General features: G+C 51.6%; 37 protein-coding genes, 2 tRNA genes, 1 rRNA gene and 7 pseudogenes. 13 read left to right on the top strand and 34 right to left on the bottom strand.

Annotated elements, in window-relative coordinates; translation table 11 throughout:
• Window positions 1-667: pseudogene (locus C7B16_RS17735) on the bottom strand (RHS repeat protein); the annotation flags it as partial.
• Between C7B16_RS17735 and C7B16_RS17730 the strand changes: the two are divergent.
• Entirely contained in the window at window positions 618-830 is a 213-nt protein-coding gene (locus C7B16_RS17730) for a SymE family type I addiction module toxin (RefSeq protein WP_085448795.1), read from the top strand. The pseudogene C7B16_RS17735 and the gene C7B16_RS17730 sit on opposite strands and share 50 nt — an antisense overlap.
• Window positions 831-875: 45 nt before the next feature.
• Here C7B16_RS17730 and C7B16_RS17725 read toward each other — a convergent pair whose 3' ends face one another.
• The 3 genes and pseudogenes from C7B16_RS17725 to C7B16_RS25365 form a co-directional block, all read right to left on the bottom strand.
• Window positions 876-1,142 carry a MafI family immunity protein gene (locus C7B16_RS17725; RefSeq protein ID WP_000989061.1) on the bottom strand — a complete coding sequence of 89 codons (267 nt, stop codon included), beginning with the start codon at window positions 1,140-1,142 and terminating at the stop codon, window positions 876-878.
• A pseudogene (locus C7B16_RS25370) lies at window positions 1,139-1,411 on the bottom strand (EndoU domain-containing protein); the annotation flags it as partial. The pseudogene C7B16_RS25370 and the gene C7B16_RS17725, both read right to left, overlap by 4 nt.
• Before the next feature lie 39 nt (window positions 1,412-1,450).
• Window positions 1,451-1,942 (bottom strand): annotated as a pseudogene (locus tag C7B16_RS25365) (RHS repeat-associated core domain-containing protein); the annotation flags it as partial.
• 84 nt (window positions 1,943-2,026) lie between these two features.
• Here C7B16_RS25365 and C7B16_RS25360 point away from each other — a divergent pair.
• Window positions 2,027-2,149, top strand: a pseudogene (locus tag C7B16_RS25360) (toxin SymE, type I toxin-antitoxin system family protein); the annotation flags it as partial.
• Between the two features lie 102 nt (window positions 2,150-2,251).
• Here the strand turns inward: C7B16_RS25360 and C7B16_RS17715 are convergent.
• From C7B16_RS17715 to C7B16_RS17695, 5 genes and pseudogenes are all read right to left on the bottom strand, one after another.
• Window positions 2,252-2,608 carry a hypothetical protein gene (locus C7B16_RS17715; RefSeq protein WP_016262911.1) on the bottom strand — a complete coding sequence of 119 codons (357 nt, stop codon included), beginning with the start codon at window positions 2,606-2,608 and terminating at the stop codon, window positions 2,252-2,254.
• On the bottom strand, window positions 2,609-2,968 hold the full coding sequence (locus C7B16_RS25355; RefSeq protein ID WP_016262910.1) for a hypothetical protein: 360 nt from the start codon (window positions 2,966-2,968) through the stop codon (window positions 2,609-2,611). It abuts the gene before it with no gap.
• A 62-nt stretch (window positions 2,969-3,030) separates the two neighbouring features.
• Window positions 3,031-3,124 (bottom strand): annotated as a pseudogene (locus tag C7B16_RS25825) (RHS repeat-associated core domain-containing protein); the annotation flags it as partial.
• Between the two features lie 86 nt (window positions 3,125-3,210).
• Entirely contained in the window at window positions 3,211-3,531 is a 321-nt protein-coding gene (locus C7B16_RS17700) for a hypothetical protein (RefSeq protein WP_016262909.1), read from the bottom strand.
• Between the two features lie 303 nt (window positions 3,532-3,834).
• Window positions 3,835-4,294, bottom strand: a pseudogene (locus C7B16_RS17695) (RHS repeat-associated core domain-containing protein); the annotation flags it as partial.
• 85 nt (window positions 4,295-4,379) lie between these two features.
• Between C7B16_RS17695 and C7B16_RS25350 the strand changes: the two are divergent.
• Window positions 4,380-4,502: pseudogene (locus tag C7B16_RS25350) on the top strand (toxin SymE, type I toxin-antitoxin system family protein); the annotation flags it as partial.
• Window positions 4,503-4,547: 45 nt separating this feature from the next.
• Here C7B16_RS25350 and C7B16_RS17685 read toward each other — a convergent pair.
• The 17 genes from C7B16_RS17685 to tssH all read right to left on the bottom strand — a co-directional run bounded on the left by C7B16_RS17685 (window position 4,548) and on the right by tssH (window position 27,381).
• On the bottom strand, window positions 4,548-4,925 hold the full coding sequence (locus C7B16_RS17685; RefSeq protein ID WP_000289912.1) for an Imm50 family immunity protein: 378 nt from the start codon (window positions 4,923-4,925) through the stop codon (window positions 4,548-4,550).
• A gap of 10 nt (window positions 4,926-4,935) precedes the next feature.
• On the bottom strand, window positions 4,936-9,060 hold the full coding sequence (locus C7B16_RS17680) for an HNH/endonuclease VII fold putative polymorphic toxin (RefSeq protein ID WP_107179959.1): 4,125 nt from the start codon (window positions 9,058-9,060) through the stop codon (window positions 4,936-4,938).
• A gap of 19 nt (window positions 9,061-9,079) precedes the next feature.
• Complete coding sequence (locus tag C7B16_RS17675) at window positions 9,080-9,523, bottom strand: DcrB-related protein (protein WP_000203117.1); 444 nt, start codon at window positions 9,521-9,523, stop codon at window positions 9,080-9,082.
• Window positions 9,524-9,546: 23 nt separating this feature from the next.
• On the bottom strand, window positions 9,547-11,760 hold the full coding sequence (locus C7B16_RS17670) for a type VI secretion system Vgr family protein (protein ID WP_107179958.1): 2,214 nt from the start codon (window positions 11,758-11,760) through the stop codon (window positions 9,547-9,549).
• A gap of 24 nt (window positions 11,761-11,784) precedes the next feature.
• Window positions 11,785-12,156: a hypothetical protein gene (locus C7B16_RS17665; RefSeq protein WP_105225016.1), complete on the bottom strand. Its 372-nt coding sequence runs from the start codon at window positions 12,154-12,156 to the stop codon at window positions 11,785-11,787.
• Window positions 12,153-12,887, bottom strand: a complete 735-nt coding sequence (locus C7B16_RS17660; RefSeq protein WP_107179957.1) for a hypothetical protein — start codon at window positions 12,885-12,887, stop codon at window positions 12,153-12,155. The genes C7B16_RS17665 and C7B16_RS17660 overlap by 4 nt, the downstream gene beginning before the upstream one ends.
• Before the next feature lie 191 nt (window positions 12,888-13,078).
• A complete protein-coding gene (locus tag C7B16_RS17655) occupies window positions 13,079-13,843 on the bottom strand; it encodes a TagF domain-containing protein (RefSeq protein WP_001250469.1) in 765 nt (254 codons plus the stop codon).
• The gene (gene tssM, locus C7B16_RS17650) at window positions 13,843-17,709 is read right to left on the bottom strand and encodes a type VI secretion system membrane subunit TssM (RefSeq protein WP_107179956.1); all 3,867 of its coding nucleotides are present in this window, start codon (window positions 17,707-17,709) and stop codon (window positions 13,843-13,845) included. The genes C7B16_RS17655 and tssM overlap by 1 nt, the downstream gene beginning before the upstream one ends.
• A complete protein-coding gene (gene tssL, locus C7B16_RS17645; protein ID WP_107179955.1) occupies window positions 17,709-19,028 on the bottom strand; it encodes a type VI secretion system protein TssL, long form in 1,320 nt (439 codons plus the stop codon). Before tssL ends, tssM begins: the two co-directional genes overlap by 1 nt.
• Window positions 19,025-20,368: a type VI secretion system baseplate subunit TssK gene (gene tssK, locus C7B16_RS17640; RefSeq protein ID WP_000118766.1), complete on the bottom strand. Its 1,344-nt coding sequence runs from the start codon at window positions 20,366-20,368 to the stop codon at window positions 19,025-19,027. The genes tssL and tssK overlap by 4 nt, the downstream gene beginning before the upstream one ends.
• Before the next feature lie 3 nt (window positions 20,369-20,371).
• Complete coding sequence (gene tssJ / locus C7B16_RS17635; protein ID WP_001045927.1) at window positions 20,372-20,905, bottom strand: type VI secretion system lipoprotein TssJ; 534 nt, start codon at window positions 20,903-20,905, stop codon at window positions 20,372-20,374.
• Between the two features lie 67 nt (window positions 20,906-20,972).
• Complete coding sequence (locus C7B16_RS17630) at window positions 20,973-21,449, bottom strand: Hcp family type VI secretion system effector (RefSeq protein WP_107179954.1); 477 nt, start codon at window positions 21,447-21,449, stop codon at window positions 20,973-20,975.
• A 180-nt stretch (window positions 21,450-21,629) separates the two neighbouring features.
• Complete coding sequence (locus C7B16_RS25655) at window positions 21,630-22,082, bottom strand: STY0301 family protein (RefSeq protein ID WP_001515757.1); 453 nt, start codon at window positions 22,080-22,082, stop codon at window positions 21,630-21,632.
• 12 nt (window positions 22,083-22,094) lie between these two features.
• Entirely contained in the window at window positions 22,095-22,502 is a 408-nt protein-coding gene (locus tag C7B16_RS17620) for a BPSL0067 family protein (protein WP_000332236.1), read from the bottom strand.
• Window positions 22,503-22,553: 51 nt separating this feature from the next.
• Window positions 22,554-24,068, bottom strand: coding sequence for a type VI secretion system contractile sheath large subunit (tssC, locus tag C7B16_RS17615; RefSeq protein WP_107179953.1), 1,515 nt, complete (start codon window positions 24,066-24,068; stop codon window positions 22,554-22,556).
• A 24-nt stretch (window positions 24,069-24,092) separates the two neighbouring features.
• The gene (tssB, locus tag C7B16_RS17610) at window positions 24,093-24,638 is read right to left on the bottom strand and encodes a type VI secretion system contractile sheath small subunit (protein WP_000996822.1); all 546 of its coding nucleotides are present in this window, start codon (window positions 24,636-24,638) and stop codon (window positions 24,093-24,095) included.
• A 100-nt stretch (window positions 24,639-24,738) separates the two neighbouring features.
• The gene (tssH, locus tag C7B16_RS17605; RefSeq protein ID WP_105270118.1) at window positions 24,739-27,381 is read right to left on the bottom strand and encodes a type VI secretion system ATPase TssH; all 2,643 of its coding nucleotides are present in this window, start codon (window positions 27,379-27,381) and stop codon (window positions 24,739-24,741) included.
• A 332-nt stretch (window positions 27,382-27,713) separates the two neighbouring features.
• Here tssH and tagK point away from each other — a divergent pair, with 332 nt between their 5' ends.
• The 6 genes from tagK to C7B16_RS17575 are packed head-to-tail and all read left to right on the top strand — an operon-like array spanning window position 27,714 to window position 33,884.
• On the top strand, window positions 27,714-28,625 hold the full coding sequence (tagK, locus tag C7B16_RS17600; RefSeq protein ID WP_000812393.1) for a type VI secretion system-associated protein TagK: 912 nt from the start codon (window positions 27,714-27,716) through the stop codon (window positions 28,623-28,625).
• On the top strand, window positions 28,615-29,445 hold the full coding sequence (locus C7B16_RS17595; protein ID WP_000183894.1) for a type VI secretion system accessory protein TagJ: 831 nt from the start codon (window positions 28,615-28,617) through the stop codon (window positions 29,443-29,445). The genes tagK and C7B16_RS17595 overlap by 11 nt, the downstream gene beginning before the upstream one ends.
• Window positions 29,442-29,936, top strand: a complete 495-nt coding sequence (tssE, locus tag C7B16_RS17590; protein WP_107179952.1) for a type VI secretion system baseplate subunit TssE — start codon at window positions 29,442-29,444, stop codon at window positions 29,934-29,936. The genes C7B16_RS17595 and tssE overlap by 4 nt, the downstream gene beginning before the upstream one ends.
• Before the next feature lie 15 nt (window positions 29,937-29,951).
• Window positions 29,952-31,835 (top strand): type VI secretion system baseplate subunit TssF, encoded by a 1,884-nt coding sequence (tssF, locus tag C7B16_RS17585; RefSeq protein ID WP_001515753.1) that lies wholly within the window; start codon window positions 29,952-29,954, stop codon window positions 31,833-31,835.
• Window positions 31,832-32,827: a type VI secretion system baseplate subunit TssG gene (tssG, locus tag C7B16_RS17580; RefSeq protein ID WP_107179951.1), complete on the top strand. Its 996-nt coding sequence runs from the start codon at window positions 31,832-31,834 to the stop codon at window positions 32,825-32,827. The genes tssF and tssG overlap by 4 nt, the downstream gene beginning before the upstream one ends.
• A 10-nt stretch (window positions 32,828-32,837) precedes the next feature.
• On the top strand, window positions 32,838-33,884 hold the full coding sequence (locus C7B16_RS17575; protein WP_000450215.1) for an ImpA family type VI secretion system protein: 1,047 nt from the start codon (window positions 32,838-32,840) through the stop codon (window positions 33,882-33,884).
• A 148-nt stretch (window positions 33,885-34,032) separates the two neighbouring features.
• Here C7B16_RS17575 and C7B16_RS17570 read toward each other — a convergent pair.
• Together C7B16_RS17570 and dnaQ are read right to left on the bottom strand one after the other, a co-directional pair.
• A tRNA-Asp gene (locus tag C7B16_RS17570) sits at window positions 34,033-34,109 on the bottom strand.
• 132 nt (window positions 34,110-34,241) lie between these two features.
• Window positions 34,242-34,973 carry a DNA polymerase III subunit epsilon gene (dnaQ, locus tag C7B16_RS17565; protein ID WP_010379295.1) on the bottom strand — a complete coding sequence of 244 codons (732 nt, stop codon included), beginning with the start codon at window positions 34,971-34,973 and terminating at the stop codon, window positions 34,242-34,244.
• Window positions 34,974-35,037: 64 nt separating this feature from the next.
• Here dnaQ and rnhA point away from each other — a divergent pair, with 64 nt between their 5' ends.
• Window positions 35,038-35,505, top strand: coding sequence for a ribonuclease HI (rnhA, locus tag C7B16_RS17560; RefSeq protein WP_000917882.1), 468 nt, complete (start codon window positions 35,038-35,040; stop codon window positions 35,503-35,505).
• On the opposite strand, the gene C7B16_RS17555 is transcribed toward rnhA, so the two are convergent.
• The gene (locus tag C7B16_RS17555; RefSeq protein WP_001515751.1) at window positions 35,502-36,224 is read right to left on the bottom strand and encodes a class I SAM-dependent methyltransferase; all 723 of its coding nucleotides are present in this window, start codon (window positions 36,222-36,224) and stop codon (window positions 35,502-35,504) included. The two genes, rnhA and C7B16_RS17555, sit on opposite strands and share 4 nt — an antisense overlap.
• Window positions 36,225-36,257: 33 nt before the next feature.
• On the opposite strand from C7B16_RS17555, the gene gloB reads away from it, so the two are divergent.
• Together gloB and mltD are read left to right on the top strand one after the other, a co-directional pair.
• Window positions 36,258-37,013 carry a hydroxyacylglutathione hydrolase gene (gloB, locus tag C7B16_RS17550; protein ID WP_001515750.1) on the top strand — a complete coding sequence of 252 codons (756 nt, stop codon included), beginning with the start codon at window positions 36,258-36,260 and terminating at the stop codon, window positions 37,011-37,013.
• Window positions 37,014-37,084: 71 nt separating this feature from the next.
• Window positions 37,085-38,443, top strand: coding sequence for a murein transglycosylase D (gene mltD, locus C7B16_RS17545; RefSeq protein ID WP_000644687.1), 1,359 nt, complete (start codon window positions 37,085-37,087; stop codon window positions 38,441-38,443).
• Window positions 38,444-38,490: 47 nt separating this feature from the next.
• On the opposite strand, the gene C7B16_RS17540 is transcribed toward mltD, so the two are convergent.
• Window positions 38,491-39,261 (bottom strand): class I SAM-dependent methyltransferase, encoded by a 771-nt coding sequence (locus C7B16_RS17540; RefSeq protein WP_000211694.1) that lies wholly within the window; start codon window positions 39,259-39,261, stop codon window positions 38,491-38,493.
• A gap of 77 nt (window positions 39,262-39,338) precedes the next feature.
• Complete coding sequence (locus C7B16_RS17535) at window positions 39,339-40,139, bottom strand: endonuclease/exonuclease/phosphatase family protein (protein ID WP_001230982.1); 801 nt, start codon at window positions 40,137-40,139, stop codon at window positions 39,339-39,341.
• 241 nt (window positions 40,140-40,380) lie between these two features.
• Here C7B16_RS17535 and yafC point away from each other — a divergent pair, with 241 nt between their 5' ends.
• Complete coding sequence (yafC, locus tag C7B16_RS17530) at window positions 40,381-41,295, top strand: DNA-binding transcriptional regulator YafC (RefSeq protein ID WP_000648552.1); 915 nt, start codon at window positions 40,381-40,383, stop codon at window positions 41,293-41,295.
• Here yafC and dkgB read toward each other — a convergent pair.
• From dkgB to rrf, 3 genes are all read right to left on the bottom strand, one after another.
• On the bottom strand, window positions 41,292-42,095 hold the full coding sequence (dkgB, locus tag C7B16_RS17525; protein WP_038354861.1) for a 2,5-didehydrogluconate reductase DkgB: 804 nt from the start codon (window positions 42,093-42,095) through the stop codon (window positions 41,292-41,294). The genes yafC and dkgB overlap by 4 nt on opposite strands.
• Before the next feature lie 162 nt (window positions 42,096-42,257).
• Window positions 42,258-42,334: transfer RNA gene (locus C7B16_RS17520), tRNA-Asp, on the bottom strand.
• Between the two features lie 54 nt (window positions 42,335-42,388).
• Window positions 42,389-42,504 (bottom strand): 5S ribosomal RNA (gene rrf, locus C7B16_RS17515).
• Between the last annotated feature and the right edge of the window lie 4 nt (window positions 42,505-42,508).

The raw sequence follows: 42,508 nt of genomic DNA, 5'->3' as shown, positions 1-42,508 counted from the left end.
GTTGCTGTTCTCGCCGCTCTGTCAGTTCACCCCATTCGTTATAGCGGTAACGGTCACGCCCGTAGCCCGGCAGGCGGTTGTCCATCACCGCTCCCTGATATTCATCCGTCAGCAGGTTGCCCGCTTTATCGTAATAATAATGGTCATGGTCGTACATCTGACCCGTGCGGCTGGTCAGCCAGCCGCTCCGGTCATAGCTGAACACCAGGCAGCCACGCAGTTTGTCGTTAATGCCGCTGACTTCACCGTCTGCGTTCCAGATGTAATCCCGCGCCGTCACGCTGTCGTTCTGCGCCGGGGGTTTACCGGCCTGCTGCGGATTCTGGCTGCCGCCTGGCAGGCTGCGCTGCCAGCTTAACCGGTTGTCGGCGTTGTAGCCGCTGAACGTCGTCAGCCACCCGCTGCGGTCATACGCAAAACGCACCGTGTCCGCCTGCATGTGGTGCAGCCGTTCCCCCGCCTCCGTGGGAGTGAGCGTCACCTCCGTTATCTGGTCAAGACGGTTGTAGCTGAAGGTCCGTGTACTGTGCTGCGTGTCACTGCGCAACAGGCGGCCCAGCGCATCACGCTCCTGCCGCTCATTACGCACCCCGCCTTCTGTACCCTGCGTCTGGGTGATGACCGGATACCCGCTCGCATTCAGCACAAAATGGCTGAGAGAAGCGGGATTTGAGATCGGCACGGGCGTTACCGTGAAGATCCCGGAAGGTTGCCTGATCCTGCTTGCGGATAACAACGAGGTACAGGAACTGCGCAGGGAGCTTTATCAGGTTAAACAGGTGGTTAAGGGGATGCGGAACGGGATGTTTAGTGTGCTGAACGAAAGCTAAATAATAAAAAGCCGGGAAGATTTAATTTCTTACCCGGCGTTATTACTATTTAACTAATCTTTTTAAATAAATAACAACATCATGTTCTAACAAATTATTGAAGATATTATTAAAAGTACATAGATGCTCATATTCACTCTTTGTTATAACAAGGTCATTTTCGCAGATATAATCACATAATATTTCAAAAGCTAATGGCTCTTCCCCAAAATCGATGTAACTCAACGCATAATTCAGTTCATCTTCAGAAAGTCTGTCATGAAAATTTTCACCAAATTCTTTTAACTCGATACCAGTAGCAGTAGTCATCATTTTGCGCCCGGTAAAGGTGGAATCGGTCCACTATCAGGAAATGCAGTAACTATTCTTCCCTTGGCTGGTTGGAAAACTACTCGAATCTGTACTCCATCTCTGACTTCCCATGCCACCCAATTAGCAGCTTTTCCTGCTTTCGTTAATGCGCCTCCAGTTCCTTGCTGGGCATACCATTTAGTCGATGGTGAATTCACAATATCATCAACTTCGGAAATAATCTTTTTCGCATCCCATGATTGAGGAAAAATCGTTTTACCTGGCTGACCAAGCCACATATGACCACCACTACCAGGACCATCACCATGAAGAATGTGTTGTTGCGCTTTTGGACCACAACCAAATAACCCCAGCGGGTCGATCCATGACAGCGGATTCGGCGCATAAGCATAGAGGTTTATCCCCCCCGCCAGCCCTATCGGGTCCTGGCTGATAAACCGCCCGCACTCCGGCGCATAATATCTGAACAGATTGTAATGCAGCCCCGTTTCTTCGTCAAAGTACTGCCCCGGCAGTCGCAGCGGCTGTTCAAAGTACGCCCCGCTGTTGCTGATGTCGCCCCGGTTTTCACCAAACCCCGCCTGGTAGCCCGCCCACACCAGCGTTCCGTCCGCTGCGCTCACCTCCTGCACCGTGCCCGTCACGTCCGTGTGGTAATACCAGATTTTCCGGCTTTCCCCGCGCCCCGTGACAGCCGCCACCGGCGTGTACGGCTGTTCCGCATCGTACAGGTACGTCCGCTTTCCCTGCCACGTTGTCTCCTGCAACAGCCGGAATCCTTCCCACACAAACGTCGTCCGCCGCGGTTCCCTCTGCCCATACTACCGGTCAGCCAGCCGCTCCGGTCATAGCTGAACACCAGGCAGCCTGTCATTAATGCCACTGGGTGGCTGACCATCATCGCTGACAGCGACGAAGTGCAGGAACTGAGGAAGGGACGTTATCAGGTTAAACCGTCTGTTAAGGGGATGCGGAACAGGATGTTTAGTGTGCTGAACGAGAGTTAAATATAAAAACCAGGAAGATTTAATATTCTTCCCGGTTTCCATCTACTTCAATTGCGAGGAAACAAAACGACTGCTAGTGAGGTATTGTTGTTTATCAACATACTATCTGCTCTCTTCAATACACTCTTCACTAATGAGAAATAGTTTATCAAAATGATTAAAAATATTTTTCATGGATTTGTATCTACTTAATTTATCTGCATTCTTTCCATTAATGAATGACACTTTTATTAATGTTTTGAATTTTTTATTTTCTTCATCTAACCATTCATCAGATATAGGGATGTAATTATCTGTAATCATCAACTTATCTGCGTAAAGCCCAGAGTATGAAAAATATAAACCAAAGTAACAACTATCATATTCAGAGCAAGTTATATCCCATTTATCATCAAGTAATTTACTTATCTCTTCTTTAGTAATTTCGCTACCGTATTTAAGAAAATATGATTTCTTCATTTATAAACCACCACATTTCCCTGGGATTCTAATCCCTTTTCCTTTAGCTTTGATTTCCGCAGGAGATGCAAAAATCATTGCATTCACCGGCCGACCACCTGACATTCTGGATAATTTTTGTAAAATATCATCAATCCCCAGAGATTTTGCTATATCGCTACCCATATCAATTGGCCCTGTTCTCCCACCTTTTCCGATACCTAATTGTTCAGCACGTTTATATAATTCGGGATGTGAAATAGCAACATCAAAATCACTAACTCTACCGACATCAAAAGGTTGACCTGTAGAAAAACTAACCCCTGATACAGAACTACCTTGCATATAGGAAACTGCGCCGGGATATCCCAGTTTACTCATTCCAGCCTGCAAGGTTTGACCAAATTGATTAAATTGCCCATAGCTCTTAAAACCATACGGTATGCCTACACCAGATAAGCCAAACGGATCGATCCATGATAGCGGATTCGGCGCATAAGCATACAGGTTTAATCCGCCTCTCAGCCCTATCGGATCAAGAAAGCAAATCTAACCATTTCCCCGTTCATACCAGATGTTCGGGTCGTAACTTAGTACGGTTTCCCCATTATAAATACAACAATCTAAGTGAAAACATTAATATCATCAAGCGCATCTTCAGCTCTTGACGATATTACCTCATTTGAATTTTCCATTTTCTCTTTTAGAAATGGAATGACTTTTCCTTTATCTATTTTACCATTTATTCTTGCCAAGTGCCCAATGCAAGTTAAAGCAAGTCCACATATATCACCATTGGAATTATTAGCCATCCTCATGAATACTTCTTCAGACCATGAAATATCTTTAACATTGTAGGCTATATAAAGGAGTGTCTCAGCTACTTGCTTTTCATCTTCAGAATTAAGCAGTTTTTCAAGATGCAATTTATCTTTATTATTCACAAATCCTTCCTTTTCTCGTAGTCTTACCCGCCTTAATCAGGGCGGATTGCTGTTTATTATCAAGAGCATCCCACTCACGTACATGACCATGGTACTCATCCACATTATCTGACAAAGAACGAGTTTTATCTAATACCACGATTTCATTGTTAGCAGCGTCTACACCAACACGTCTCGGTGATGTGGGTTTTACTTGAACAGAATTATCTAAAGCGCCTTGACCATTTGTAGGGGCACGACTTTTTACTGAATTATCAGTTGTACCATGATAAGGAGCATCTTTATAGACATTAACCTTATCACCACTTAGCCCCAGCGGATCGATCCAGCTAATTGGATTCGGCGCATATACATATAAGTTTAACCCGCCTCTTAGCCCTATCGGGTCCTGGCTGATAAACCGCCCGCACTCCGGCGCATAATATCTGAACAGATTGTAATGCAGCCCCGTTTCTTCGTCAAAGTACTGCCCCGGCAGTCGCAGCGGCTGTTCAAAGTACGCCCCGCTGTTGCTGATGTCGCCCCGGTTTTCACCAAACCCCGCCTGGTAGCCCGCCCACACCAGCGTTCCGTCCGCTGCGCTCACCTCCTGCACCGTGCCCGTCACGTCCGTGTGGTAATACCAGATTTTCCGGCTTTCCCCGCGCCCCGTGACAGCCGCCACCGGCGTGTACGGCTGTTCCACGTCGTACAGGTACGTCCGCTTTCCCTGCCACGTTGTCTCCTGCAACAGCCGGAATCCTTCCCACACAAACGTCGTCCGCCGCTGTTCCCTCTGCCCGATACTACCGGTCAGCCAGCCGCTCCGGTCATAGCTGAACACCAGGCAGCCTGTCATTAATGCCACTGGGTGGCTGACCATCATCGCTGACAGCGACGAAGTGCAGGAGTTGCGCGAGGAACTTTATCAGGTTAAACAGGTAGTTAAGGGGATGAAGGACGGGATATCTGGCGTACTGCACGAAGCATAAAAAAACAAAAGCCGGGAAGATTTAATTTCTTTCCCGGCTTTTATTTTATTGGCTAATATATACCGAAGGCCCCATAAGTTGTATGTGAGAACACTTTAGATTTAAAAGGATATCAGTCCCCTTTATTATAACTTCATTATTATCAGTATGTATTTCTATTTTTGCCAACATATCTGTAGACATACCATCTATTTTTAAATATTTAACCCCGCTACAATTTATACCACACCTACATCTATTATAACCTTTAACCCATTTCGGCGGTGGGTTATCTGGTAATTCATTTACCAAGTCAAATGATATTATTACTGTAGCAGCTTCACGATCTATTTTTATGTCAAAGACATCGATTTCATTTACTTCAATAGATTTAGTGAAAACTTTGTTAAATAATATACTACCATCAATATCATTCCAGTACATGTCGCTCTCCTCAAAATTCATAATGATCAAATGTACCAGGAACTGAACCCGTTCGAGTATTTTCAATTGGTCTCACATTTAAATGAGGACCTTGATTTCCTATTCCATTTGGATAAGAGTGCCCAGCAGAATGATCTTGGATAATAATTTTAGTTCCATCTGCTCTGGTAAATTGATATTCCCTTGTCCAGACTTGATTACCATTGCTATCAAAAATAGGATTTTTTCTGGAATCAGTCATTGGTACATTTCTATGATCACCATAAAACCCAGTTTTAGAATTAAATATTCTATCTGGTTGTTGATTCATTGGAATACCAGTATCTCTTTTCGCAGCTCTGAAAGCTTCATTTCTCGACTTAAATTGAGCACTACAACCAGCAAGACCTAAAGGATCGATCCAAGTAAGTGGATTTTTGACGTAAGCATAAAGGTTTAATCCGCCTCTCAGCCCTATCGGATCCTGGCTGATAAACCGCCCACACTCCGGCGCATAATATCTGAACAGATTGTAATGCAGCCCCGTTTCTTCGTCAAAGTACTGCCCCGGCAGTCGCAGCGGCTGTTCAAAGTACGCCCCGCTGTTGCTGATGTCGCCCCGGTTTTCACCAAACCCCGCCTGGTAGCCCGCCCACACCAGCGTTCCGTCCGCTGCGCTCACCTCCTGCACCGTGCCCGTCACGTCCGTGTGGTAATACCAGATTTTCCGGCTTTCCCCGCGCCCCGTGACAGCCGCCACCGGCGTGTACGGCTGTTCCGCATCGTACAGGTACGTCCGCTTTCCCTGCCACGTTGTCTCCTGCAACAGCCGGAATCCTTCCCACACAAACGTCGTCCGCCGCTGTTCCCTCTGGTTCGTATGGCGGCCATACGTCGCCTTGCTGATACGCCTGCCCAGCGCATCGTACTGATACCGCGTCTCGCTGTTGCTGCTGATGACCCGCGTTAACTGACCCTGTGCGTTCCACTCCAGTTGCTGTTCTCGCCGCTCTGTCAGTTCACCCCATTCGTTATAGCGGTAACGGTCACGCCCGTAGCCCGGCAGGCGGTTGTCCATCACCGCTCCCTGATATTCATCCGTCAGCAGGTTGCCCGCTTTGTCGTAATAATAATGGTCATGGTCGTACATCTGCCCCGTACGACCGGTCAGCCAGCCGCTCCGGTCATAGCTGAACACCAGGCAGCCACGCAGTTTGTCGTTAATGCCGCTGACTTCACCGTCTGCGTTCCAGATGTAATCCCGCCCCGTCACGCTGTCGCTCTGTGTCGGGGGATTTCCGGCCTGTTGCGGACTCCGGCTGCCGCCTGGCAGGCTGCGCTGCCAGCTTAACCGGTTGTCGGCGTTGTAGCCGCTGAACGTCGTCAGCGCCCCCTGGGTGCGCATCACCTGGCGGTGCAGGCTGTCACGCTCATATTCACTGACCGTGATACCATCCAGCGCCGTCTGGAGCAGATGCCCGCTGCCGTAGTAAAGATGGCTGAGGTGCTGCCCGTCCGGTAACGTGATATCGGTGGGGTTGCCCAGCGCGTCACGCCGGTACTTTATGCTGCCGTGTACGCTGTGCTCTGCCGTCAGCCACCCGCTGCGGTCATACGCGAAGCGCACCCTGTCCGCCTGCATGTGGTGCAGACGCTCACCTTCTTCCGTGGGGGTGAGCGTCACCTCCGTTATCTGGTCAAGACGGTTGTAGCTGAAGGTCCGTGTACTGTGCTGCGTGTCACTGCGCAACAGGCGGCCCAGCGCATCACGCTCCTGCCGCTCATTACGCACCCCGCCTTCTGTACCCTGCGTCTGGGTGATGACCGGATACCCGCCCGCATTCAGCGCAAACATCCGTATCAGGCCGTCCGGGCGCTGTTCTCCCGTCAGTCGTCCATCCGCATCGTGACTGAACCGGTAAAGCGCCCCGTTGCCGTTGCTCAGGCTGGCAATCCACCCCTCCGCAGTGTAATGCCAGCGCGTCTCCCGTTTCTCTTCATCCGTGTGGAGCGTCAACAGCCCCCGCGGCGTATACTGCCAGCTCTGTATACTGCCCGTAAGACGACGGTGGCTGCTCAGTAATCCCAGCGCGTTCCAGGTGTAACGGTCCTGCTGTTTGCCCGGATGGCTGACTGTCTCCGGCTGTCCCAGACGGTTATAGCTGATGTGTACCGTTTTCCCTTCCGCGTCCGTCACCGCCGTCAGGTTGCCGTCTTCATCGTATTCATAACCCGTGGCGCGCCCTGAACAGTCGGTGTAATGCACCAGTTGACCGCGCGCATCGTGCACCAGCGCAACCAGGCCGCCCCTCGCATCCGTGCGGCTGACTGCCAGCCCCTGTTCATCATACCCGTAGCGCGTGACGCGTCCTTCCGGGTCTGTTTCCTGTATTACCTGACCGTGTTCGTTGTAACCCGCTTTCCACACATGGTCGTCATCCAGCGCACGACGAGTGATTTCATCAAAACTGCCGTTCCACTGCGTCTGTGTCACCCGGCCTGCCGGATCCGTCTCTTTCACCACCCGACTCAGGGTGTCGTATTCCAGCGTTACCCTGCGTTCGCCGGGGAGTTCAACTGCTACGGGAAAATGGTTTTCGTTGTACGTGAAGCGGTACATCCTCCCGCCCGCCGTCCGGTGCGCAGTCACATACGTCTGTTCATCAAACCACCACTGCCATTTATGCCCCGGCCTGCCGGTAACCACCGTCTGCCCGCCAGCAAAATCATAGCGGAACCGGTAATCCTCGCCATCGCTGGTCGAGTGCTCCACCACCCTGGGAACCCCCTCAATCTCTTCCCAGCGGTAGGTACAGGTGAAGCCCGTCGCGTTGCGGTGCTCTGCCATCAGGCCATTTTCATAGGCGAACTGTCGCACTGCCACACCGGCCCGGTTCACCACACCGGTCAGTTGCCCGTTATTGTCGTAACGATATTCCACCAGGTTACCGGGACGTCCTCCCTTCACCAGTTCAATATGCGAAAGTCTTTCCCCCGCCGGAGTCATTGTGCGGTGCAATAACAGATGGTGCCCGCTGCTGGAAGCCACCCGCACCAGCCTGCCGTTCTCTCGCCCGAAAGCTATACGCTGTCGGTAGGGCGTCTCCATAAAAAGTAACGGTGCGACGCCGTGGTCATCAAATTCATCAAATATGTAATAGCTGCGGTCGGTGTAATGCAGTACATAGCGTCCGTCATGCAGGCGGCTCAGGTAAAACTGCTCTTCCGGATCGAATATCTGGTGCCCCGGCGTCAGCATGTCTTTCGGATAACTTAACTCACGCCCCTGGCCGCCAATCAGAGTGATATATTTCTCATCGGTGCGCAGGGTTATTTCCCAGTTCAGCCGCCATCCTTTGCCCAGTAGCCCCTCAGTTTCCAGATGGCTGGCATAAAAGCGCGAACAGGTAACAGGCAGGCGGCCCGGCAGGGTGAAATCCGTTTCCGGCAGCAGAATTTTTTGCCCGGTAGTTACATCAACCGGGTTGCTGAACAATCCCATAGCGGCCTCGGAAATGCCCATCCCGGCAATTTCGCCACCAATAAATTTTGCCGCGCATTTTGTGCCAAATTTCGAGCCCATCTTTGTCGCCTGACGCGAGGCTCCAGCCAGCCCCCCCAGCATTCCGGCGACCACATACAGCACATCCACAACCTGACGCAGCCAGTCCGGGATTTCCGGGCTGATTTCCAGTACCGTCTGCGTACCGCCGCCGAGAAAGACATTGGGGGAGCCATCCTCAATCACCGCATCACATTCAGTATGATCATCTTTTCGGGCGGCAGGCTGACTGTTGATGTAGATGTTGCCGGAACCCTGGGCAATGCGGATTTCCGGAGAATGGTCTTCGCATATCACCGTACTCAGTACGGCGCGCGCGGCCGGGCGACTGTTAGTTCTGACATTATCAGATCCGGTCAGAATTTTTCCTGCTGTGGAATGTATCGAGCGCCCGATGGCCTCCCCAAGTTGCAGGACTCCGGAAGCGATCTGATCAGCCAGAAATCCCAGAACAAGTCCGGCAAAAAAACCACAGGTAGCAAAAGCAAAGCTGGCGGCGGCAATAATGGCAATGCCAATGATGGCTCCTATCAAAAAACCGGCAAGGGCGCTGGTGTGGTAGATAGGATCATCCACCCGTGCGGCTTCATACATGATAAAACCTCCCTGTTTTTTAGTTTTTAGCAGGCTGAAAACTGGTCAACCATGCAGTCCATAGCTGGTCGGTGTGCTCATCAAAAGGGCGCTGACTGGTCAGCGTCAACACCAGTACCTTTGCTGACCCGGTGATAAACCCGGCCTGACGCTGATACACTTCTGTTTTTCCAGAACGGTGGGTGGCGAGGATCTGCTCACCTGTCATGGCATCTTCGCCGGCTCCCGCCAGTGCCGTTCCCCGCGAAAGTACCCGATGCTGGCCAAGGTTTTTTTTCATCAATGCTATCTGGCGATCAATGTAGGTCGTCAGGTTTTCCTCTGGCCTGAGCGTGTCGCGGGAAATATTCAGGCTGGGTGATGCTCTCTCATTGCCCGACGGGACGAAGATATTGACGGTGCGGTCAAGAAAAGTTTCAGGCAGGGCAAAGCTGCCCTCCTGAATACGGTAAAGGCTGGTCATAGAAAAAATTCCTTTTATATTTTTTATTCAGAAGCGTCCGGGGTAGGTAACGGGGCAATATCATCCGCAGTCATGGCTTTGCCGCCATCCGGGTTCATATCAATTCCACTGCCAATGAGTTGCATAACATCGCTGGTGTGCAGTAAAAGTTGTTTTCCGCAAAACTTAATCGAGCCATCCTTGTGTAATACAAGCGCTGCATTGCCGCAGCGAAGGGTAAATTGATCGACAACGTCCAGACGATATGTCGTTCCGACATTGATGGTTTGGGCCTGTTTGACGGAAAGCCCATCATTTTTTGTGATGGTGGCATTGCGGTCTTCTCCCACGCTGATGGTTTCATTTTTAACAATGGTTTTTGTGCGATCGACCATGACTGTATGCGTTTCATTGTTTTTTACCGTAGTATTCAGATCTTTTTCCGCGTGGAACTTCACTTCTTCCGCACCCGTTTTGTCATCAAAGCGCAGCATGTTTCCGTTCGTCGGCCCGCCCTTTAACGAGTGACTGAATATCCCGCTCTGCGACGCCATGCCCGGTAGCCCCCACGGTGGCATGGTGTCCTGGTTGTAGGTGCGCCCGATGATTATCGGTAAATCCGGGTCACCATTTTTAAAGTCCACCAGTACTTCCTGGCCGATGCGCGGGATCTGGATCATGCCGAATCCTTTCCCCGCCCACGGATAGCTGACACGGATCCAGCAGGAGCTGTTTTCGTCATTGTTACCGTAACGATCCCAGCCAAACTGCACCTTCACCCGCCCATATTTATCCATCCAGATTTCCTGCCCCGCCGGGCCGGTGACGATGGCGCTCTGCGGGCCTTTGGTGTGGGGTTTGCTCAGGGTTCGCTGTGGACGGTAAACTTCGCAGGTGGGGTGCAGTTCAAACGTGGTGACATAGGTAAAATGCTGGTTCTGACCGCTGTGCTGCGCATTATCCCGTAAAAACAGCGTGGTCTGTACCAACAGGTAATCCTGGTTAACTTCTGCCGTCGGATGATTCATCAGCGTGAAGGTGTAGCCCGTCATGAGGGTGCGGATATTTCCCGCCCCGCCAACACGGCTGCCGGGGCTGCGCTGTGCTTCCATACGAATGCGCGTCAGCATCTCACCTTCTCCCGTAGTGAAGTAATCACCAGGCCATTCGTAATGCTCATATTCAGCATGACCGGTATCGCGCGGACTAGCTACGGTACTTTTCAGCAGCGAACGTGGCTTCATAAAATCAAAATCGTCCAGCACCCACTTTCCAGTACGCAGCTTCTCACTGGCCGTAATGGTGTGGATAAACTCCTTATCCAGCTTCAGTCCTTCCTGGTGCCACTCCACCAGCGGCGAGTCCGGGCATGCTTTATGACCATTGATGGCATCAGCCAGCACCAGCGTGTGGCTGTTCTCACTGTGTTCAAACCACCAGTAAATCCCCCATTCCTGCATCAGGCGCTGAATGAAATCAAAGTCAGTTTCACCGTACTGTACCTGCCAGGCGCGGGGCGGATAATTTTCCACCAGCCGCTTTTCCACCGGAAAGGAATATTCATCCAGTACTTCACTGAGAATATCCACCACGGTTTTGTTCTGGAAAGCTTTGTAGTCACTGGTGTGGGTCAGCAGTTTCAGCCACGGTTCAATGCGTAATTCATACGTGACCGAACGTCCCTCATGGCCGACTACCCGCGCAGCGGTCACCAGCCCGCTGATATACCGTTTTCCGCCACCGTCCAGTTCGATACTGACGCACAGATCTCTGCCCACCATCGGCTTGAGCGGCAGATTGGCGGCGGGCGAAACGTAGCCCAGGTTCAGGGTGTCTGGAGTTTTAAGCTGCACAGTGTAGGAAAACAGATTTCCAAGCCCTTCCGAACCATTCATCCCCGCGAACAACAGCATCTGCGGTGGCACCGCACTACCGCTTACAGTGATGTTATGCGCCCCCGGTCCACCGGCTGCAAGCGACGCCACCGCATCCTGAACTGCGCCAGCCATATCCGAGATCCCTGCCGCCGCAGCGGCGGCCTGCGCTGCGGCTACCGCCGCTTTCACCAGTCCCGATGGTTCCGGCAGCGCACCAAACAGATCCGCTGCTGCCTGTTCTGCCATCTGTTCGGCTGCATCAGCTACATCTGTTGCGGCTGAACCTGCGCTTACAGCACTACTTTCTCCGGCTATTGGCGGCGTGGTGATGGCTGGCCCACCATTACTGCCAGATTTATTACCCGTAGATACAAAACTCATGATATTTATTCCTTTAATATCGGATTAGAATTTAGCGCCCGGCGGCCAGAAAAAATAAGAAATAACCCGCCACTGTCCATCTTTATAATGAAAAAAACATGTCAGATTTAAATCCCCCGGCAAATGCCAAAATATTTCTTTGATGGGGATATTTCTGAATTCAGGATTTGTTGAGCGATAGGTATTTTCAATTTCTATATAATATTCACCAACAAATTTATAACGAGGTTTTATAAATTCATACGCTGGCTGACCATAGTTATTTAATAGAACATTCTCTTCAACTCCATTATACACACCACTCGCATTCAGATAAGCATGCCCAGGAATATCAGACATGTTATTTTTCGCCCCACCCACTATCAAAAAAATAATCACAGCGTATATTATTTTCATTTTTTTACGCTTTTCACAAAAAAATTAGAACCCGGAACCATTCTATTTAACCGCTCAATGACATTTCCCATATAACGAGAGCGCAGCTCCATACCAATATTCATTAACGCACTGGCATCCCCGGAGAATGGTGTAGTTGCTTTATCTGCATCATCACTATAGTATTCATCAGTAAGATATCCAATAATATGCCCAAGCTCGTGAGACAACCCTATTTGCTCATGACAAATTTTTGATGAACCAAGACATTTAGCTGCAGCAACTATATCTTTAGAGTCAAGTTCCACGTATCGACTATTCCAGACAATGGAACTCTGACGAAAACTATTTGGATCATCATTATCAATTTTAAACACCACTACATCCCAATACCCATGACGATCAGTCTGAATTATTTCTATTGTGAAAGTTAAATCCTTACCATTAAACTTACTGACAAACTCAGACTTCCCAGAAACGGATAAAAAAATCTTATTATTCCATGTTTGATTAATGACAAAAATAACTTTCCCATGAAAGGTATTTTTCTCCATATCTGTCCAATCAGTTTTTGCATCCCATCTTTTTATCCAATTATATTTCCATCTCAGCAATAATGAGATTGCACCATTTTCACGGTCAATTCTTAAATCTCCCCAGGCATCATTGTCCCTGATATATCGTTTATCCAGCATTAAGTCGTCATAAGCATCGTATGCCTGCTGAATAGCCTCATCATGAGAGTTACCCATGTTCACCTCCTTATATTGCTATATATCCAATAAACCTGAAGATGATTGCTTACCCACCAATGCAGACGGGACCTGGGGTAACCTGAAGTCAACAAATAGCAATCAACTTGAAGTTCAGGGGTATATTTGTTTCCCATCTACACGTTTATCGTCATATTTTTGTATAGCTATTCTCAGCATTCGTGGGCACATTATTTTTTCTCCAACCGCAGCGCATCCACATACCGCCCCTCGCTGTTCTGCTGCCAGAACCAGCCTTGCCCCTGCTGCGCCTGCGCCAGCATTTTGTCCGGCCAGCCTGGCCACGGCAGGTGGCGCACACCAGGCAATTCCACTATCGGCGCGTCCGGTAGCCCGGTGAGTTCCCGGCTACGCTGTGGTACACGTCGCAAGCCGCGCAGCCACTGCGCCCAGCGCGGCCCCGGCCGCCACATCGCCCACAGTTGATCTGTCTGCTCTGCCAGCCGCCCGCAGCATTCTGTCTGTGGTGAGACATATACTGCCGCCAACTGCGCCAGCCAGTACAACCAGCCCTGCGTGTCATCCAGGCTCTCTTCCAGCCATTCCCGTCCGGCACGCTGATAAATCACCAGCGGCCACGGTCTGCCCGTACTGTCCCGCGATGCGGTCAATACTCCGGTCAGCCATTCATCACGCCCGCCAATGGGGAGAAACCCCGGCGATAGCACAAAACTCCACGGCAATGGGTGGTGCTCCGGCAGCGTCTTTTTCTCACGCGGTGACAGGTGCATCCAGCCGTTGTTTGCTCCAGCCTTCGCAGCATCCGTTCCTTCCGGCAGAACAATATGCCGCCCCTGTCCCAGCCACGTCTGCTGGTTCAGCCATGCCTGCCACACCTGCGCTTCGTTCGCACTCACCCGCCAGCGCACGTAGTCCCGCTGGTCCGGCAGTCTGCCGAACATCGCCGGAGCCGATACTGCCGTAGCCCGGCGCATCAAAGCGTCCTCTCCGGGCAGGCGAAGCGTTGCAGTAGCCCCCGGTTCACCGGGTCAAAATCCCGCCCAGCGGTAATCTCCAGCACCACCCGCCGCCCATCAAAACTGTACTCCACCTGCTGAGTTCCCCGTACCGCTGTCTCCTGCGCGTTACCCGCATCCAGCAGATGAAACAGCGCCCACGGCCCGTTAGTCAGTAGCGTCGAGGTGTCCTGGCGGATGCGCGGGCTGGCGGTGATTTCCGCCATTGAGCCATTACGCGGCCCGGGCCAGCTCACTTTCAGCGGCCTGACCGGGCCGTGAGCGTAACGCAGCACCTGCCCGTCAATGTCAATCACCAGTTCGGTGATGGCAGGGTCCATATCCACGACGCGGACCTGCATCGCCCAGGAGAACTTTTTCCCGCCTTCCCCGTTAAAAAAAACGCTACGGATCTGCTTTGCTTCCTGAAACGGTGTCAGATCCGGCCCGAGCAATGTCATGTTGCCTTCGGTCGGCTTGTAGCGCCACGGGTTACTGGCAGTGTCCGCCAGCGGGGCAAGTTGCTTCGTCCAGAAAGCATCCAGCACGCCGCCGCTGGCAAAGATACGGTTAAAATCATCCGCACTGACTTCCTGTGGGCTGTCAGCAAAGGGGTAGCGTCCGTCAATGGCATCACGGCACTCATCACCGATCACCGCCTCCATTTGCGCATTCAGCACTTCACCCGTTCCGGCGTTGATTTTGCGCGTCCCCTGCTGTGTTAAATCCAGCAGAATATTTTTCAGCGGTGCAGGCAGTTTTGCTGCCTCCAGTTGAAGTTTATCCGCCGCCGAAATGCGGCCCGGTAATGTGCTGGCCGCCAGCGCACTGTCGGCAATGGTGAGCTGGGTGTAATACTCATTGAGCATCGTCAGCAACGAATTAAGCTGTGGTGCGCTGCCCCCTTGTGCGCTGTCCGTACGCCCGGAAACCACTTCCCGCAATGCGGCAAAACGATCATCCACCAGTGTTTTCTCCAGACGTTCTTCCGGATGGATGTCCTGCAACAGCTTCGCCGTCTGTACCGCTTTCCCCGCATTACCGGAAAGCCGATCCTGCGCTCGCTGAGCCATCTGCTTTTGTCTGGCCTGCGCATCCAGCGGCGGCACCAGGGTGGTCTGATCTACCACGACTTTACTCAGCCGCATCAGCGGGGAATCAGGTGAGGCCAGAGTACGCAGCACCTGAAGGTCATACGCCAGTCCGGGGCTGCCGTCTTCCCCAGCGCTGTTGATGCTGTGAATGCTTGCCAGAAAATCCTGCCAGCGGCGGGCATATTCAGCGAGGTACAGGCGACGGACTTCACGGGTAATCGGGAGTTCCTGTCCCGGTAACTGGCTCATTACAATCTCAGTCGTTTTTTTTTGCGCACTTTCGCGCCCCATCACCCAGGCGTCATCCGCTGATGCGGCGGCGACAAACTCCGACAGCCGTTTGTCGAACAGTTCCCGGTAGCCTTCGCGGGTGAAGATGCCAGGCACGCCACGATCTAATGGCGCACCATCCGTGCGGACAAAAACCGTTCCCGCATCCGCGCCCACGGCACGAACCAGCGAAAACTCCTGCGGCGCTTCGCTCTCCATAGAAGCCAGTGCACGAGTATAGATACGCTCGGTGCTGGTATGACCGTCAAGAAAGGCTCGCGCCAGGCGGATCAGCCCCTCATCTTTTTCGTATGGCGAATGCACCACGCGACTGCCGTCAAACAGAGCATCGATATGTTCCAGCACGGCTGCGCGACCGCCGAAATCCGCCACGCTGTCGCGGTTGTTCAGATCGTTCAACACCCAGGCGTGGATCTCCGCGGCGTTGTATTTGTCCTCGTGGTCTTTATCGAGGTTCAGCAGCAGATAAACATGCAGAGCGTCATAGGCAGCTTTACTGTCCTGACGGGCAATCGCATCCGAAAGTACGTATTCCATGCGCTTCACCAACGGCGGTAGCAGTAACTGGTCAAGCAGGCGGTCATACAGGGATGCCACGCTCTCCATCACCGGAGGGACGCTGTAAAGACCATAACGCCAGGCCAGCGGCGGTGAGTCCGGATCCAACCCCGGCCAGGCAGAGAGCGCCCGCGCCTGGTTCAGTAATGCGGGAACCGGCTGCATGGCGGGTTTTCCGGTATAGGCTTTGACGTCATCATCCAGTTGGGTCGTCCGGTTGGTGATTTCATGCAGATAATCGCTGTTACCCTGCTGGCTGCCCTGCATTCCCTGCCACAACCAGAAAGCCAGCGCCAGTACCAGCAGATGCCCACCGGTACGCAGCAGGCGGTAACGCCAGGCCCACTGAAGGTTCGGCTCCACCATGTGCGCTTCACGGAAGATAAATTTAGTCAGCAGGTCATGGAGAAAATAGCTTCGGTTGCCATCCGGCAGAGTATGGGATGGAGACTCCTCATTCCCTTTTATTGCCCGGACAAAACGCTGCCAGATGCCCGTCTGGTCTGCTACGGCGTCTGCCTGCGCCTGTGCGGCACTGGTGAAAAATACCCCGCGCAGGGTGTTGTTAAGCTGGGTGGCATCGAATTTTGAATCGAGGAAAATCTGTTCAATGGCTTCCAGCAATGGCGTGCCCAGCGCGGCAAATTCACGCGGGAAGCGGTAGAGCCGTTGGCGGCTTTTAAGGTCGTACTCTTCCTGCAACCGACTATCCATCCCCTGATCCAACCGCAGCGTCAGATTTGCCAGTTCCTGACCACAGAGCGCATGCAGTGACTGCGAATCACTGGCGTGACGCCTGCGGCTGTATGGCAGAGTAAAGCCCCAGACCTGAGCACGCAGGTGACTGGTCAATCCACGGAAATACTCCGTAAAGCCGGGTAGCAGATCCATTTTGGTGACAACCAGATAAACCGGGAAACGAATGCCCAGTGTCTCCCGCAGTTCCGCCAGCCGCGCACGCAGGGCTGCACAGGCAGCCAGCCGTTCAGCCGGGGATTGTGCGGTCAAATCTGCCACATTCAGCGTCAAAATTACGCCGTTCAGCGGCGAGCCGGGACGGTGTTTACGCAGTAGCCCCAGAAATCCCTGCCATTCCCCGGCGTTGCGCTGGGTTGCACTGATTTCACCGCCATCATCGTGGCGGGCATAGCGCCCGGCGGTGTCAATGAGCACAGCCTCATTAGTAAACCACCAGTCGCAGTGCAACGTGCCGCCGCCCGGCACGGTGAGGATATGCGCGGTCTGCTCCATCTGTTCCGCCAGCGGAAACTGTAGCCCGGTGTTAAGCAGCGCGGTGGTTTTACCATCACCGGGGCTGCCGATAACCATGAACCACGGCAGTTCGTACAGAAAGCGTTTCCCTTCCAGGACCTTACGCCAACCAGGTAGATCCACACGCAGTTGTTTCAGTTGTCGGATGGCGCGGTTGAAAATATGGCTGACGGTGCGCAGATTGGCCTTAATTTCCCCTGCCACCGGTACGTCTTCCCCGCGCGGATGCAAGAAACGGCGCAGCAGTTGTTCATCCAGACGCAACGCCTGCCAAAGCCGGTACAGGCCATACAGCGCATAGCTCAGCAGGATCATGCCGATCAGCGTCAGACGCAGCCACAGCGGCGCAAACGGGCGAACGTCACCGAAGGCCAGCAACGGTGAGACAAAGCCGATAACCAGGCACAGAACCGTCACGCCAATGATGCTCATCGACCAATTCACCAGCCACAGCGCGAGGAACATTAGTAACAGAACGATAGTGACTACCCTACTCCCCACGGATGCAAGCGGATGCAGGGTATCAAACGCCACCAGCGGCCCGAGAAACCAGACCAGTAGCGCCAACGCCACCACGCAGACAACGACCAGCGCACGGCGGGAAAACAGCAGACTGAGAAATTTTTGCATTATTGTTCCACCACCAGAATTTCCACCCGGCGATTCTGCGCCCGTCCGGTTTTAGTGCTGTTATCGGCCACTGGTGCGGTATCCCCTTTCCCGACAACCCGGATCCGGCTGGCCGAAACGCCACCGGACGTCAGCAACGAAGCCACTTCTGCCGCACGTTTTTCTGATAACACCTGATTCGACGGGAATTCAGCGGAGTGGATAGGCTGGCTGTCGGTGTGACCGGTCACCGTCACCGCACCGCCCACACGCGCAATCTCGCGCGCGGCCTTATCAATCACCGGGCGGAGCGCATCATTTACGGTTTTCTGCCCCGGTATAAACATCGTATCGCCTCGGAAGATCACACGGCTGTGATGGTCATCTTCCTCCACCGTCAGCAGGCCACGGGCAATTTCGTTCGCCAGCAGGATCTTCAGTCGCAGTTTGTGCACCGGAATCGGTGGCGGCGACAGGTGTTTACCGATGGCGTCGATATGCTGCTGTACGGTTAAGGTGGCGAGATTCATCCGGTGGCTGTAAAGGCCAAACAACGTCAGCATCACCAGCAGAGCTATTCCGGCACTCAGCCAGACCGGCACCCGGCGCATCCGGCGCATCCGTCCGCTGACAGCTCCGGTAAATCCCGGCGAGAGCGTCGGCGTGACCGGATCGCGGCGCTGGACCAGTTGGGTCAGCAGTTGCTGGCGAATATCGTCCAGTTGCTTACGTCCGTCGGGCCGTACGCTGTAGCGACCTTCAAAACCCAGCCCCAGAATGTGGTAAATAATTTCCAGCACATCGCTGTGCTCCTGGAAGCTGGAGGCCAGACGACCAATTATCTGAAATAGTTTGATGCCACCTTCACTTTCGCCATGAAAAGTGACCAGCAGACTCTTCCCAGCCCAGACACCGCGTCGTCCCCAGGTGGTGTTGTTGGCGGCTTCATCAAGCGACGTACACAGGCAGTAGCGCACCGCCAACACATGTTCGCGGCGCAGGTTTGCCTGGTCGCACAGCGTCTGATACCGACGAACTTCACGCTCCAGCAGGGCGCGGTAATGTTCGACAAAAGCAGGGGCAAGTTCACGGGGCATCTGCGCCAGTGCGCACAGCAGCGGACTTGCCGCCGCCAGCAGGGGATTAGCGGCAGCGGTGATTTCGGCCAGCCGGAGTTTCATATCCGGGCCGTCTTCAACCACCACCTTTATATCTTCCCTGCGAAGGCTGTCCTGTATTGCGATATCATAACCTTCATTATCAGGTGGTTTTGTCCCCCCCACTGATGGCTGGAATGGCTGGGTATTCATCGCAGGATGCGTCAGAATATCGTCGGTCATTTATCGCGAACTCCCCACAGCTCCAGCTCCAGCCCTGGAAATTCTCCGGCGGTATGCATTGCCATGCCGCCATAGCGGGCGATATGTTCCCACAGCACGCCGTCGCGACGGATGTCGTAATAGATATAACCGGACTGGAACGGAATCTGACGCGGCGGCACCGGCAGCACCTGTAAAGCAAGGCCCGGCAGGTGCGAACGAATCAGCTCCGGCAGGCGTTCGGACGGCCCTATTTTGGTCTGAGCCGAAAAATGTTGCAGCAAGGTTTCGGCGGACATCTGCGCCTTCACCGCCAATACTAACGAGCTGAAATCTGACAGTTCGGTAGGTTCAATCACCGCATTGAGAATACCGTAAGTTCCCTCCTCCAGAGTGATTCGCTGCGCCCCGCGGATCAGCACAGCATTTAGCAGATACTGCACCTCATCTACCACCGATTTCAGCCCGGCATAGGGCGTCAGGTGCTTATATTCTTTATATTTTTCCGGACGGCGTGTTTGCGGACGCACATAGGTAGAGAGTTCTCCGGCCAGTGCGCAAAGATTACGATAGAGCACTTCAGGCGACAGCGGCGTTTTCGACATATGGATCAGTAAGGGGCCAAAACGATTGAGAATTTGCAATAGCAGGTAATCCGACACTTCCGCCGCCTCATGGCCGTGTTTATCACTGCCCGTCAATCGCTCAGCCAGAGAATTTGCCCGCATTTTGATCAGATCGTTGATCCACGACAACCATGTACATATCAGTGAACTTGCCTGATAGTTCACCACCGGCGGGATCAAATCTTCGTCAATATCAACCCGCCCCTCTGGATGCAATGCTGTGATACGTGTCAGCGGCAGGCCGATCCACGCATCCGTCACCGCCTTTTCCGGCAACAGACGGAGGCGCAGGTGGCTGAGTTGCAACAGTTGTGCGCCGCGCCCCAATGAGTTTGCATCACGGATTTCATTTTCATGAACCGAAAAGCGTGCCAGCGATTCTGGATTATTGCCAAAACTGGTTTCTTCGCTGTTCGGTGTACGTATTGGCACCGCCAAATAAATCAATTGGTTAAGGTGCTCTGGCAGGATGGTAAGAGGCGGCGGTAGTGGTGTGTGTCCCGGCGCATTAAACGGTGTTCCGTCGGCAAACACCCCAAAAGCCTTCGTGAGTACCAGCTTTCCGATGTTCAGTGCTTCACTGTCAATGCCGTATTCACTGAAGCCCCAGAAAAAGGGGGAAAGAGGCAAACTGCGGTAATGAATGACATGTTCCAGATAGCGTTCCTGCTGCTGAAACATCTGTGGCAGCAAAAATTGCCCTTCACTCCAGACTACCCGGTTATTCCAACTCATAATTTACTCATCCCGTTCTTTAATCACTATGGCGCTTTGCTCTATACCGGCATCCAGTTCGACTTTTTTCTTTGGCATAAAGCGGCTGTACCAGCTTTTTTCCGGGGGATCAGGAATTTTATACGTGACTCGCCATACCGATTTTCCCAGATTGCGATAGCCAGCAAGGATCCCCAGTGCCGTGGTTTCTTTATTGAGAGAGCGACGCAGCTTTTTCTCCTCGCCCGGACGTAGGATAAAGCTGTCGCGGTGCAGTAAATCATCGGTAAGAACAGTTTTGTCATTGTCCTGAAGAGACCACCAGTCCGCCGCCGTGAAAGCTGCATCATTTTTCAGTTCATAAACGCGTATCTCTATGGGCGCGGCTTTCTTCTGATTGTCTGGGTTCACCTTATCGGAAGCCTTCATCACCAGATCAAGTCGCTGTGACATCAGGTCCGGCACGGTGTCGCTGTCAATGCTGCACCCGGGCAAAAGGCAGATAAAAAACAACGCTACCGCCCATAACCGCCAACCGGGGTCACGCCATTTATTCACTGTAATTTCCTTTAAAATCAAATAATAAAGAACGGCCAGGCTATATACCTGGCCGGAAAAAAATTGCTTAAATTTCTTTGTTAGCTTTGAAATCGTAACCTGCCGTGATAGTGCCGCCCTGCTGGTTCTGCACCACGTATTCCTGTTTCACGGTGCTGAAAGAGAGTTCGACTCTTTCGCGGGAGGCGATCTCGCCCTCCTTGCTACCACTGGGGGAAACCACAGCCACAATCAGGTCAGTAAAAGTGTACTTGAGGTATTCCAGCGGATTGCCGCCTGCTTTACGCATGACAAGGATGGACTTCGGAATATGCTTGCCGGAGGAGCAGTATTTGAACAGGTTCGGGCTGGCGCGATCGATATAATGTTCAAACTCCAGGTTAGTCACGGAGACTTTACCGGATCCCAAGCCGCTGCCCGCGTGCATGGTGGATTCCTGGTGGATATTCCAGCGCCAGCTCAGCACCTCAATTTCATTTTTATGTTTGTCATCCATTGACTCGCCGTCAATGCCGTCAATTTTCAAAAAAATGTCATAAGCCATTTTTATTTCCTTATTAAGAATTACTTAAAAATAATCTCTGATTTATCTGCATAGCTGAATGCAGATAAACCATTGCCGTACAGAACCCCCTCTCCTTTATTTCAGAAGAACAGAAGGCTGTATAATTTCCGGTAATGAGATACCAGTATTTAATTAATTTACATGTTGAATGTATTACGTCTATTTACATATCACAGATATCAATGACTCTCCTTGTTCCCGCTGACGCTGTAAAGAAGATGCCTGGCACTGTGTTGCAGATGCTGGTACTGGTTGTGATAACCAAACCTGTCCGTGGTTATAAATACAAGAAACCCAGTAACGCTCACTATCCTGATTAGTGGTCATTGTGGTATCCCATATTTGCCTGGTTTCACCCTTTATTTTCTCTGTCTCTGGTTTTAGATCTATCCGATTTTCAGGTTTTCCCTGCGACATCCCTACGCCGTCCAGCCACAGACGGGGTTCATAGCGGGAAGATCCCTGCCAGGATGCAGGTACATCCGACTCCAGTACTGTCGTTGAGGATTTTATATTGATAAACTCGGGGCAACTGACTTCCCACGCTGCAACAAATTGTGAATAAAACAACATATAACCCAATAACAGAGAAAAAATAAAACGGGTCCCCATTGAATCTATCCTCTACTCAATAACATAAAAAGCTTCAGCGTTATTACTGGCATCATGATATGTCCCATCACTGCGCATCCCACCTTTTCTGGAGATTTTGCGCGCAGATACATTCGAGGCTTTGCCTGTCCACTGATCCATAACATAAATATACGAATCATCCTGTTCGAGATAGAAAGCAGCATGTTTATGAGCATTGTCCCCCGATGGATATTTCCCATTCACAAAAGTCGCAATTGCTGTTCCTCTGGGAATCGATTTGTCTCCGAAAACCTTCCGACCCTGCTTCCACGTTCCGGTATGCCCCACATGTGCATATACCTGAACCAAGAACACACATTCCTTTCTGTCTCCTGCCCCCGCCATTCCCACCATTTCAGTGCCCTGCAATGAATCTACCAGTCCATAAACATATGCCATATATCCCCCCTGAGTATTACCCGACATCATTCATTCAAATATTCATAAAAATCAGGCGGTTCCCTGTTTTACTGACGGCAGTTTTGTCACCAGACGCAGCGATCCTGTTAATCTTTCAAGCTGAAAATGCGGGCGCAGGAAGAATTTGGCATCGTAATAACCCGGATTCCCCTCCACTTCTTCCACCACTACCTCAGCAGCAGCCAACGGACGGCGGGCTTTGGTTTCCTGCGAGGAGTTCACCGGATCGGCATCAACGTAGTTCATGATCCATTCATTGAGCCAGCGCTGCATATCTTCACGCTCTTTGAACGAGCCAATCTTGTCGCGCACGATACATTTGAGGAAGTGCGCAAACCGCGAGCAGGCGAATAGATACGGCAGGCGTGCGGAGAGATTGGCGTTGGCCGTGGCGTCCGGATCGTAATATTCCTGTGGTTTTTGCAACGACTGTGCGCCAATGAAGGCGGCGTAATCAGAGTTTTTGCGGTGGATCAGCGGGATAAAACCATTTTTCGCCAGTTCAGCTTCCCGACGGTCAGAGATGGCAATTTCCGTCGGACATTTCATGTCCACGCCACCATCGTCGGTAGGGAATGTATGACAGGGTAGGTTTTCCACCGCACCACCAGACTCCACACCACGGATCAACGTACACCAACCGTAATGTTTGAAAGAACGGTTGATATTTACGCCCATTGCATAGGCAGCATTGCTCCAGACATATTTGCTGTGGTCTGCACCATCTGCATCTTCTTCAAAATCAAACTCATCGACAGGGTTTGTTTTCGCACCATAAGGCAAACGGGAGAGAAAACGTGGCATCGTCAGGCCAATGTAACGAGAATCCTCACTTTTTCGCAGCGAATTCCACGGAGCATATTCGAGGTTTTGGGTCACAATTTTGGTCAGATCACGCGGGTTAGCCAGTTCCTGCCAGGAGTCCATCTGCAACACTGACGGAGAGGCCCCGGCAATAAACGGCGCATGGGCTGAGGCAGCCACTTTGGCAATGGAGCCGAGCAGATCCACATCCGGCGGGGTGTGATCAAAATAATAATCCGCAATGATACAACCGTAGGGTTCTCCGCCTAACTGCCCATATTCAGCTTCATACAGCTTTTTGAACATGGGGCTTTGATCCCAGGCGATCCCTTTGTAACGCTTCATATTTTTCCGCAATTCATCCTTTGAAAGGTTCATAAAGCGGATTTTTAATTTTTCATCGGTTTCGGTGTTGTAAACCAAATGTTCCATCCCACGCCAGGAAGACTCCAGTTTCTGAAAATCCGGATGACTCAGGATTAGCTTGATCTGTTCCGTTAATTTGAAATCGATCTGCTCAATAATCGTAGCAATACTTTTGTAAGCATCGTCACTGACGGTGACTGTATTTGTCAGAGCCTGTTGGGCCAGCGTCTGAACTGCAGCCTCAACAGCCTTTGCAGCCTGAGGTGTCTTGGGACGGAAGGCTTTATCCAGCAGTGAATCAAATTCAGTGTCCTGATAGGCTGTGCTTTGCTCAGCAGTGAGATCGCCTGTCGCCAGAAGAGTATCGTTTACCATGAAAGTTCCTTAATAAAATCGCAGTTAGTCTGTTGTTCCCGTTTCACCTGATAAGACACTTTCCTGTTGAGTGACAGGTTTTGGTGCACTGGCCAGAGCGTTCAGTAACGTCGGGTCTTGTAAGAGTTTATTGATCAGATTTTCTGCTCCTGCTTTACCATCCATATAGGTTTGTAGGTTGGCAAGCTGAGTACGTGCTTCCAGCAGTTGGTTCAGGGCGTCCACCTTGCGGGCAATCTGCGCAGGTGAAAAATCATCCATATTCTCCAGCGTAATATCGACCATTAACTGCCCTTCGCCCGTCAGCGTATTGGGGACAGCAAACGCCACGCGCGGCGCAATAGCCTTCATTCGCTCGTTGAAATTGTCGATGTCAATATCAAGGAATTTACGATCGGTTACTGTGGGCAACTCTTCACGTGGCTTACCGGCCAGATCGGCCAGCACCGCCATGACAAACGGCAGTTCGATTTTTTTTTCGGAGCCATAAATCTCAACGTCATACTCAATCTGCACGCGGGGCGCACGGTTGCGGGCAATAAACTTCTGCGCGCTGTTGTTGATAGCCATAATCCTTCATTTCCTTATCAGTCAGCCGCCGACCGCCAGGAGAGCGGTTCAACGGTACAGTTTAAAAATGCACAGCAAACAGTTGGTTCATACGGATAAATCATGCTTCATGAACCGTTTCAAAAATAATCTGTTCATCCTCATCAACACGAATGCGGATTTGCGTGATGGCCGTTTTCTCTGTCATCGCCTGCAACCAGTAACGGGACAGTTGTGGGAGGAGATGTTGTTCGATATAGCCGATAAGCAAACGAGCGCCGGTTTCGTGCATCGGGCAATGTGCCACTATGTGCGTAATTAATTCATCGCCATAGACGAGTGAAACGCCATGCTGCTCTGCCATCCGCTCCATCAGCCTGTCAAGATGCAGGCGGGCAATAACGCCACGCGCCGTCTCATCCAGCGGCAGATAGGGGATAACCGTCACCCGTCCCAGGAAAGCAGCCGGGAAGTGTTTGCGTAACTCCGGCATTAAGGCTTCTTTTAATCCTGACAAATCAGGCAGTAGCGCCGGATCCTCACACATCTGGCTGATAAGGTCCGCTCCTGCATTAGTGGTCAACAACAGCGTGGTATTTTTGAAATCGATGTGGACACCTTCGCCATCCTCCATCGCGCCTTTATCAAATACCTGGTAGAACAACTCATGGACGTCATGATGGGCTTTTTCAATTTCGTCGAGCAGCACCACGCTCCAGGGATGACGACGTACAGCTTCCGTCAACACGCCGCCTTCGCCATAGCCCACGTAGCCGGGCGGCGCACCTTTCAGCGTGGAGACGGTATGGGACTCCTGAAACTCACTCATATTGATGGTGATCAGGTTCTGTTCGCCGCCGTAAATAGCTTCCGCCAGCGCCAGCGCGGTTTCGGTCTTACCCACACCGGACGGCCCAGCCAGCAGAAAGACACCCACTGGTTTACGCGGGTCACCTAAACCCGCCCGCGCGGTCTGGATACGCTCACCAATCTGCACCAGCGCATCCATCTGCCCGGTAACACGCTGCGCCAGACGGATGGGGAGTTCGAGGATCTGGCTGGCTTCATCTTTCACCATGCGCCGGGCGGGAATGCCTGTCCAGTCGGAGACAATCGCTGCCACCACCGCCGCGTTAACTTCCGGGAACACAATGGGGTTTTCACCCTGCCAGACTCGTAATGCAGTTTCCGACTGTTGTAACGTGGTTTCATCACGCTCATCGGGCTCTGCGGCACGCTGTTCCTGTAAGGTATGAACCAACTCCAGTTCCTGCTGCCAGCGCGCTTCGGTGTCAGAAAGATCTGCATTCAGTGAGGCGATCCGTATCGTCAGTATGTCGCCCCGCTCTGCGCGGATACCCATTTTTTCCTGCTTTAATAACAACTCCTGCTCCAGTTCGGCGGCATTGAGCTGCTGACGCAGATACTGGACTTTCGCTGGTGGGGTATGCAGCGACAGCGCTACACGGGCCGCCGCCGTATCCAGCAAGCTGATAGCCTTGTCCGGTAGCTGCCGGGCCGGAATGTAACGGTGAGAAAGCTGTACGGCGGCGCGCACAGCCTCATCAAGGATCAGGACGTCATGGTGTTTTTCCAGCGTGGTGACTAACCCGCGTACCATCTCAACAGCAGCAACCTCTTCCGGCTCTGCCACCTGCAACACCTGAAAACGCCGGGTCAGCGCAGGATCTTTTTCGATATGGCGTTTGTACTCACTCCAGGTGGTTGCGCCGATGGTGCGCAGGGTGCCACGCGCCAGCGCCGGTTTCAGCAGATTGGCAGCGTCGCCCGTACCGGATGTACCACCAGCGCCCACCAGGGTGTGAACTTCATCGACAAACAGAATAACCGGCTGCGGCGAACGCGCAGCCTCTTCCAACAGCGCCTTCAGGCGGGATTCAAATTCGCCCTTCATGGACGCCCCGGCCAGCAGCGCCCCGACATCCAGCGACAGCAGACGCACGTTTCGCAGTGAAGGCGGCACTTCGCCCCGGGCAATCGCCAGCGCAAATCCTTCCACCACAGCCGTTTTCCCGACGCCCGCCTCGCCGGTCAGCAGCGGATTGTTCTGCCGACGACGCAGCAGAATATCCGTCATGGTACGAATTTCGTGTTCGCGGCCGGTGACCGGATCAATATTGCCTTCACGCGCCAGTGTAGTCATGTCCTGACAGTATTTCGCCAGCGCAGATTTACTTCCGCTTGATTCGCTGGCAAAGACCTGGCTAGCTTCCCCCGGTACTGCAGAATTCAAACCCGAGCCGTCATATGGCATTTCTGTTATTTCAGAAGATGATGTGATTAAAGACGGAAGGATATCTAATAGTTCATCTACCGGTAGCCCAGCCAAAGGCGCACAGATATTTTTTAACACCCGATGCAATTCTGGCGTGGTTAACCAGGCAAGTAATAACCAGCCACTACGAATTTTTTGATCACCAAAACGGATACTTGCCAACATCCAGGCTTTTTCGACAGATAGATCGATATGATGGGAAAAATCGTTAATTACACTCGCCCCGGCAGGCAATATCTCCAGTTGTCGAATTAACGCATTCTCTACATCAGCAGATGTTATTTGATAGTGTCGAAGCACATTGTGAATGTCATTCTCTGGTTGTTGTATGAGTTGATGCAACCAATGTGTCAGTTCGACATAAGGATTAGCACGTAATTTACAGAACGTTGTCGCGGATTCCAAAGATCTAAATAAAGATTTGGTCAGCTTTCCATATAGTGCACTGCGTGAAACAGGAGTGTCCATCTGTTACACCTGATGATGTAAAATCATATAAATGATACATAAGCATAACTGTATCGATTAAAATCCCTAATTAATAGAATCATCAAAAACCCAGAATGAAACAATGATGCATATCACAGAACACAATGTAATATAGCAGTTAGTATCTTTTTTATGGTGATATTCAATATGGCAATTTAATTTCATATATATTATGAATATATTACACTAAAAATCACCACTATATATTTCCGCGAAGACTAATATTGATAAAGCAAATTGATCAGTATTGCTTATCTAAAAATTTTAATTAATTATTCTGTTGAAAAAAACACTCTACACAGTGATATGCAATGAAACAAAATATTACCTGGGGACTACAAAAAATACAGGCGCATGGGATCTCCGATAACACAATTTATGCGACTGCAGGAACCCAAATTATCTTCACCGTTACCACTCCCTGGATCCCTGTTTTTGAGGCAAATGATGATGTAAAGATTGCCCTCAGTCTGACCCGCCACGAAGAGGCATGGTGGATAATTAATCAGTCTGATGAATATTGTTGCACGGTAAATGATCAGATTGTCGAGCCGCATCACCGTATGCGCCTGAACGAAGGAGACTTGATTGAATGGGGATTATCTTCATGGTGTCTTGTGCGCGGTAACCTACCATCCACGGCTTTACACGTGGAAAAGACGACAGCGCAGATTACCGCTTCACCAAAAACAATGATTGAGTATCTCGATCTCGACTGGTTTCGACAACAGCAAACACAACCGCAAAACCCGTTCGATATCATTCCGATCCACGGCGCAGTCACCACAGAAGTTGCCCCAGAAACAGATAACCCACTCCCCCTTCTTTATCAAGAATACCGCCAGGCGTTGTCGTCCCCCGAACAGGATATTCATCACCATGTTGATCCTTTTCCCCTGTACGAAGAGGCAGTCACACAGGATCTGACCTCCTTATGCAGCCTGACCTCTGAAACTGATACATTGCAGGATATAGTCACTGGTGGGCTAAGTATTGACGCGATTCTCGATGTGCTGGATACCACCGGCGAAGAAGAAACCACCTGGCCTGTCGAAACGATTCTCCCCGATATCCTGCATCTGCTTTCCCCGGAATATGCACAGGAAACGATACATAACGCCATTCTACCCGACCTGACACAACGTGAGCACCGCATCATCGGCATTGACAGTCATTACCGGGTCACCCCGGTACAACACGGAGATATTTATCATGACAAATAATAACGTGCTACCGGCGATGTTGTCGGCGCTGTTGCGGGATTATTCTGTAGCGGAAGGAATTCAGATAGCGGAGCAACAGGTAAAGAAGCAGCCGACGTTGGCTTCACATCGGCACAATCTGTTTCAGTTATTGTGCGTGACAGGCTGTTGGTCGCGGGCGCTACAACAAATTCAGCTTTGCGCCCGAATAGACGCTAATTATACCCGAGAGGCTCAGATATTTGGGGAGCTGATCCGCTGTGAGATATACCGCCACACCTGCTTTCAGGGGGAACAGCGTCCCGGTTTTATTCTCTCCCCGCCCGCGTGGATGGAGAATTTGCTGGCCGCCCTCACCGGTAACACCCGTGGTGAAGCGCAGGAAGCTGATGTCCACCGCAACCGCGCACTTGAGGCCATCACAGACACTACCGGGCAGTGGAATGGCGGTAAATTTGACTGGATTAGTGACAGTGATTCCCGTACCGGCCCGGTACTCGAACTGATCGCGGGCGGTGTATATATCTGGCTGCCATTTTCACAAATTCGTTCGCTGAAATCGCCACGGCCCGTGCATCTGACCGATTTGCTCTGGAAACCCGTCAACATCACCCTGCATAACGGTGACACGCACAGCGCCTGGCTGTTTTCCCGCTACAGCGGTTCTGAAAGTGCTTCTGACACCTTACGCCTTTGCCGGGAAACCGTCTGGCAGGACGGGCCAGGAGATACCCTGGTTACGGCACTGGGACAAAAAATGTGGCTCACCAGTCACGGCGATATTAGCCTGCTGGATATGACCGCCTGTACCTTTAATGCGCCCGAAGGTAGTGACGCATGAGCGACTTTCGCCTGCGCCATAGCAACCACCTGATGCCTACATTGTTTGATCGACTGTGTGACGATGCTCCACAGCAGAAGCGCGACCACGATATCAGCGTCAGTCCGGTACAGCTCAGGGAGATCATCCGTAGGGATTTGTCATTTTTGCTCAACACGGTCAGTCATGAAGATAATATTGATGCCGCGTGTTACCCGCAGGCTGCGGCTTCCGTACTGAACTACGGTCTGCCGCCGCTGGCTGGCAGCTTTCTGTATGAACACAAATGGGACGATATCCGCAGGGCCATTTTACGTACCATCATTCGGTTTGAACCCCGCCTGAAAGCATCCACTCTGCAAATCATCCCGCTCCAGGATGAGCGCCGCCAGAGCGGTCATAACACATTACAGTTTGAAATTCGCGGCGAAATCCTCACGCAGCCGTACCCTACAGCATTTCGGGTACGCAGCGTGCTGGATATGGAACAGAGCCACATTACATTTTTTTAATACAGAAGGTGACCGATGGATCCACGGCTACTGGAATACTACAACCGCGAACTGAGCTATCTGCGGGAAACGGGAGCCGAATTTGCCGCCCGTCATCCTAAAGTCGCCGCCCGGCTGGGTATGCATGGAACGGATATTGCCGATCCGTATGTAGAAAGGATGGTCGAGGCCTTCAGCTTCCTGACCGCCCGCACGCAGCTTAAAATTGATGCTGAATTCCCCCGATTCACCCAGCGTCTGTTGGAGGTCGTCAGCCCTAATTACGTTACCCCCACGCCCTCAATGAGTGTGGCGCAACTCCATCCCGACCCGGAAGAAGGTGATCTGGCAAAGGGGTTCACCGTACCGCGCAGCACTGCCTTTTTTTCCGCCATCCCGGAAGGTGAAAGCACCGCCTGTCAGTTTCGCAGCAGCCAGGATGTGACACTGTGGCCACTTGCCATCGAAGAAGCACGTCTGACCGCCGCACCGCCAGATATGCCCGCCCTGCACCGCTACCTGCCTGCTAACATTCACGTTGCTGGCGCGCTGCGTATTACCTTGCGCACCTTCGGTGAACTGACTTTCAGCCAGCTTGCCGGGCTGGACAGGCTGCCGCTTTATCTCTGCGGCGAGGAACGCACGGCCTCACACCTGTTCGAACTGCTGCATACCAGCGCTATCGCCACACTGGTTGGCGTTCCGGGCCATTTTGACGGCATGTTGGATGTGAACCTGAAACAGCCCGTCATGTATGAGGGTCTGGAGCCGGATCAGGGACTACTGCCGCTGGCGTGGAACGTATTCCACGGCCATAACCTGTTGCATGAATATTTCGCCTGCCCGGAGCGATTTTATTTTTTCACACCAACGGGACTGTCTGCCGGGCTACAGAAAATTCACGGCGGCGTGGCGGAAATCGTCATTTTGCTGAACCGCCTGCCGCCGGACTGGCTTAGCCACCAGACGGATGCCACACAGCTCAGTCTATTCTGTACCCCGGTTGTCAACCTGTTCCCCCGAGTCACCGCCCGGATCGACGTCACGCACAGCACGACGGAGCAGCATCTGGTAGTAGACAGAACCCATCCACTGGATTATGAGGTGTTCTCGGTTCAGGAAGTGGAAGGGCTGGAAACTGACACCACACGGAAGATAGCCTTTCGCCCGCTCTACCACACGCGCAATAACGATGAAGGCAACCACGGGCGTTATTTTTCCCTGCGCCGGGAACCGCGCCGCTTATCAGAAAACGCCCGCCGTTACGGCACCCGAACCCCCTATACGGGTTCGGAAGTGTTCCTGTCACTGGTTGATCAGTATGAAGCGCCGTACCCGGAAAATCTGCGCCATATCACCATCACGGCCATGATAACCAACCGCGATCTCCCCTGTCTTATTACACGCAATGGCCGGAACGACCTGACCGTGGATGCGGCAATCCCGGTGGCGGGCGTCGGGCTTATCCGTCCACCGCGACCGCCGCAGCCCCCGCTGGCTGAACGTGAAATGGCCTGGCGGTTGATCCGCCAGTTATCTTTTAATTATCTGCCACTGGCCGATCTGGATCACCGCACCGGCGGCCAGGCGTTGCGCGATCTGCTGAGCCTGTTTATTCCGGCGCATGACAGTCCGCTGTCGCGTCAGGTGCGTAGTCTGGTTGGCTGCAAAACGACACCGGTCACACGTCGTCTGCCAGGTTCCGGTTTGCTGGTCTATGGTCGAGGCGTCAGTTGTGAACTGACCGTGGATGAAGAAGGCTTCTCGGGTATCAGTCCATATCTGTTCGGTCTGGTGCTGGAGCATTATATCGCCCGTCATGTTTCCATTAACACCTTCTCGCAAATGACGCTACACAGCATGCAGCGCGGCAGAATTATGACCTGGCCGGTCAGGGCTGGACAGCGGGGAAGCATATGAGCGGCAATTTCACGCAGGCGCAGGAAACTCCCTGGCGTTACGGTTTTCTGAACCTGATGCGTCGCGTTGATGTGCAGTTGTGCACCATCCCGGCTGGCGGCACATGGCAACCGAGGATGGAAAAATTTCGCCTGGGACAAACACCTGCGCTGACCTTTGCACCAAGGGAAATCGCCAGTGTGAGCTGGCAGGAAGGACGACTGAACATCAGCCTTTACAGCCTCAGGCTGTGGGGGCCGAACGGCCCGCTACCGCTGCACTACACAGAACTGGCACATAACCGGACCGAAAGCCGCCGCGATCCGACACTAACTCGTTTTTCCGATCTTTTTCATCACCGCTGGCTGACGCAATTTTACCAGGCATGGCGCAGCGCTCAGTCCGCCGGGGGCGGTCTGGATAATCCGCAACATGACCGCTTTGCCTTTTATATCGCCAGTCTCAGCGGACAGGATTTGCGGGAATGCGCCGACAGCCCGTTGCCGGATCACGTTCGCCTTGCGGCATCGGCTCATCTGGTGCGTGAATCCCGCAATCCGGACGGACTGGCAGCCACGCTGGCGCACTATTTCGGCGTGCCATTCCGAGTACAGGAGTACGTTTTGCACTGGATAGCCGTAGCAAATGACGAGATCACCCGACTGGGCATTCCTGCCCCCTCTTCCGTTATTGGCAACGGCGCACTCATAGGACAGGCCGTACCGGACATGCAGTATAAGTTTCGGCTGGTCATTGGTCCGCTGACACTAGAGGATTACCAACGTTTTCTGCCTGGCGGCAATAATTTGCCGGTGCTGACGGAACTGGTTCGCGCCTTCACCGGTTTTGAATACTGCTGGGAAATTGAGCTACAGCTTAAACCACACACTGCACCTCCGGTTGTTACAGGCGGCCCATACCAGCTTGGCTGGACTGCCTGGGCTGGAAAGGCCATGCATGATAACCCGGTGACGGGCATGATTTTCGAACCTGAACACTATCTGGCGTACTGAGGATAATTTAATGGAAACATCTCTGGCTGACCCTGTTTCGGCTGAATGCCCATGTGGCCCGGATCTGGAGTACGATCCTGAATACCTGCTGCTGTTCACCCGCGCAACGCCGCGTGAAGAAGCGCAATACGGCGATTTTGTCAGTACGCCGGAAACCATTAACTGGGCGGAGCTTGAGCGGGATGCCCGCCGCCTGCTGACGCGCAGTAAAGATATCCGTATTCTGGTTGTCCTGCTGCGCTGCCGTATCCAGCAGGCCGGTGCCAGAGGGCTGGCGGAGGCATTTACCTTACTGGAAATGCTGTGCGCCACGTACCCGGACACCATCCATCCACAACTGCTCGCGACTGAAGATATCACCGCCGAAGATGCTACAGTAGCACGCAGTAACGCGCTGTCGGCGCTGCTGGACCACGAAGGAGTAATGGCGGATATTCGTGGCATTATGCTGTCAAACAATGCTGCTATGCGCCTTCAGGTACGGGATGTGGAGCGTTCGCTGTCTGCATCACGCCCGACGGATGCGCTGGCACCAGAATCAGTACGCCAGCAACTGGCCGACCTGGAAGCTCAAGGCGCACTGCCGCTGGATGCCTTTCGCCAGGCCTCGGAAACCACAGAGCGCCTGCAATGTCATGCGCGTGCAACGCTGAATGATCATGCCCCGGACTTTTCGCGTCTTACACAATTGCTGGCCCTATTGCCAGGAGCGGTGCAGAGCACCACGCCGGAGATCCCGCCGCAACCGCAGGCTGAACAGCCGGAGAACGCCGCCATCGATCATACTGAACAGATACAGGCAGAGCACGTTGTGCCACCGGTACATACTGCGGTGGGAATATCTCCGCTGCCCGGCGCAGAACCCCGGCAGATCCGTGACCGGAACGACGCGCTGGAACGTTTACGAGTTATACGTCGATGGTTTGAGCACAGCGAACCGAGCAGCCCGACTATTCCCTTGCTGCGCCAGGCGGAACGGCTGATTGGAAAACGCTTCTCGGAGGTAATAAATGAAATTCCAGCAGAACTGCTGGAGAAATGGGATGCGCTGGAATAACAGAAATGGACGGAATGTATAACGGCTGGCCATTATATTATGTGGCCATTTTTTAAATCATATCCGTTTTAATTCTGGGGCAACAAATTCCCTCAGCGTCCAAAACGACGAAAGCCCGAATCATTACTGATTCGGGCTTTCTGAATACTGGCGGAACGGACGGGACTCGAACCCGCGACCCCCTGCGTGACAGGCAGGTATTCTAACCGACTGAACTACCGCTCCGCGTTGTGTTCCGTTGGGAACGAGGCGAATATTACGGACTGCCTCGTTCTTCGTCAACGGTTTTTCTCATCTTTTGAATCGTTTGCTGCAAAAATCGCCCAACGTGCTATTTTTAGCGCCTTCAACGGATAATTATGCCCGCCAGAGGCAGCTTCCGCCCTTCTTCTGCACCAGATCAAGACGGGCTTCATGCGCTGCAAGCTCTTCATCTGTCGCAAAAACAACGCGTAACTTACTTGCCTGGCGCACAATACGCTGAATTGTCGCTTCGCCTTGTTGCTGCTGTGTCTCTCCTTCCATCGCAAAAGCCATCGACGTTTGACCACCGGTCATCGCCAGATAAACTTCCGCCAGGATCTGAGCATCGAGTAATGCCCCGTGCAGCGTACGCTTACTGTTATCTATTTCATAGCGAGCGCATAACGCATCGAGGCTGTTGCGCTTGCCAGGAAACATTTTCCTCGCTACCGCAAGGCTATCGGTTACCTTACAGAAGGTATTGGTCTTTGGAATATCGCGCTTGAGCAGCGAAAACTCGTAGTCCATAAAGCCGATATCGAACGCTGCGTTATGGATCACCAGCTCCGCGCCGCGGATATAGTCCATAAACTCATCAGCTACGTCGGCAAACGTGGGCTTATCAAGCAAAAATTCATCGGCAATACCGTGTACGCCAAAGGCTTCCGGGTCTACCAGCCGATCGGGCTTCAGATAAACGTGGAAGTTATTGCCCGTCAGACGACGGTTCACCACTTCAACGGCACCAATCTCAATAATCTTGTGGCCTTCATAGTGCGCGCCAATCTGGTTCATACCGGTGGTTTCGGTATCGAGAACGATCTGGCGTGTAATTGCAGTGCTCATAGCGGTCATTTATGTCAGACTTGTCTTTTTACAGTTCGATTCAATTACAGGAAGTCTACCAGAGATGCTTAAACAGGTAGAAATTTTCACCGATGGTTCGTGTCTGGGTAATCCCGGGCCGGGTGGTTATGGCGCTATTTTACGCTATCGCGGACGCGAAAAAACCTTTAGCGCAGGCTACACCCGCACCACCAACAACCGTATGGAGTTGATGGCTGCTATTGTCGCGCTGGAAGCGTTAAAAGAACATTGCGAAGTCATTTTGAGTACCGACAGCCAGTATGTCCGCCAGGGGATCACCCAGTGGATCCATAACTGGAAAAAACGGGGCTGGAAAACCGCAGACAAAAAACCGGTAAAAAATGTCGATCTCTGGCAACGTCTCGATGCCGCGTTGGGTCAGCATCAAATCAAATGGGAATGGGTTAAAGGCCATGCCGGGCATCCGGAAAACGAACGTTGCGATGAACTGGCTCGCGCAGCAGCGATGAATCCCACGCTGGAAGATACGGGCTATCAAGCCGAAGTTTAAGCCTGCGGCTTACGAAATTGCCGGGTGGCACCAACCGCCTGGCGAATTCGCGGTTTGTTTTTGCTCTGTTTCATCGGGTTGAGCGTTAGAGGAATAGTCCGTTTCCGGGCAACAATAAGTTGTAAGCAACCAAGCGCAGGAATATGCGTGCTCAATAGTTTTCCACCATATTTGTTCCACGGGAGAACATGGAAACGGCTGGCATGCACTACTTCAAAATTCAACAAAGAAAGCCAGTCCAGTTGCCGCATCAGGGTAAACATCCGGCTATTATAGGGCGATGTTTTTCGCAATACCGGCACAAGTTTACGTAATCCCATTAAACTGATGGGATTGAAGCCAGTAATAACCAGCCAACCATCATCAATCAATACCCTATCGGCTTCGCGTAATAAACGATGCGGGTCAGTGCACCACGGCAACGTATGCGCCAGTAGACAAACATCGACGGATTTATCGGCAAAAGGAAGATGAAGCGGATCCGCCTGCACTTGTACGGGCGTTCCTTGTGCAGAAACATTCACTTGATGAGAAACCGCGCACGCTTCGCAATTGATTTCTGCGCTTAAATTGCCAATCTTAAGCAGATGAAAACCATACATTTTAGCGAACCATGGGTTGAGCTGACGCTCCAGCGCCTTGCGATAAAGCTCTCCCCAGGGCAAATCGCCCCAGCAATCAGGAGCCACGACAGTTTGAGGGTTCCTTGCCGGTTTCATCACAACCTTCCGTTTCGCACTGAGAGGTAATCTATGAATCTTAACAGTATTTCCGCCTTTGATGACAATTACATCTGGGTTTTATCTGATGAAGCAGGTCGTTGCCTGATTGTCGATCCGGGAGAGGCAGAACCTGTATTAAAGGCGATTTCAGATAACAACTGGCAACCAGTAGCGATTTTCCTCACTCACCATCACCACGATCACGTTGGCGGTGTAAAAGAACTGGTAGAAAAGTATCCGCAAATTGTGGTGTATGGACCCGAAGAGACACAAGATAAGGGAACAACGCAGGTAGTCAAAGATGGCGATACTGCCTTCGTTTTAGGGCATGAATTTAGTGTAATTGCTACACCAGGTCACACTTTAGGACATATCTGTTACTTCAGTAATCCTTATCTATTTTGCGGCGATACTTTGTTTTCTGGAGGATGCGGGAGGATATTTGAAGGTACTCCACCACAGATGTATCAATCACTTAAAAAACTAAGTGAACTTCCTGATGATACATTGGTGTGTTGTGCTCATGAATATACTTTATCAAATATGAAGTTTGCCTTGAGTATTCTTCCGCATGATTTGTCCATAAATGATTATTATCGTAAAGTTAAGGAGTTACGGGCAAAAAATCAAATAACACTCCCCGTAATTCTGAAAAATGAGCGACAAATTAATGTTTTTTTGAGAACAGAAGATATTGATTTAATTAATGTAATTAATAAAGAAACATTATTGCAACAACCTGAAGAGCGTTTTGCATGGTTAAGGTCAAAGAAAGATAGGTTCTGATAAAACTTTCTTGTCATTGGCTTCGTTCGCCGTTATGATCGGTCGTCTTTTAAGCAACTATTGACACACACATGAAGGCAAAAGCGATATTACTCGCCTCTGTCCTGCTCGTAGGTTGCCAGAGTACCGGTAACGTTCAACAGCACGCACAGAGCCTTTCTGCAGCTGGTCAAGGGGAAGCAGCAAAGTTTACAAGTCAGGCACGATGGATGGACGATGGGACGTCTATCGCGCCAGATGGTGACTTGTGGGCTTTCATAGGCGACGAGCTAAAGATGGGAATTCCGGAAAATGACCGGATTCGCGAACAGAAACAGAAATATTTACGCAATAAGAGCTATCTCCACGATGTAACTTTACGGGCAGAGCCGTATATGTACTGGATTGCCGGGCAAGTTAAAAAACGTAACATGCCTATGGAACTGGTACTACTACCCATAGTGGAGAGCGCTTTTGATCCTCACGCAACGTCTGGCGCCAATGCCGCAGGCATCTGGCAGATCATTCCGAGCACGGGGCGCAATTATGGTTTGAAACAGACCCGCAATTATGATGCGCGTCGCGATGTTGTTGCTTCAACAACGGCTGCGCTGAACATGATGCAGCGTCTGAACAAAATGTTTGACGGCGACTGGCTTCTGACCGTAGCGGCTTATAACAGCGGCGAAGGTCGAGTCATGAAGGCAATTAAAACGAACAAAGCGCGTGGTAAATCCACAGACTTCTGGTCGTTACCGTTGCCACAGGAAACGAAGCAGTACGTGCCTAAAATGCTGGCATTGAGTGATATTCTCAAGAATAGCAAGCGTTATGGCGTACGTCTGCCGACGACCGATGAAAGCCGTGCTCTGGCGCGTGTACACCTGAGTAGCCCAGTTGAAATGGCGAAGGTTGCAGATATGGCGGGAATTTCTGTCAGCAAGCTGAAGACATTCAACGCTGGCGTAAAAGGTTCCACGCTGGGCGCAAGTGGTCCGCAATACGTGATGGTGCCAAAGAAACATGCAGATCAACTGCGTGAATCTCTGGCTTCAGGCGAAATTGCTGCCGTACAATCAACACTGGTTGCCGACAATACGCCACTTAACAGCCGTGTTTACACCGTACGCTCTGGCGACACGCTTTCAAGCATCGCTTCACGTCTCGGCGTAAGCACAAAGAATTTGCAGCAGTGGAACAATCTGCGCGGTTCTAAGCTGAAACCCGGCCAAAGTCTGACGATTGGCGCGGGTAATAGCGCACAGCGGCTGGCAAACAACAGCGATAGCATTACGTATCGTGTGCGCAAAGGCGATTCGCTTTCAAGCATTGCTAAGCGTCACGGCGTGAACATCAAAGATGTGATGCGCTGGAACAGCGACACTGCGAATCTGCAACCAGGCGATAAGCTGACGTTGTTTGTAAAAAACAACAACATGCCAGATTCCTGACAAACCAGATAACAGAAAGGCACCGATTCCCCCGGTGCCTTTTTTATTTATGCCGCTTTATGAGCTTCAATCATAATAGTATCACTGGTGAAAGAGCCATCATTCTGCAAGGCAAAATACGTTTTCACCTCTGTAGATGCACTCTGTTGGTAAACACGAATAGCGTCTGCTAATACTTCTGGCGTGCGCATTCTCGCGACCCACGAAGAAAATTCCAGCGGCAATTTATCGGTGATCAAGTTATCAACAACCAGACTGGCTTCATTGACTAACGCCAACCATTCGCCACTGGAGTAGTTGCGCACGTGAGAAGTATCACGTAACGCTTCTACCGTCTGTAACCAAATATCGCGCACCGAATGACCCGGTGACATCACATCCATCACAATCAACAGACCACCGGGCTTCAGTACCCGATTCACTTCACGCAGTGCCGCACCGACATCATGCCAGTGATGGGCAGAATAACGACTGATAACAATATCAAAAGAGCGATCGGCAAATGGCAGGCATTCAGCATATCCCTTGCGAGTAGTGATATTTGTCAGTTGCCGTGCATTGGCCGCTTGTGTAACAACATCCAGCATTTGTGAAGATAAATCATACGCCACCACCGCCTGCACATTTTGCGCCGCGACAAAGCTGGCATGTCCTGCTCCACAGCCCATATCAAGCACGCAAGCTTCAGGATATCCGGCCAGACGCGCAGCCAGACGCTGCAAGTCTCGCCCGGATGCATGCACGGTACTGGTTAAATACTCACTGGCCTGCGAGCTAAACTGCTTTTCTACATGGTCATGGTGGGATTGTGTTGTCATTGCGCTGTCCTTTAGTTGTTTGAGTATTAAAGGGCAGCGCCAAACATTGGTCTGCCCTGTGGCAGACCTGACATACCTTATTTATCAGGCTTGCCGGGACCGAATTCAACGAGTAGCGGATTGTGATCGGAAGCGCGCGTAACCAGTACGGAAGCTTCACTAACATTCAGCCCACGGTAGAAAACAAAGTCGAGCGGACGACCAAACGCCCGACGGCGTTGATCATCAGTAAAACGCACCTGACGCAGCGACATTTCCCGCGCAAAGCGGTATAAGGCATTCATCCTTCTACGGCTCCAGGCATTGAAATCTCCCGCCATAATGACCGGGCCGCTGTGGTGGGCTATCTGATCGCCAATAGGAAGTAACTGCTTACTATAGACATCCACGCCCAGGCTGAAGTTAACGGCGTGAATATTCACCACCATCAATAAACGCGTATCTGGCAATGGGTAGACCGTCACCAGCGCCGACTTTGCCAGACGCAAAATAGGTTCTCGTTCACGTAACGGACAGCAATAAACAGGATGCGCCGCCGAAAGCGTCATAACACCGGAAGGATGTTGTGGCAGTACGAAAGCAGGCACCTGATCAGCGGCGAGATAGTTAGCGGTCGCAAACTGCACTAACTCTGGTGTTGTTTGCGCTTCCTGCAATAACACCAGATGCGCATCTTTGCCGTAATTTTTCAGTACCGACAACCATTCAGCACGTTGCTGTTTGTAAATGTTCCACACCAGGATCCGAATACGCTCTTCGGTACTTAACGGCTCTCCGGGGGGTAATGCCTGGCCGATGCTCGCAAAAGACCCTGGCGGTAAGATCCTTTCCGCAGGTTGTCCGGCAACATAGCGCATGGCATAGGTGTTTTTTCGCACTTTTGACTTTGAAACCTCTATTACGTCAACCCTTCCGCACTCGGGAGGGTTCTACTGTTATAGGGATTTTAGCTCACTCTTTCAACGAGCAATTGTATATTGTTATGTAAGCAAGTGCTTACATCGGACAGAATTTGGCTCATCATTGATGATCATTAAATCGGATGACTTATCACCTGTCCGAATGGTTTAATAACAAATAAATTCAAAATCTCTTTTATATTTTGCAACAGGAGCAAAAATGAAAGCCACGTCGGAAGAACTCGCCATTTTTGTTTCGGTAGTCGAAAGCGGAAGTTTTAGCCGGGCGGCAGAACAATTAGGACAAGCGAACTCTGCGGTAAGCCGGGCGGTGAAAAAGCTGGAGATGAAACTTGGCGTTAGCCTGCTTAATCGCACCACGCGGCAACTTAGCCTGACGGAGGAAGGGGAACGTTATTTTCGGCGTGTGCAGTCGATTTTGCAGGAAATGGCCGCAGCAGAATCAGAAATCATGGAGACACGTAATACGCCACGCGGACTGTTACGGATCGATGCCGCGACCCCCGTGATATTGCACTTTCTGATGCCGTTGATTAAACCATTTCGTGAACGCTATCCGGAAGTTACTTTATCGCTAGTCTCCTCCGAAACCATTATTAATTTGATCGAAAGAAAAGTGGATGTTGCGATTCGCGCCGGCGCATTAACGGATTCCAGCCTCCGAGCCAGACCGTTGTTTAACAGCTATCGAAAAATTATCGCCTCCCCCGATTATATTGCCCGCCACGGGAAGCCAGAAACTATCGACGATTTAAAGCAGCATGTTTGCCTGGGATTCACTGAACCAGCCTCCCTCAATACCTGGCCGATAGCCTGTAGCGATGGGCAATTACATGAGGTGAAGTACGGTTTGTCATCCAATAGCGGGGAAACGCTGAAACAGCTTTGCCTGAGTGGCAACGGGATCGCGTGTTTGTCTGACTATATGATCGACAAAGAAATTGCACGTGGTGAACTGGTAGAGTTAATGGCAGATAGAGTACTGCCAGTGGAAATGCCTTTCAGCGCCGTTTATTACAGCGACCGTGCAGTGAGCACCCGTATACGAGCCTTTATCGATTTCCTTAGTGAGCATATAAAAACAGCTCCCGGAGGAGCTGTCAGAGAAGTTTAATCCCATTCAGGAGCCAGACCTTCCGGACTTACGAGGCGGTCGTTGCAATCCAGCGTGGCGATCGCTTTTTTGTCTTCGGCATCAAGCTGTAAATTTACTGCCTGCAGGTTACTCTCCAGATTTTCGCGTTTAGTAGAAGAAGGAATAACCGAGTAACCTTCCCCCATCGCCCATGCCAGAATCACTTGTGCCGGAGTCGCATTGTGTTTCGCGGCGATACGAGCAATAACCTCATCTTTCAATGCCTTCCCATAAGCCAGCGTCATGTAGGAGGTAATATGAATGTCGTGCTGTTTAGCCCAATCGACCACTTTATGGTTTTGCAGATAAGGAGAGAGCTCAATCTGGTTGGTGGCGATGTTTTCAGCGCCAACAGCAGTAATCGCTTTTTCCATCAACGGGATGGTGAAGTTGGAAATACCGATCTCACGCGTCAGCCCTTGTTTTTTCGCTTCCAGCAGCGCCTGCATAAACTCTTCTACTGATACCGCATCATTTGGTGACGGCCAATGGATCAGTGTCAGATCGACATAATCGGTACGTAATTTTTGCAGACTATCCTTCAAACTCGGGATCAGTTTGTCTTTGCTGAGATTTTCAATCCAGATTTTAGTGGTGATATAGAGTTCATTACGTGGTATGCCGCTTTCTGCAATCGCCTGACCTACAGCAGCTTCGTTATCATAGATTTGTGCGGTATCAATTGCGCGATAGCCAAGTTCCAGCGCGGTTTTTACTGATGCAATAACAACGTCATCCTTCAGACGGAAAGTACCTAAACCAAATGCAGGGATAGCCATAATATGCCTCTTTTAATGATATGTTCGTTAACTGAGATGATTATGGACTTCAGATTGTTGCGGAAAAAGAGCGTAAAATGCAGAGGATTTTTGCGATTCTGGCAATAATGAAATTGCAGACGAAAAAAAACCTCGAGCGTTAACTCGAGGCTTCTTAATAAGTGGCGGAACGGACGGGACTCGAACCCGCGACCCCCTGCGTGACAGGCAGGTATTCTAACCGACTGAACTACCGCTCCACCGAATTCTTTTACAACCACCAGTTTTATGACCGGCTTACTGCTAAATTTGATGCCTGGCAGTTCCCTACTCTCGCATGGGGAGACCCCACACTACCATCGGCGCTACGGCGTTTCACTTCTGAGTTCGGCATGGGGTCAGGTGGGACCACCGCGCTATCTCCGCCAGGCAAA

The organism is Escherichia sp. 20412-1 (genome assembly GCF_003027595.1).
GTDB classification, from domain to species: Bacteria; Pseudomonadota; Gammaproteobacteria; order Enterobacterales; family Enterobacteriaceae; genus Escherichia; species Escherichia marmotae.
Note: the sequence above shows the minus strand (reverse complement) of the source record. Positions and strands in the feature narration are given on the sequence as shown.

What these genes read in the sequence shown, in the direction of transcription:
- C7B16_RS17730 (WP_085448795.1), top strand. Translation starts at nt 618, where the DNA reads ATGACCGGATACCCGCTCGCATTCAGCACAAAATGGCTGAGAGAAGCG.
- C7B16_RS17725 (WP_000989061.1), bottom strand. Translation starts at nt 1,142, where the DNA reads ATGATGACTACTGCTACTGGTATCGAGTTAAAAGAATTTGGTGAAAAT.
- C7B16_RS17715 (WP_016262911.1), bottom strand. Translation starts at nt 2,608, where the DNA reads ATGAAGAAATCATATTTTCTTAAATACGGTAGCGAAATTACTAAAGAA.
- C7B16_RS25355 (WP_016262910.1), bottom strand. Translation starts at nt 2,968, where the DNA reads ATGAGTAAACTGGGATATCCCGGCGCAGTTTCCTATATGCAAGGTAGT.
- C7B16_RS17685 (WP_000289912.1), bottom strand. Translation starts at nt 4,925, where the DNA reads ATGTACTGGAATGATATTGATGGTAGTATATTATTTAACAAAGTTTTC.
- C7B16_RS17680 (WP_107179959.1), bottom strand. Translation starts at nt 9,060, where the DNA reads ATGTATGAAGCCGCACGGGTGGATGATCCTATCTACCACACCAGCGCC.
- C7B16_RS17675 (WP_000203117.1), bottom strand. Translation starts at nt 9,523, where the DNA reads ATGACCAGCCTTTACCGTATTCAGGAGGGCAGCTTTGCCCTGCCTGAA.
- C7B16_RS17670 (WP_107179958.1), bottom strand. Translation starts at nt 11,760, where the DNA reads ATGAGTTTTGTATCTACGGGTAATAAATCTGGCAGTAATGGTGGGCCA.
- C7B16_RS17665 (WP_105225016.1), bottom strand. Translation starts at nt 12,156, where the DNA reads ATGAAAATAATATACGCTGTGATTATTTTTTTGATAGTGGGTGGGGCG.
- C7B16_RS17660 (WP_107179957.1), bottom strand. Translation starts at nt 12,887, where the DNA reads ATGGGTAACTCTCATGATGAGGCTATTCAGCAGGCATACGATGCTTAT.
- C7B16_RS17655 (WP_001250469.1), bottom strand. Translation starts at nt 13,843, where the DNA reads ATGCGCCGGGCTACGGCAGTATCGGCTCCGGCGATGTTCGGCAGACTG.
- tssM (WP_107179956.1), bottom strand. Translation starts at nt 17,709, where the DNA reads ATGCAAAAATTTCTCAGTCTGCTGTTTTCCCGCCGTGCGCTGGTCGTT.
- tssL (WP_107179955.1), bottom strand. Translation starts at nt 19,028, where the DNA reads ATGACCGACGATATTCTGACGCATCCTGCGATGAATACCCAGCCATTC.
- tssK (WP_000118766.1), bottom strand. Translation starts at nt 20,368, where the DNA reads ATGAGTTGGAATAACCGGGTAGTCTGGAGTGAAGGGCAATTTTTGCTG.
- C7B16_RS17630 (WP_107179954.1), bottom strand. Translation starts at nt 21,449, where the DNA reads ATGGCTTATGACATTTTTTTGAAAATTGACGGCATTGACGGCGAGTCA.
- C7B16_RS25655 (WP_001515757.1), bottom strand. Translation starts at nt 22,082, where the DNA reads ATGGGGACCCGTTTTATTTTTTCTCTGTTATTGGGTTATATGTTGTTT.
- C7B16_RS17620 (WP_000332236.1), bottom strand. Translation starts at nt 22,502, where the DNA reads ATGGCATATGTTTATGGACTGGTAGATTCATTGCAGGGCACTGAAATG.
- tssC (WP_107179953.1), bottom strand. Translation starts at nt 24,068, where the DNA reads ATGGTAAACGATACTCTTCTGGCGACAGGCGATCTCACTGCTGAGCAA.
- tssB (WP_000996822.1), bottom strand. Translation starts at nt 24,638, where the DNA reads ATGGCTATCAACAACAGCGCGCAGAAGTTTATTGCCCGCAACCGTGCG.
- tssH (WP_105270118.1), bottom strand. Translation starts at nt 27,381, where the DNA reads ATGGACACTCCTGTTTCACGCAGTGCACTATATGGAAAGCTGACCAAA.
- tagK (WP_000812393.1), top strand. Translation starts at nt 27,714, where the DNA reads ATGAAACAAAATATTACCTGGGGACTACAAAAAATACAGGCGCATGGG.
- C7B16_RS17595 (WP_000183894.1), top strand. Translation starts at nt 28,615, where the DNA reads ATGACAAATAATAACGTGCTACCGGCGATGTTGTCGGCGCTGTTGCGG.
- tssE (WP_107179952.1), top strand. Translation starts at nt 29,442, where the DNA reads ATGAGCGACTTTCGCCTGCGCCATAGCAACCACCTGATGCCTACATTG.
- tssF (WP_001515753.1), top strand. Translation starts at nt 29,952, where the DNA reads ATGGATCCACGGCTACTGGAATACTACAACCGCGAACTGAGCTATCTG.
- tssG (WP_107179951.1), top strand. Translation starts at nt 31,832, where the DNA reads ATGAGCGGCAATTTCACGCAGGCGCAGGAAACTCCCTGGCGTTACGGT.
- C7B16_RS17575 (WP_000450215.1), top strand. Translation starts at nt 32,838, where the DNA reads ATGGAAACATCTCTGGCTGACCCTGTTTCGGCTGAATGCCCATGTGGC.
- dnaQ (WP_010379295.1), bottom strand. Translation starts at nt 34,973, where the DNA reads ATGAGCACTGCAATTACACGCCAGATCGTTCTCGATACCGAAACCACC.
- rnhA (WP_000917882.1), top strand. Translation starts at nt 35,038, where the DNA reads ATGCTTAAACAGGTAGAAATTTTCACCGATGGTTCGTGTCTGGGTAAT.
- C7B16_RS17555 (WP_001515751.1), bottom strand. Translation starts at nt 36,224, where the DNA reads ATGAAACCGGCAAGGAACCCTCAAACTGTCGTGGCTCCTGATTGCTGG.
- gloB (WP_001515750.1), top strand. Translation starts at nt 36,258, where the DNA reads ATGAATCTTAACAGTATTTCCGCCTTTGATGACAATTACATCTGGGTT.
- mltD (WP_000644687.1), top strand. Translation starts at nt 37,085, where the DNA reads ATGAAGGCAAAAGCGATATTACTCGCCTCTGTCCTGCTCGTAGGTTGC.
- C7B16_RS17540 (WP_000211694.1), bottom strand. Translation starts at nt 39,261, where the DNA reads ATGACAACACAATCCCACCATGACCATGTAGAAAAGCAGTTTAGCTCG.
- yafC (WP_000648552.1), top strand. Translation starts at nt 40,381, where the DNA reads ATGAAAGCCACGTCGGAAGAACTCGCCATTTTTGTTTCGGTAGTCGAA.
- dkgB (WP_038354861.1), bottom strand. Translation starts at nt 42,095, where the DNA reads ATGGCTATCCCTGCATTTGGTTTAGGTACTTTCCGTCTGAAGGATGAC.